General features: G+C 66.8%; 58 protein-coding genes and 1 tRNA gene (2 of these 59 running past the window's edge). 28 read left to right on the plus strand and 31 right to left on the minus strand.

Annotated features, from left to right (window positions below):
* Both KO490_RS02810 and KO490_RS02815 read left to right on the plus strand, forming a co-directional pair.
* A protein-coding gene (locus KO490_RS02810) for an ABC transporter permease (protein ID WP_216017887.1) crosses the window boundary here: on the plus strand, positions 1-737 show its 3' portion. It extends 562 nt beyond the left edge of the window; only the last 737 of its 1,299 coding nucleotides appear in the window; the start codon falls outside the window, past its left edge; it ends in the stop codon at positions 735-737.
* A gap of 4 nt (positions 738-741) precedes the next feature.
* Positions 742-1,695 (plus strand): ABC transporter permease, encoded by a 954-nt coding sequence (locus tag KO490_RS02815; protein ID WP_216017888.1) that lies wholly within the window; start codon positions 742-744, stop codon positions 1,693-1,695.
* Positions 1,696-1,710: 15 nt separating this feature from the next.
* Here KO490_RS02815 and KO490_RS02820 read toward each other — a convergent pair whose 3' ends face one another.
* The 12 genes from KO490_RS02820 to KO490_RS02875 all read right to left on the minus strand — a co-directional run bounded on the left by KO490_RS02820 (position 1,711) and on the right by KO490_RS02875 (position 11,016).
* Complete coding sequence (locus tag KO490_RS02820; RefSeq protein ID WP_216017889.1) at positions 1,711-2,655, minus strand: AEC family transporter; 945 nt, start codon at positions 2,653-2,655, stop codon at positions 1,711-1,713.
* Positions 2,652-3,470: an MBL fold metallo-hydrolase gene (locus tag KO490_RS02825; protein ID WP_216017890.1), complete on the minus strand. Its 819-nt coding sequence runs from the start codon at positions 3,468-3,470 to the stop codon at positions 2,652-2,654. The genes KO490_RS02820 and KO490_RS02825 overlap by 4 nt, the downstream gene beginning before the upstream one ends.
* Positions 3,467-4,264: a TatD family hydrolase gene (locus KO490_RS02830; protein WP_216017891.1), complete on the minus strand. Its 798-nt coding sequence runs from the start codon at positions 4,262-4,264 to the stop codon at positions 3,467-3,469. Before KO490_RS02830 ends, KO490_RS02825 begins: the two co-directional genes overlap by 4 nt.
* A gap of 20 nt (positions 4,265-4,284) precedes the next feature.
* Positions 4,285-5,394 (minus strand): DNA polymerase III subunit delta', encoded by a 1,110-nt coding sequence (locus KO490_RS02835; protein WP_303462993.1) that lies wholly within the window; start codon positions 5,392-5,394, stop codon positions 4,285-4,287.
* Complete coding sequence (tmk, locus tag KO490_RS02840; protein WP_216017892.1) at positions 5,391-5,987, minus strand: dTMP kinase; 597 nt, start codon at positions 5,985-5,987, stop codon at positions 5,391-5,393. The genes KO490_RS02835 and tmk overlap by 4 nt, the downstream gene beginning before the upstream one ends.
* Positions 5,987-7,132 carry a D-alanyl-D-alanine carboxypeptidase family protein gene (locus tag KO490_RS02845; protein ID WP_216017893.1) on the minus strand — a complete coding sequence of 382 codons (1,146 nt, stop codon included), beginning with the start codon at positions 7,130-7,132 and terminating at the stop codon, positions 5,987-5,989. Before KO490_RS02845 ends, tmk begins: the two co-directional genes overlap by 1 nt.
* A gap of 96 nt (positions 7,133-7,228) precedes the next feature.
* Complete coding sequence (locus tag KO490_RS02850; RefSeq protein WP_216017894.1) at positions 7,229-7,801, minus strand: thymidine kinase; 573 nt, start codon at positions 7,799-7,801, stop codon at positions 7,229-7,231.
* Positions 7,802-7,878: 77 nt separating this feature from the next.
* Positions 7,879-9,096: a DEAD/DEAH box helicase gene (locus KO490_RS02855; RefSeq protein ID WP_216018093.1), complete on the minus strand. Its 1,218-nt coding sequence runs from the start codon at positions 9,094-9,096 to the stop codon at positions 7,879-7,881.
* Positions 9,097-9,436: 340 nt separating this feature from the next.
* Complete coding sequence (gene dtd, locus KO490_RS02860; protein WP_216017895.1) at positions 9,437-9,886, minus strand: D-aminoacyl-tRNA deacylase; 450 nt, start codon at positions 9,884-9,886, stop codon at positions 9,437-9,439.
* Positions 9,883-10,299: a DUF6691 family protein gene (locus tag KO490_RS02865; RefSeq protein ID WP_216017896.1), complete on the minus strand. Its 417-nt coding sequence runs from the start codon at positions 10,297-10,299 to the stop codon at positions 9,883-9,885. Before KO490_RS02865 ends, dtd begins: the two co-directional genes overlap by 4 nt.
* A complete protein-coding gene (locus tag KO490_RS02870) occupies positions 10,299-10,721 on the minus strand; it encodes a YeeE/YedE family protein (protein ID WP_216017897.1) in 423 nt (140 codons plus the stop codon). The genes KO490_RS02865 and KO490_RS02870 overlap by 1 nt, the downstream gene beginning before the upstream one ends.
* A gap of 67 nt (positions 10,722-10,788) precedes the next feature.
* Complete coding sequence (locus KO490_RS02875; RefSeq protein WP_216017898.1) at positions 10,789-11,016, minus strand: hypothetical protein; 228 nt, start codon at positions 11,014-11,016, stop codon at positions 10,789-10,791.
* A gap of 108 nt (positions 11,017-11,124) precedes the next feature.
* Between KO490_RS02875 and KO490_RS02880 the strand changes: the two genes are divergently transcribed.
* Positions 11,125-11,376, plus strand: coding sequence for a DUF2312 domain-containing protein (locus KO490_RS02880; protein ID WP_216017899.1), 252 nt, complete (start codon positions 11,125-11,127; stop codon positions 11,374-11,376).
* Between the two features lie 45 nt (positions 11,377-11,421).
* Here the strand turns inward: KO490_RS02880 and KO490_RS02885 are convergent, their stop codons facing one another.
* Positions 11,422-12,291, minus strand: a complete 870-nt coding sequence (locus KO490_RS02885; RefSeq protein ID WP_252726984.1) for a hypothetical protein — start codon at positions 12,289-12,291, stop codon at positions 11,422-11,424.
* Between the two features lie 118 nt (positions 12,292-12,409).
* On the opposite strand from KO490_RS02885, the gene KO490_RS02890 reads away from it, so the two are divergent.
* From KO490_RS02890 to KO490_RS02915, 5 genes are all read left to right on the plus strand, one after another.
* Entirely contained in the window at positions 12,410-14,149 is a 1,740-nt protein-coding gene (locus KO490_RS02890) for an iron ABC transporter permease (protein ID WP_216017901.1), read from the plus strand.
* Positions 14,140-14,214, plus strand: a tRNA-Thr gene (locus tag KO490_RS02895). Before KO490_RS02890 ends, KO490_RS02895 begins: the two co-directional genes overlap by 10 nt.
* Positions 14,215-14,781: 567 nt before the next feature.
* Positions 14,782-15,606: a TIGR00282 family metallophosphoesterase gene (locus tag KO490_RS02905; protein ID WP_216017902.1), complete on the plus strand. Its 825-nt coding sequence runs from the start codon at positions 14,782-14,784 to the stop codon at positions 15,604-15,606.
* A 123-nt stretch (positions 15,607-15,729) separates the two neighbouring features.
* Positions 15,730-17,508, plus strand: a complete 1,779-nt coding sequence (locus KO490_RS02910; RefSeq protein WP_216017903.1) for an SLC13 family permease — start codon at positions 15,730-15,732, stop codon at positions 17,506-17,508.
* A gap of 119 nt (positions 17,509-17,627) precedes the next feature.
* Positions 17,628-17,855, plus strand: coding sequence for a DUF1127 domain-containing protein (locus tag KO490_RS02915; protein ID WP_216017904.1), 228 nt, complete (start codon positions 17,628-17,630; stop codon positions 17,853-17,855).
* 90 nt (positions 17,856-17,945) lie between these two features.
* On the opposite strand, the gene KO490_RS02920 is transcribed toward KO490_RS02915, so the two are convergent.
* Positions 17,946-19,721, minus strand: a complete 1,776-nt coding sequence (locus KO490_RS02920) for an SLC13 family permease (RefSeq protein ID WP_216017905.1) — start codon at positions 19,719-19,721, stop codon at positions 17,946-17,948.
* A gap of 149 nt (positions 19,722-19,870) precedes the next feature.
* On the opposite strand from KO490_RS02920, the gene KO490_RS02925 reads away from it, so the two are divergent.
* Positions 19,871-20,614 (plus strand): YebC/PmpR family DNA-binding transcriptional regulator, encoded by a 744-nt coding sequence (locus KO490_RS02925; protein ID WP_216017906.1) that lies wholly within the window; start codon positions 19,871-19,873, stop codon positions 20,612-20,614.
* 81 nt (positions 20,615-20,695) lie between these two features.
* Here KO490_RS02925 and KO490_RS02930 read toward each other — a convergent pair whose 3' ends face one another.
* Positions 20,696-21,550, minus strand: a complete 855-nt coding sequence (locus KO490_RS02930; protein ID WP_216017907.1) for a LysR family transcriptional regulator ArgP — start codon at positions 21,548-21,550, stop codon at positions 20,696-20,698.
* A gap of 80 nt (positions 21,551-21,630) precedes the next feature.
* Here KO490_RS02930 and KO490_RS02935 point away from each other — a divergent pair, with 80 nt between their 5' ends.
* Both KO490_RS02935 and KO490_RS02940 read left to right on the plus strand, forming a co-directional pair.
* Positions 21,631-22,230, plus strand: a complete 600-nt coding sequence (locus tag KO490_RS02935) for a LysE/ArgO family amino acid transporter (protein ID WP_216017908.1) — start codon at positions 21,631-21,633, stop codon at positions 22,228-22,230.
* A gap of 49 nt (positions 22,231-22,279) precedes the next feature.
* The gene (locus KO490_RS02940; protein WP_216017909.1) at positions 22,280-23,188 is read left to right on the plus strand and encodes a DMT family transporter; all 909 of its coding nucleotides are present in this window, start codon (positions 22,280-22,282) and stop codon (positions 23,186-23,188) included.
* On the opposite strand, the gene KO490_RS02945 is transcribed toward KO490_RS02940, so the two are convergent.
* Entirely contained in the window at positions 23,185-24,075 is an 891-nt protein-coding gene (locus tag KO490_RS02945) for a bifunctional allantoicase/(S)-ureidoglycine aminohydrolase (RefSeq protein WP_216017910.1), read from the minus strand. The genes KO490_RS02940 and KO490_RS02945 overlap by 4 nt on opposite strands.
* A complete protein-coding gene (puuE, locus tag KO490_RS02950; protein WP_371822266.1) occupies positions 24,072-25,478 on the minus strand; it encodes an allantoinase PuuE in 1,407 nt (468 codons plus the stop codon). The genes KO490_RS02945 and puuE overlap by 4 nt, the downstream gene beginning before the upstream one ends.
* A 221-nt stretch (positions 25,479-25,699) precedes the next feature.
* Here puuE and KO490_RS02955 point away from each other — a divergent pair, with 221 nt between their 5' ends.
* Positions 25,700-27,001 (plus strand): NCS2 family permease, encoded by a 1,302-nt coding sequence (locus tag KO490_RS02955; RefSeq protein WP_216017912.1) that lies wholly within the window; start codon positions 25,700-25,702, stop codon positions 26,999-27,001.
* 37 nt (positions 27,002-27,038) lie between these two features.
* Here KO490_RS02955 and bhcR read toward each other — a convergent pair whose 3' ends face one another.
* The gene (gene bhcR / locus KO490_RS02960) at positions 27,039-27,863 is read right to left on the minus strand and encodes an HTH-type transcriptional regulator BhcR (protein ID WP_216017913.1); all 825 of its coding nucleotides are present in this window, start codon (positions 27,861-27,863) and stop codon (positions 27,039-27,041) included.
* A gap of 285 nt (positions 27,864-28,148) precedes the next feature.
* Between bhcR and KO490_RS02965 the strand changes: the two genes are divergently transcribed.
* The 5 genes from KO490_RS02965 (at position 28,149) to KO490_RS02985 (ending at position 33,156) form a co-directional block, all read left to right on the plus strand.
* The gene (locus KO490_RS02965; protein ID WP_216017914.1) at positions 28,149-29,612 is read left to right on the plus strand and encodes a uracil-xanthine permease family protein; all 1,464 of its coding nucleotides are present in this window, start codon (positions 28,149-28,151) and stop codon (positions 29,610-29,612) included.
* Positions 29,613-29,713: 101 nt separating this feature from the next.
* Positions 29,714-30,067, plus strand: coding sequence for a hydroxyisourate hydrolase (gene uraH, locus KO490_RS02970; protein WP_216017915.1), 354 nt, complete (start codon positions 29,714-29,716; stop codon positions 30,065-30,067).
* Position 30,068: 1 nt separating this feature from the next.
* Positions 30,069-31,328, plus strand: a complete 1,260-nt coding sequence (locus KO490_RS02975) for a urate hydroxylase PuuD (protein WP_216017916.1) — start codon at positions 30,069-30,071, stop codon at positions 31,326-31,328.
* A gap of 33 nt (positions 31,329-31,361) precedes the next feature.
* Positions 31,362-31,718: a hypothetical protein gene (locus KO490_RS02980; protein ID WP_216017917.1), complete on the plus strand. Its 357-nt coding sequence runs from the start codon at positions 31,362-31,364 to the stop codon at positions 31,716-31,718.
* A 64-nt stretch (positions 31,719-31,782) separates the two neighbouring features.
* Positions 31,783-33,156, plus strand: a complete 1,374-nt coding sequence (locus KO490_RS02985; RefSeq protein WP_216017918.1) for a PepSY domain-containing protein — start codon at positions 31,783-31,785, stop codon at positions 33,154-33,156.
* A gap of 69 nt (positions 33,157-33,225) precedes the next feature.
* Here the strand turns inward: KO490_RS02985 and KO490_RS02990 are convergent, their stop codons facing one another.
* Positions 33,226-34,122: a LysR family transcriptional regulator gene (locus tag KO490_RS02990; RefSeq protein WP_216017919.1), complete on the minus strand. Its 897-nt coding sequence runs from the start codon at positions 34,120-34,122 to the stop codon at positions 33,226-33,228.
* A gap of 112 nt (positions 34,123-34,234) precedes the next feature.
* On the opposite strand from KO490_RS02990, the gene xdhA reads away from it, so the two are divergent.
* The 5 genes from xdhA (at position 34,235) to trpB (ending at position 41,341) form a co-directional block, all read left to right on the plus strand.
* The gene (gene xdhA, locus KO490_RS02995; protein WP_216017920.1) at positions 34,235-35,686 is read left to right on the plus strand and encodes a xanthine dehydrogenase small subunit; all 1,452 of its coding nucleotides are present in this window, start codon (positions 34,235-34,237) and stop codon (positions 35,684-35,686) included.
* The gene (gene xdhB, locus KO490_RS03000; protein ID WP_216017921.1) at positions 35,683-37,998 is read left to right on the plus strand and encodes a xanthine dehydrogenase molybdopterin binding subunit; all 2,316 of its coding nucleotides are present in this window, start codon (positions 35,683-35,685) and stop codon (positions 37,996-37,998) included. The genes xdhA and xdhB overlap by 4 nt, the downstream gene beginning before the upstream one ends.
* Positions 37,995-38,729, plus strand: a complete 735-nt coding sequence (gene xdhC, locus KO490_RS03005; RefSeq protein ID WP_216017922.1) for a xanthine dehydrogenase accessory protein XdhC — start codon at positions 37,995-37,997, stop codon at positions 38,727-38,729. Before xdhB ends, xdhC begins: the two co-directional genes overlap by 4 nt.
* On the plus strand, positions 38,717-39,994 hold the full coding sequence (gene guaD, locus KO490_RS03010) for a guanine deaminase (RefSeq protein WP_216017923.1): 1,278 nt from the start codon (positions 38,717-38,719) through the stop codon (positions 39,992-39,994). Before xdhC ends, guaD begins: the two co-directional genes overlap by 13 nt.
* A gap of 120 nt (positions 39,995-40,114) precedes the next feature.
* Positions 40,115-41,341 (plus strand): tryptophan synthase subunit beta, encoded by a 1,227-nt coding sequence (trpB, locus tag KO490_RS03015; protein ID WP_216017924.1) that lies wholly within the window; start codon positions 40,115-40,117, stop codon positions 41,339-41,341.
* Here trpB and KO490_RS03020 read toward each other — a convergent pair.
* Genes KO490_RS03020 through pth form a run of 3 tightly spaced genes read right to left on the minus strand, consistent with a single transcriptional unit; the run spans position 41,332 to position 43,466 of the window.
* Positions 41,332-41,712 carry a DUF2237 family protein gene (locus KO490_RS03020; RefSeq protein WP_216017925.1) on the minus strand — a complete coding sequence of 127 codons (381 nt, stop codon included), beginning with the start codon at positions 41,710-41,712 and terminating at the stop codon, positions 41,332-41,334. The genes trpB and KO490_RS03020 overlap by 10 nt on opposite strands.
* Positions 41,713-41,760: 48 nt before the next feature.
* Positions 41,761-42,759, minus strand: coding sequence for a DUF2332 domain-containing protein (locus tag KO490_RS03025; RefSeq protein ID WP_216017926.1), 999 nt, complete (start codon positions 42,757-42,759; stop codon positions 41,761-41,763).
* Positions 42,756-43,466, minus strand: coding sequence for an aminoacyl-tRNA hydrolase (gene pth, locus KO490_RS03030; protein WP_216017927.1), 711 nt, complete (start codon positions 43,464-43,466; stop codon positions 42,756-42,758). Before pth ends, KO490_RS03025 begins: the two co-directional genes overlap by 4 nt.
* A 162-nt stretch (positions 43,467-43,628) precedes the next feature.
* Between pth and KO490_RS03035 the strand changes: the two genes are divergently transcribed.
* The 5 genes from KO490_RS03035 to KO490_RS03055 all read left to right on the plus strand — a co-directional run bounded on the left by KO490_RS03035 (position 43,629) and on the right by KO490_RS03055 (position 46,978).
* Positions 43,629-44,261, plus strand: a complete 633-nt coding sequence (locus tag KO490_RS03035) for an ATP-dependent Clp protease proteolytic subunit (RefSeq protein ID WP_216017928.1) — start codon at positions 43,629-43,631, stop codon at positions 44,259-44,261.
* A gap of 164 nt (positions 44,262-44,425) precedes the next feature.
* Positions 44,426-45,691: an ATP-dependent Clp protease ATP-binding subunit ClpX gene (gene clpX / locus KO490_RS03040; RefSeq protein ID WP_216017929.1), complete on the plus strand. Its 1,266-nt coding sequence runs from the start codon at positions 44,426-44,428 to the stop codon at positions 45,689-45,691.
* Between the two features lie 93 nt (positions 45,692-45,784).
* Positions 45,785-46,159, plus strand: a complete 375-nt coding sequence (locus KO490_RS03045; RefSeq protein ID WP_216017930.1) for an NADH:ubiquinone oxidoreductase subunit NDUFA12 — start codon at positions 45,785-45,787, stop codon at positions 46,157-46,159.
* Between the two features lies 1 nt (position 46,160).
* Complete coding sequence (locus tag KO490_RS03050) at positions 46,161-46,631, plus strand: outer membrane lipid asymmetry maintenance protein MlaD (RefSeq protein WP_216017931.1); 471 nt, start codon at positions 46,161-46,163, stop codon at positions 46,629-46,631.
* Complete coding sequence (locus KO490_RS03055) at positions 46,628-46,978, plus strand: DUF2155 domain-containing protein (protein ID WP_216017932.1); 351 nt, start codon at positions 46,628-46,630, stop codon at positions 46,976-46,978. Before KO490_RS03050 ends, KO490_RS03055 begins: the two co-directional genes overlap by 4 nt.
* Here KO490_RS03055 and aat read toward each other — a convergent pair.
* The 6 genes from aat to hisA form a co-directional block, all read right to left on the minus strand.
* The gene (aat, locus tag KO490_RS03060; RefSeq protein WP_216017933.1) at positions 46,945-47,586 is read right to left on the minus strand and encodes a leucyl/phenylalanyl-tRNA--protein transferase; all 642 of its coding nucleotides are present in this window, start codon (positions 47,584-47,586) and stop codon (positions 46,945-46,947) included. The genes KO490_RS03055 and aat overlap by 34 nt on opposite strands.
* 9 nt (positions 47,587-47,595) lie before the next feature.
* Positions 47,596-48,942 (minus strand): acetyl-CoA carboxylase biotin carboxylase subunit, encoded by a 1,347-nt coding sequence (accC, locus tag KO490_RS03065; protein ID WP_216017934.1) that lies wholly within the window; start codon positions 48,940-48,942, stop codon positions 47,596-47,598.
* A gap of 9 nt (positions 48,943-48,951) precedes the next feature.
* Positions 48,952-49,464: an acetyl-CoA carboxylase biotin carboxyl carrier protein gene (gene accB / locus KO490_RS03070; protein WP_216017935.1), complete on the minus strand. Its 513-nt coding sequence runs from the start codon at positions 49,462-49,464 to the stop codon at positions 48,952-48,954.
* Positions 49,465-49,567: 103 nt separating this feature from the next.
* Positions 49,568-49,882, minus strand: coding sequence for a phosphoribosyl-ATP diphosphatase (locus tag KO490_RS03075; RefSeq protein WP_216017936.1), 315 nt, complete (start codon positions 49,880-49,882; stop codon positions 49,568-49,570).
* Positions 49,879-50,640 carry an imidazole glycerol phosphate synthase subunit HisF gene (gene hisF, locus KO490_RS03080; protein WP_216017937.1) on the minus strand — a complete coding sequence of 254 codons (762 nt, stop codon included), beginning with the start codon at positions 50,638-50,640 and terminating at the stop codon, positions 49,879-49,881. The genes KO490_RS03075 and hisF overlap by 4 nt, the downstream gene beginning before the upstream one ends.
* Before the next feature lie 22 nt (positions 50,641-50,662).
* Positions 50,663-51,379, minus strand: coding sequence for a 1-(5-phosphoribosyl)-5-[(5-phosphoribosylamino)methylideneamino]imidazole-4-carboxamide isomerase (gene hisA, locus KO490_RS03085; protein WP_216017938.1), 717 nt, complete (start codon positions 51,377-51,379; stop codon positions 50,663-50,665).
* Between the two features lie 139 nt (positions 51,380-51,518).
* On the opposite strand from hisA, the gene KO490_RS03090 reads away from it, so the two are divergent.
* Entirely contained in the window at positions 51,519-51,902 is a 384-nt protein-coding gene (locus KO490_RS03090) for a DUF2147 domain-containing protein (RefSeq protein WP_216017939.1), read from the plus strand.
* A gap of 37 nt (positions 51,903-51,939) precedes the next feature.
* On the opposite strand, the gene KO490_RS03095 is transcribed toward KO490_RS03090, so the two are convergent.
* The 3 genes from KO490_RS03095 to KO490_RS03105 all read right to left on the minus strand — a co-directional run.
* On the minus strand, positions 51,940-53,115 hold the full coding sequence (locus KO490_RS03095; protein WP_216017940.1) for an NAD-dependent epimerase/dehydratase family protein: 1,176 nt from the start codon (positions 53,113-53,115) through the stop codon (positions 51,940-51,942).
* A gap of 84 nt (positions 53,116-53,199) precedes the next feature.
* A complete protein-coding gene (locus KO490_RS03100; protein WP_216017941.1) occupies positions 53,200-53,871 on the minus strand; it encodes an ABC transporter ATP-binding protein in 672 nt (223 codons plus the stop codon).
* On the minus strand, positions 53,868-55,160 hold the 3' portion of the coding sequence (locus tag KO490_RS03105; protein ID WP_252726985.1) for a hypothetical protein. 177 nt of this gene lie beyond the right edge of the window; only the last 1,293 of its 1,470 coding nucleotides appear in the window; the start codon falls outside the window, past its right edge — the gene reads right to left on this strand; the stop codon is at positions 53,868-53,870. The genes KO490_RS03100 and KO490_RS03105 overlap by 4 nt, the downstream gene beginning before the upstream one ends.

Genomic DNA, 55,160 nt, shown 5'->3' on the forward strand with positions numbered 1-55,160 from the left:
TGGACCGCACCCGCGACGAGGCCGGCAAGATCGTCCAGGTCGAGGAGAACCGCCGCATCTACGTCACCCTGTTCTGGCGGACCTTCTGGCTGTCGGGGCTGATCACCGCGCTGACCTTCGTGCTGGGCTTTCCCATCGCGCATCTGCTGGCGACGCTGCCGATGCGGAAATCGAACCTGCTGATGATCCTGGTTCTGCTGCCCTTCTGGACTTCGCTTCTGGTCAGGACGACCAGCTGGATGGTGCTGCTGCAGCAGCAGGGGGTGATCAACGACATCCTCGTGTGGCTGGGCATCATCGGGGACGGCCAGCGCCTGCAGATGATCTACAACCAGACGGGCACGATCATCGCGATGACGCATATCCTGCTGCCCTTCATGATCCTGCCGCTCTATTCCGTGATGCGCACGATCAACCCCTCCTATGTCCGGGCCGCGCGCAGTCTGGGCGCGACCAGCTGGACCGCGTTCCGACGCATCTATTTCCCGCAGACGTTGCCGGGCCTGGGGGCGGGGGCGATGCTCGTGTTCATCCTTGCCGTCGGCTACTACATCACGCCCGCGCTGGTCGGCGGATCGTCGGGGCAGCTGATTTCCAACATGATCGCGATGCACATGACCGATACGTTGAACTGGTCGATGGCGGCCGCCCTTGCCGCGCTGCTGCTGGGCGCGGTCCTTGCCCTCTACTGGCTGTACGACCGGCTGGTGGGCGTCGATAACCTGAAGCTGGGATAAGGCCATGGCAGTTCCGACCTATGCGACCCCGCTCGAGCGGATCTGGCACTACGCCTATATCGCGATCTGCGCGGCGATCTTCTTCTTCCTGATCGCGCCGATCGTGGTGATCATCCCGCTGTCCTTCAACGCCGAGCCCTATTTCACCTTCACCGACAAGATGCTGGAATTTGACCCCGAGGGGTACAGCATGCGCTGGTACGACAGCCTGCTGACCTTCGGGATGACGGCGCCGGACGGTCCGCGCGACCTGTCCTGGTGGGGCGATGCATGGGCCAATGCGAAATGGGTGCAGGCGGCCAAGAACTCGATCATCATCGGGGTCTTCTCGACCATCCTTGCCACGGTGCTGGGAACGCTGGCCGCGCTTGGCCTGTCGCGCCCGGAAATGCCGTTCCGGCGGGCGATCATGGCGATCCTGATCTCTCCCATGATCGTGCCGCTGATCATCACGGCGACGGGGATGTTCTTCTTCTACTCGAACCCGTGCGAGCTGCTGACCCTGTTCGGGCTGGACCCGCAATGCGGGCGCCTGGCCGGCACCTATCTAGGGGTGATCTTCGCACATGCGACGCTTGGGATCCCCTTTGTCATCATCACGGTGACGGCGACGCTGGTGGGGTTCGACCAATCGCTGAACCGTGCGGCCGCATCGCTCGGGGCCAGCCCGCGGCGGACCTTCTTCAGGGTGACGATGCCGCTGATCCTGCCCGGCGTGATCTCGGGGGCGCTGTTCGCCTTCGTCACGTCCTTCGACGAGGTCGTGGCCGTGCTGTTCATCGCCGGGCCCGATCAGCAGACCATTCCGCGCCAGATGTGGAACGGCATCCGCGAACAGATCAGCCCGGCGATCCTGGCGGTCGCCACGCTGCTGGTGGTCTTCTCGATCGCGTTGCTGACCACGGTGGAACTGCTGCGGCGGCGGTCCGAACGCATCCGGGGCGTCACCCCGCACTGAAACGGCGACTGGCGGTCAGGGAAGGATCGCCAGCCACATCCAGATCGTCAGGATCGAGGCCGCCGTGGCGACAAGAACGGTCGAAGCCGCCACACGCTTGGCCACGCCATAGATGTTGGCAAAGAGATAGGCGTTCACCCCCGGCGACATCGCCGCCGTCATCACCGCCGACCGCATCCCCGCCACGTCCAGCCCGAACAGATGCCCCAGCCCGAAGGTGATGGCAGGGTGCAGGATCAGGCTGGCCACGCAGCACATCGCGATGGTCGCCATGTCGCCTTCTGGGCGATAGCGGTGCAGGATGCCGCCCAGCCCGAACAGCGCGGCGGGCAGGGCGGCCCGCGCGATCATGTCGACCGCGTCCCAGAACCCCTGCGGCATGACAAGCCCCGCGTGGATCAGCACGTTCATCGCCATCCCGGCCATGATGCCGATCACCATCGGCGTGCGCAGCACACCGCTGACCGCCCGCAGCGCCACGCGCCCGATCGACAGGTTCTGGCCGCGGGCGCGCGTGAACTCCATCACCGTGATCCCGAAAGTATAGAGCATCGGCGAATGGATCGAGATGATCGCCCAGTTCCCGGTCAGCGCTTCGGGCCCATAGGCCCGTTCGGTGATCGGCACCCCCAGCAGCAGCGAGTTCGAGAAGAGGCAGACGAAGCCGATCGCCACGCTGTCCATTGCGGGCCGCCCGAACATGTATCGCGCGGCGGCCCAGCCCAGGCCGAAGCTGGCGAAGGCGCCGACATAGAAGGGCAGCAGCAAAGGCAGGCGGAATTCCGAGCCGATATCAAGCCGCGCGATCGAGGCGAAAAGCAGCGTCGGCACGGCATAGTTCTGGGCGAAGGTCATCAGCCCGTCGACCGCCCCTTCCTTGAACCATCCCAACCGCGCCACGAGGTAGCCGAACCCGACGATGAGGAACACGGGAAGGATGATCGTGAAGAGGGCGCTCATAATGCGTGCACAAGCTCCGGTGGGTTGCTGTCGGTCTCGATCACCATGCCGTCGAAGGCGGGCAGGACGTGGTCGGGCGTCGCGCGACCCACGGCGGCATAGTCCATGTCGATATGCATGTTCGTCAGCACGGCGCGCGGATTGCGGGCGCGCGCGATCCATTCCAGCGCAAGGTCCAGATGGGCGTGGCTGGGATGGGGTTCATGTCGCAGCGCGTCGATGATGAAGACGGGCGCATCCTTGATCAGCGGCCAGGCGGCATCCGGGATCGCGGACACGTCGGGCAGATAGACCAGCCCCCCGATCCGGAACCCGAGCGCGGTGATGTCGCCATGCTGGACGCGGAAGGGGATCAGCGTGACCGGGCCACCGGGGCCGTCGATGGTGATCTGCCCCTCGATCAGGTTCAGGTCGCAGATGGGGGGATACTGGCTGCCCTCGGGCGTCTGGAAGACATAGGCGAAGCGTTCGACCAGCGCATCGGCGGTGGGGCGGTCGGCCCAGACCGGCAGGATGCGCCGCGCGTTGTAGACCAGCTGACGCAGATCGTCGATGCCGTGGCAGTGATCGGCATGGGCATGGGTGAAGACCACCCCGTCCAGCGTCGCCACATCCGCGTCCAGCAGCTGCGGAACCAGGTCGGGGCCGGTGTCGATCAGCACCTGGGTCGTGCCGCCTGGTCCGTCGCGTTCGACCAGCAGGGAACAACGGCGGCGACGGTTCTTCGGCTCGGACGGGTCGCAGGCGCCCCACCGGTTCCCCAGCCGCGGCACGCCGCCCGACGATCCGCAGCCGAGGATCGTCGCGCGGATCACGATGCGGCCTTCGCGAACAGCCGGTCGAAATTGGCGGTCGTCCGCGCCGCGAACTCGGCATAGTCCAGCCCGAAGACTTCGGCCCCGACGGCGGCGGTCCTGGCGACATAGGCGGGCTCGTTGCGTCTGCCGCGATGGGGCGGCGGCGCAAGGTAGGGGCTGTCGGTTTCCACCAGGATGCGGTCGATGGAGGTGGCGGCGAAGATCTCTCGCAGGTCCTTGGACCGCGGGAAGGCCGCGATCCCCGACATCGACAGGTAGAAGCCCAGATCCAGCGCCGCATGGGCCAGCCCGGCCGAGGAGCTGAAGCAGTGCATCACGCAATCATATGCGCCCGCGCGGTGTTCCTCGGTCAGGATGCGGGCCATGTCGTCATCGGCGTCGCGGGCATGGATGATCAGCGGCAGGCCCGTCCGGCGCGCGGCCTCGATATGGATGCGCAGGCTTTCCTGCTGCGCGCGCGCGCTTTCGGCGGTATAGTGATAATCCAGCCCGGTTTCCCCGATGCCCACGAATTTCGGATGCTGTGCCAGCGCGACCAGCTGATCGACCGTCGCCATCGGCTCGTCCGCAACGCTCATCGGATGGGTGCCCGCTGCATAAAAGACGCCTTCATGCGCCTCGGCCAGGGCACGCACCTGCGGTTCCAGCCGCAGCTTCGTGCAGATCGTCACCATCCGCGTCACGCCCGCCGCGCGGGCACGTTCCAGAAGCGCGTCATGTTCGCCGTCGAAATCCGGAAAATCGAGATGGCAGTGACTGTCGACGATGGGGGCCGGGGCCGTATCCTGCATGGGCTGTCCCTTGTCTGTTGCTACGGATGGGGCGGGGCGGATTGGGCGGGCGGCAGCTGCGCAAGCTCCAGCACCATATCCATGACCAGCGCGGAAGGGTCAAGGTTGACCGCCCGACCGGCGCGCGCCCGCGCGGACAGCCGCGCCTGCGCATCGGCCCATGCCCGCGCGGCCATGTCGTCGGCCGACAGCCGCGCCATCAGCGCGCCTTCGCCCCGCGCGGCCTGGGGCAGGGGCGCACCCATCAGTCCCGCGCGCGCAAGCCGCGTCAGGAAACGGTCGATCACCGTGATGGTCAGGTCGAACGGATCGCCCGTCGCGGTGGCGCGACCCGCCGCGCCATCCGCGAATTTCGATGCTGCCAGCCGGTCCATGCGCGGAAGCGTCGCGAACAGGTCCACCAGCTCCTGGTATCGGTCCAGCCCGTCCTGGCCCGCAAGGCGCAGCGCCTCGCCCACGGAACCGTCGGACAATGCCGACAGCGCCTCGGCATCCTCGTCGATGCCCATGTCGGTCAGGATATGCGCCATCTGGCCGGGGTTCAGCGATTGCAGCCGCAGCGTCCGGCAGCGCGACCGGATCGTGGGCAGCAGGCCCGCGGGCTGATGCGCGACGATCAGGATGACCGCATCGGCGGGCGGTTCCTCCAGTACCTTCAGAAGCGCGTTCGCGGCCTGGGGGTTCATGTCGTCGGCCGCGTCGATGATCGCGACCCGGCGTCCCCCTTCGGCGGATGACAGGTGGAAGAAGGACAGCAGCTTGCGGATCTCGTCCACGGTGATCTGCGCGGACAGCCGCCCGGCCTTGTCGTCCCAGGGCCTGCGGATCAACTGCAGGCGGGGTTCGGCAAGCGATGCGATGCGGCGGATCTCGGGGCTGTCGGGATCGGTGCGCAGATCGGGGCTGCTGCCGCCCGAGATCAGCCAGCGTGCCATGGCCCAGGCCAGCGTCGCCTTGCCCACCCCGCGCGGCCCGGTCAGCATCCAGGCGTGATGCAGGCGGTTGGACAGCGCGGCTTCGGTGAATGATGCGATCGCGGCATCATGGCCCAGCACGCGCGGCGCGTGGCGGGGATGAGGCGCACCCGGAACGCGGTCGGCCTCGGGGATATCCGCGATCTCGGTCTTCACAGGGCCTGCCTGACGCGGGCCGCGACCTGTTCGGGGGTGCCGCGTCCGTCGATCAGGCGCACGCGGTCGGGATATTCGGCGGCAAGCGCCCGAAAACCCTGCGCAAGCCGCTGCTGGAAGCCGAGGCCCAGGCTCTCGAACCGGTCCTCGGGGCCGCCACGCGCCTGGCCGCGGGCAAGCCCGGTCTCGGGGTCGATGTCGATCACGAAGGTGCGGGCGGGTTCGGTGCCGATCATCAGACCGTGCAGCTGATCGACCAGCACCCGCAGATCGCCGCGCGCCGCACCCTGATAGACGCGCGTGCTGTCGGCGAAGCGGTCGGTGATGACCGTCCGGCCCGCATCCAGCGCGGGGCGTATCAGCCGTTCCATGTGGTCGCGGCGGGCCGCGGTGAACAGCAGGCACTCGGTCTCGGGGGACCAGCGTTCGCCCGCCCCCTCGACCAGAAGGCGGCGGATCTCCTCGGCGCCGGGGCTGCCGCCGGGTTCGCGGGTCAGGACGACCTCGCGACCCTCGGCGGTCAGCGCATCGGCCAGAAGGCGCGATTGCGTGCTCTTGCCGCAGCCGTCGATGCCCTCGAAGCTGATCAGCATCAGCCGGTGACGGCGTCGATGGCGCGTTGGCCCAGCTGCATCACCGCGCCCTTCAGCCGCCCGAGGAAGCCCGCCTCGGGGACGTCGGCGGTGGCGACCAGCGGGGTCACGGTGTCGCGCGTGCCGGGGATGGTCACGACCAGTTCGCCCAGCTTGTCGCCCTTGGCGATGGGCGCGGGAAGGGGGCTGTCATAGACGACCTGCACATCCACCTGATCCTGCGCGCCCGCCGGCACGAGGACGTTCACGCCGTTTTCGGTCGTCAGGCCCACGCGGGTGGCGGTGCCCAGCCAGACGGGGGCCTCGACCACGGTTTCGCCCGCGGGAACCAGGTTCTGCATCGTGAACTGGCGGAAGGCCCATTGCGCGATGCGTTCGGCCTCTTCTGCGCGGGCGTCGTCGGTTTCAAGCCCGCTGATGACGAAGATGACGCGGCGGTCATCCTGCTTGGCCGACCCCACCAGGCCATAGCCTGCTTCCTGGGTATGGCCGGTCTTGAGGCCGTCTGCCCCGATGCCCAGCCGCAGCAGCGGGTTGCGGTTGAAACGGTTGGCCGGTGCGCGATCGTCGAAGCGGTATTCGGCCAGACCGAAATACTGGTAGTATTCGGGGAATTTCTGGATCAGCAGGCGCGCAAGGCGGCCCAGATCCTCGGCCGACATGCGGTGTTCGGGATTGGGCCAGCCGGTCGCGTTGCGGAACGAGGAATGTTCCAGCCCGATCTGCTTGCCGCGTTCGGTCATCTGGCGGGCAAAGGCCTCCTCGGTCCCGGCAAGGCCTTCGGCCACGACGACGCAGGCATCGTTGCCCGACAGCACGATGATGCCCTTGATCAGCTGTTCGACCGTGGGGCGGTCCAGCTCGTTGAGGAACATCGTCGATCCGCCCATCTGCCGCGCGCGGGTCGAGACGGGAAGCTGCGTGTCCAGCTGGACGCGGCCTTCCTCGATCGCCTCGAACAGCATGTAGAGCGTCATCAGCTTGGACATCGACGCGGGCGGGATCGGCGTCTCGGCATTCTTTTCCATCAGCACGGTGCCGGTCTGAACGTCGAAGACCCACGCGGCCTTCGCGTTGGTGTCGAAGGCCTGCGCGGGGGCCGCCAAGCCCAGCACGGCCGCGCCCAGAAGCAGGAATGCGCGCATCTTGAAGTCCCTTCGCATGTTTGCGCCGATGGTTACATCATGCCCCGCCGCGCCGCAACGCGGGGCAGGGGATTGATGCACAGATTTGATCGGGTTTCACTCGGCCATCGCCTCGCGCCAGTGCCTGCGGCAGAGCGAGACATAGGTCTCGTTCCCGCCGACCTGCACCTGCGCGCCTTCGGTGATGGCCCGGCCCTGGTCGTCCTTGCGCACGACCATGGTGGCCTTGCGCCCGCAATGGCAGATGGTGCGCACCTCGCGCATGTCGTCGGCCAGGGCCAAAAGTGCGGCCGATCCGGGGAACAGCTCGCCCCGGAAATCGACGCGCAGGCCATAGCACATGACGGGGATCTTCAGATCGTCGGCCACGCGGGCCAGCTGCCAGACCTGTTCGCGGGTCAGGAACTGCGCCTCGTCCAGGAAAATGCAGGCGCAGCCGGTGCCGTGTTCGGAAATCAGCGCGAAGAGGTCGGTGGACTGGCCGAAGACCGTCGCATCCGCGCCGATGCCGATGCGGCTGGCGATGCGCCCCGCGCCCGCGCGGTCGTCCAGCGCCGCCGTCAGCAGCAGCGTGTCCATCCCGCGTTCGCGATAGTTGTAGGATGCCTGCAGCAGCAAGGTGCTCTTGCCGGCATTCATCGTGGAGTAGTTGAAATAGAGCTTCGCCATGGCGCCAGCAGATAGCCGCGCGGGACGGGCTGCTCAAGCGAAAGCCGCGGGGGATGCCCGCGGCTTGTCTGAGTGTCTTAGCGCTTGGGGGCGTTGCCCGGACGGCGCGTGGGGCGCTTGTTGCCGCCCTGGGGCGGGCGACCGCCACCGCGACCGCCGCGCTTGGGCTCGGCCGGGGGTGCGGTCCAGGGGTGACCGCCGATCACGTTGATCTGGGTCTTCATCGCCTTCTCGATGGCGCGCAGCTCGCCCATCTCGGCGGGTGCGCAGAAGGCCACGGCGCGACCCTCGCGGCCCGCACGCGCGGTCCGGCCGATCCGGTGGACATAGTTCTCGGGGACGTTGGGCAGGTCGTAGTTGTAGACATGCGCGACCTCGGGAATGTCGAGACCCCGTGCGGCGACATCGGTGGCGACCAGGACATGCGTCTCACCGGCGCGGAAGGAGGCAAGCGCACGCTCGCGCTGGCCCTGCGATTTGTTGCCGTGGATCGCGGCGACCTTGAAGCCCCACTTGTCCAGCAGCTTGGCCAGCTTCTCGCAGCCGTGCTTGGTGCGGCCGAAGACCATCGCCAGTTCGCCCACATGCTTGGACATGTATTCCGACAGCAGCGTCGCCTTGTCGCCCTGGGGTGTGAAGTGGACGCCCTGCTCGATCTTCTTGGCGGCCTGACCTGGAGGGTTCACCGCAACCTTGGCGGGGTTCGTCAGATAGGTGTCCGACAGTTCCTGCATCAGCTTCGGCATGGTGGCCGAGAACATCAGCGTCTGACGTTCCTGCGGCAGCATCCGGGCGATCTTGCGCAGGGTGTGGATGAAGCCGATGTCCAGCATCTGGTCGGCCTCGTCCAGCACCAGATAGGTGGTGGCCGACAGGTCGATGGCGCGACGCTCGATCAGGTCCATCAGGCGACCCGGCGTGGCGATCAGCACGTCGACGCCCTTGGACATGCGTTCGGTCTGCACGTTGATCGACGCACCGCCGACGACGCGGAAGCTGCGGATCGGCGTGCCTTCGGCATAGGCGTCGATATTCGTGGCGATCTGGGTGGCCAGTTCGCGGGTGGGGGCCAGGATCAGCGCGCGGCAGGTGCGCGGATCGGGCTTCTTGCCGAACTTGATCAGGCGCGTCAGCATGGGCAGGCCGAAGGCCGCCGTCTTGCCGGTGCCGGTCTGGGCCAGGCCCAGCACGTCGCGGCCCTCGACCACATGGGGGATGCCCTGCGCCTGGATCGGCGTGGGGTTCGTCAGGCCCATGGCGGCGATGTTCGCGTTGATGCGCGCATCGATGCCCATGTCGAAGAACGGACCTTCGGGCAGCGGATCGCGCGAGGGGGCGCGGCGGCCGTCATTGGCGGCGACATGATCGGTGGGCTTGCCGCGACGGGGGCGGCGGCGGGTATCGGACTGGTTCATCAGTTTCTTTCTCAACCCGCGCACCCTCGAATAAGGCACGGGTTCGTGGTCGCCCATCGGACGACATGTGGCAAGGGTGCGGGCGGAAGACGAGGGTCCCGCAAGCCTCCCCGCGTGATGGGAAACCGGAAAATTCGCCTGGACCGGGCAACATACGTTGCGCTGCTCACGCGGCAGCGGGTTCAGACTGTGCATCAGATGGGGCAGTGCGGCCCGGAAGTCAAGCGCGCTCGAGGCTGTCCATCCAGATGGTGACGGGACCGTCGTTCAACAGACGCACCTTCATGTCGGCGCCGAAGATGCCCGTCCGGGTCGCCACGCCCTGATCGCCCATCGCCTGGACGAACGCCTCGTAGAGGGCGCGCCCCTCGTCCGGCGGCGCGGCGCGGGAAAAGCCCGGGCGGTTCCCGCTGCGCGTATCGGCGGCAAGGGTGAACTGGCTGACGACCAGCGCGTCGCCGCCCATATCCAGCAGCGACCGGTTCATGCGATCCTGATCGTCGCGAAAGATGCGCAGCTTGGCCACGCGCGCGGCCAGCTTGCGCGCCTCGGCCGCATCGTCGCCCTGCATCGCGCAGACCAGTATCAGAAGCCCCGCCTCGATGCTGCCGGTGATCTGCCCGTCGACCTCGACCGAGGCTTCGGACACGCGTTGGATCAGTGCCTTCATCTTCGCCCGTCCCATGCCTTGAACACTGCCATGCCTGTAACCATCGCGACGAAGAATGTCACGAAGGCCGGACCGCCGAAGCCCAACGAAGCCATGGCCGGTCCGGGGCAGAGACCCGCCAGACCCCAGCCCGCGCCGAACATGGCCGAGCCCGCGATCAGGCGCCCGTCGACAGGCCCCTGCGGGGGATTGGGCAGGTCGTGGCCGGTGACGGCCCTTTTCCGGCGCGCCGCGACGCGCCATGCAATGGCCATGGGCAGGATCGCGCCGCCCATGACGAAGGCCAGGGTCGGATCCCATGTGCCGAAGACGTCGAGGAACCCGCGGACCTTGGCCGGGTCGGTCATGCCCGATATCAGCAGCCCGGCGCCGAACAGCCCGCCGGCCAGCGCGGCAATCATAAGACGCAGCATCACGACCACCCCAGCATGCGCGCGACGATCACGGCGATGCCCCCCGTCAGAAGATAGGTCAGCGTGGCGACGATCCCGCGGCGCGACATGCGCGATATCCCGCAGACGCCGTGCCCGGACGTGCAGCCATTGCCCAACCTCGTGCCGAACCCGACCAGCAGCCCCGCAAGGATCATGACCCCCGTGCCCGCGATGGCGGGGCTGGCATCGCCCATGCCCGACCGCACAAGGATCGCGGGCGTCGCGATCAGTGCGGCCGCGAAGATCGCACGCTCGGCCCAGGCGGGCGTGGCGGCCACGTCCAGCAACCCGCTGATGATGCCGCTTGCGCCCATGATGCGCGCATTGCCCAGAAGATAGATCGCGGCAGCGCCGCCGATCATCAGCCCGCCGATCAGGCCGGCAATCCAATCGGATTCCATGAAAGCACCCCTATGAACCGTTATGGTTCATAGATATTCATATCTATGAATGAATCAAGAGGGGCGTTCAGGGCGCCAGCATCACGCCCACGACGACCATCATCAGCCCGATGGTGGAAAACGCCAGCGCACCCATGTTCACGGCCAGCACCTTGCGCATGCGAAGGCGCAGGCCCTCGTCGTCGAGGCCCGCCTTGCGGGCGCGGGCCACGGTCGCGATGCACCAGACGATTCCGGCAAGGCCGGTCACGGTCAGGGCGGCGCCGATCCAGATCAGCCAGTCGTACATGGTCATCGCATCCTCCTGCGGCATGGGGTTGCCCGAGCATCGGCCCTAGCGGCGATTGCACGTCGGGGCAAGACCGCCTAACACCCGTGGCGCAAGCAGTATGGGGACGAACCGATGCAGGACGATCAGGCTTACGGCGTCGCAGCAGAAGAGCTGCGCCAGTTCATCGAGCAATTCGAGCAGCTGGAAGCCGAGAAGAAGGACATCGCCGAACGCCAGAAGGAAATCATGGGCGAGGCGAAGGCCCGCGGCTATGATACCAAGGTGATGAAGAAGATCATCGCCCTGCGCAAACGCGACCGCGACGACATCGCCGAAGAGGAAGCCATCCTCGAGATGTACAAGCAGGCACTGGGAATGGGCTGACCTGCCCGCCCGGCCGCCAAAGGCCGGGCGACCCTTGCGGTCAGGTCAGGGCAGGATGAATTCCACCCCCGGCAGGACCGCGATCTCGGCCACGTCGGCGCGATAGGTCTCAGTCACCTGATCGACGACCTCCTGCGTCCAACCCGGCAGATCGACCGACTGGTCCAGCGCATCCTCTTGCGCATCGGCGGCGATGGCCTCGGCAAACAGTTCGCGCCTGCGCGATACCGACAACCGGTCCTGGCTGGACATGGCATCGCGAAGTTTCGCGACCCCGTCATCCGTCAGCAGCTCGTGGATATAGGACGACCCGCCCGTCAGTGTGACATCCGGCCCTGCGCCCGCGACCAAGCGGATGATCTCGGGCCAGATCAGCGGCACGTCCTCGTGGCACCAGATGACGATGCGGCGGCCCTGCACCGATGCCACCAACCGCTGGATCGCATCGCGCCAGCGCAGGGTCTGCGGCTGGTTCCCCTGCATCAGCTCGGTATAGTCGCCCCCCGCGAACAGCGGCAGTACATCGGACAACAGCGTCGCCGGGTTGCGGATCGCCACGAAGAACTCGGTCCGGGCCGAGGGGAACAGCCGCGTCAGCGCCGCCGCCCGCCGCCCGATCTGGGGATAGAGCCCCTCGCGGCCCACCACGCGGCCATAGGCGCCCATGAAGGTGGCGGTCGACATGATCACGCGCTGCGGATTGTCGCCGTCCAGCATCGCATCCAGCATGATCTGTTCCATCTCGGGGGTCGAGCTTCCCCCCGCAAGCGATTGAAGCGCCTCGTCGAAGATGTCCTTGTGGCGCTCGGGGGCGACGATCTCGGTGCCCGCCTTGTGCAACTGGTCGCGATTGTCCAGCAGCGTTCGCAGCAGCCTGTCGCCGTCGGTGGCGTGAACGCCCAAGTGATAGACCATCTGCATCCGTCGTCCCGCGCCCCATCTTTTTCCTGCGGCACCTTCGGGGATGCCCGTTGCGCCGCAGAATAGTCTTCGGGCGTGGACAGTCAAATTGCTTTGGCGCTAGATCGGCGCCATGACCCCGACGCATGACAAGCCCGCCGATGCCCCCCGACCGCCCAGGCCCACGCGCCGCATCCTGAGACAGGGGTGGTCGCTGGCCGCGATCCTGGTGGCGGCAGGCGTGCTGCTGCCGATCCTGGCCGTCGCCTGGCTTGCCGCGAACCCGACCGAGAACATCTGGCCGCACCTGATGGCCACGGTCATGCCGCGCTACTTCCTGAATACGGTGTGGCTTGCGGCCGGGACGGGGCTGCTTGCGGCGGTGATGGGGGCGGGGACCGCGTGGCTGATCGCGATGCACGATTTTCCCGGGCGGCGCGTGCTGCAATGGGCGCTGCTGATGCCGCTGGCGGTCCCGGCCTATGTGGGGGCCTATGCGCTGGCGGATTTCCTGGATTATTCCGGGCCGGTCCAGATGGCGCTGCGGGGCTGGTTCGGCTGGACCAATGCGCAGGATTACTGGTTCCCGCGCATCCGGTCGGCCCCGGCGGCGGTGATCGTGATGGGGGCCGCGCAATATCCCTATGTTTATCTTCTGACCCGCGTGGCGCTGACCGAGCAATCCGGCAGCGCCTTCGAGGTCGCGCGCGCCCTGGGCACCGGGCCCTGGGGGTTGTTCGCCCGCGTGGGTCTGCCGCTGGCCCGCCCTGCCATCGTCGCGGGCGCGGCCATCGCCATGATGGAGGCCGTGGCCGATTACGGCGTCGTCAGCTATTTCGGGGTGCAGACGCTGAACACCGGCATCTTCACCACCTGGTTGGAGCGTCGCAATGCCGGCGGGGCGGCCCAGATCGCCTGCGCGATCCTGCTGATCGTGATCCTGCTGGCCCTGGCCGAACGTTTTGCCCGCCGCCATGCCCGGTATCATCAGACCGCGCGGCAGTCGCGGCCCGTGGCGCGCACGCGGTTGCGGGGCGCGGGCGGCATCATCGCGATGCTGGTCTGCGCCTTTCCGGTGGCCCTGGGCTTTGCGCTGCCGGTGGGGGTGATCCTGCGCCATGCGCTGGCCTATCCGCAGGGCTGGATCACGCCGGGGCTGTTCGATGCGACGATCAACACGCTGTGGCTGGGGGCCGTGGCGGCTGTGGTGACGGTCGCCTTGGCCCTGGTCATGGTCTATGGCGCCCGGCTGTCGGCCAGCCGCCTGCCGCGCCTGCTGATGCCGGTGACGACGGTCGGTTATGCCGCGCCGGGGGCCGTGCTGGCCGTGGGCATCCTGATCCCGCTGGCCGCGCTGGATCACCGCGTGGCGGATGCCTGGCTTGCGCTGACTGGCAGCGATCCGGGGCTGATCCTGACCGGCACGGGCACGGCGATCGTGCTGGCCTATGTCGTGCGTTTCTTCGCCATCGGACAGGGGGCGATCGACGCGGCCTTCACGCGGGTCTCGCCTTCGCTGCCGATGGCGGCGCGGTCGCTTGGGCGCGGCGAGGGGGGCGTGCTGCGCGCGGTCTATCTGCCGCTGATGCGCGGATCGGTGGGGGCGGGGCTGCTGCTGGTCTTCGTCGATTGCGTCAAGGAACTGCCCGCCACGCTGCTGCTGCGGCCCTTCAACTTCGAGACGCTGGCCACGCGCACCCATGAACGCGCCAGCCTCGAGGATCTGGGCAATGCCGCGCCCGCGGCCCTGCTGGTCATGGCCGTGGGGCTGCTGGCGGTGGGTTTTCTGGCACGCACCAACTTCGGATCTGCGCGTGACGGCTTGCGAAAGCGCGCATCCCGCGTTATCGCGGAACCCGGTTCGCCGGCTTAGCTCAGTGGTAGAGCGTCTGCCTTGTAAGCAGGGGGTCGGGGGTTCAAATCCCTCAGCCGGCACCATCCCCATGTGATCTGGTGACATCGGCGTTCGGGGCGCCATGCCCTGTCTGCGGTCGCCCCGCACATCCGAACGATCGCGTTCGCCGGCAGATCGGCCTGCCATTTGACGGGGCCAAGCGGCGTGGGCGCTGAACGGCACCCGGTTTCCGGTATCGGGGTGCCGTTCAGGCAGCGGATGTCATCTCGATCGACTGGATCAGGATGCCGCGGGTGTCGTCGAAGACGGCCATCGATACGGGGCCCGGCTCGGAGACGGACCCCACGCTTGGCCCGGTCGGCTTCTTCCATCCCGCATCGAGGTTCTGAACCTGGAACGAATGCGTGGGGATGTCGTCGGCAAAGATCGCCTTTCGGTCCCTTCGGCGGAACGACGGTCAGCAGAGGATCGGCATCCAGGGGGATGTCTCTCGCCCTATCCTGATCGTCCACGAAAGCGCTGGTCAGATATATCCTTATCACCTTCTCTGAACGGCCGTCGGCATGATCCCGGCAGGCACGCGGTAGCCGTGCGGATCCGGGTGACCATGGCGTCTTGAGCAAACCGTGGCGATGGCGTAGCAGGGCGGCATGAAAATCCTCTTTCTTGGCGATGTGATGGGCCGCTCGGGGCGGCGTGCCATCACGGAAAACCTGGCCGGGCTGCGCGCGCAGCTGAAGGCCGACCTGGTCGTGGTGAACGCCGAAAACAGCAGCGGCGGTCGCGGGCTGACGGCGGGGCATGCGCAACTGCTGCTGGATGCGGGCGCGGATTGCCTGACGCTTGGCGATCACGCCTTCGATCAGAAGGACATGCTGACCTATATCGACCGCGAACCTCGGATCGTTCGGCCGCTGAACTATGCCAAGGACGCGCCGGGCCGGGGGTCGACCATCGTGTCGGACGCACGCGGCCGCAAGGCGCTGATCACCCAGGGGTTGGGACAGGTCTTCATGTCGCGCCCCTATGACGATCCGTTCTCGGCCCTGGACGCGGTGCTGCGGGCCCATCCGCCGGGCGGCATGGTCCAGGCCGTGCTGGTCGATTTCCACGCCGAGGCCACGAGCGAGAAGATGGGCATGGGGCATTTCTGCGACGGGCGCGCCAGCCTGGTCGTGGGCACCCATACCCATATCCCTACGGGCGATGCGCAGATCCTGCCGCGCGGCACCGGCTACATGACCGATGCGGGCATGTGCGGGGATTACGACAGCGTCATCGGGATGGAAAAGACCGAGCCGATGCGCCGCTTCGTCACCGGAATGCCGCGCGACCGCTTCACCCCCGCCGAGGGGCCGGGCACCCTGTCAGGCGTGCTGGTGGAGACGGACGATCGCAGCGGCATGGCCAAGCGGATCGAGGCCGTGCGCATGGGCGGACGCCTGGCGCAGACCCACGGCGACAGCTGCGCCTGATCAAGGCCGCGGCATGGCGGTGACACTGCGTTGCGGAACGTGCGTGACATCTTGCGGCGGCCCCGCCATCCGGCGCAAGATGCGGCGATGCGGGGCGCTGCCCCGCCCAGGAACGGGTACTAAATGTTCGGATTCGAGTTGGCAGGAAATACTGCCGCAGTCGTGACGATCCTCATCATCATCGGCATGCTGACCCTGTTCATCCGGGAAACATATCCCCCCGAGGTGACGGCGATCCTTGGCGCGGTCGCGCTGCTTCTGCTGGGCGTCCTGCGGGTGGACGACGTGGCCGGGGTGCTTTCGAACTCGGCCCCCTGGACCATCGCCTTCATGTTCATCATCGTGGGCGGTCTGGTGCGGACGGGGGCGCTGGACTGGATCGGCAACCGGGCCGCGCATCATGCAAGCGATCACCCGATGCTGACCCTGGCCAGCATCAGCGTCGTGGTCTGCACCATGTCGGCCTTCGTGAACAACACGCCCCTGGTCGTCGTGATGATGCCGATCTTCATGCGTCTGGCCAAGGAGATGGGCAAGAGTCCCTCGAAGCTGCTGATCCCGTTGTCCTACCTGTCGATCCTGGGCGGAACGATGACGCTGATCGGCACCTCGACCAACCTTCTGGTGGACGGCGTGGCCCGCGCATCGGGGATGGAGCATTTCACGATCTTCGAGATCACCTGGGTCGGCATGCCCATGGCCATCGTGGGCGTCACCTATCTGCTGATCGTCGCGCCGCGCGTCCTGCCGGACCGCGATTCGATGTCGCAGCTTCTGTCGGGGCGCAGCAAGGCCAAGTTTTTTACCGAGGTCGCGATCCCCGAGGGTTCCTCGCTGATCGGCAGGGCGCTGGAGGATGTGGACATCTTCGCCCGCGACAGCGCCCGCGTCATCGACGTGCTGCGGGGCGATGCCTCGCTGCGTCGCGATCTGGACGGCGTGCAGCTGGAGGAAGGCGACCGTGTCGTCCTGCGCACTCCCATGTCCGAGGTTCTGGGCCTGCAGTCCCACAAGGAACTGCGCATGGTGGACAAGCTCAGCTCGGTCCAGACCACCACGGTCGAGGTGCTGATCACGCCGGGCTGCCACATGGTGGGCCGCAGCCTGGGCTCGATGCGTCTTCGCCGCCGCTACGGCGTCTATGTGCTGGCCGCGCATCGCAAGAACCAGAATATCGGTCGTCAGCTGGACGATCTGGTCGTGCGCGTGGGCGACACGCTGCTGCTGGAAGGCGCGCAGGAGGATATCCAGCGCCTGTCCAGCGACATGGACATGGTCGAGGTCAGCGCACCGTCCGATCGCGCCTTCCGCCGCAAGCACGCCCCCATCGTGGTCGCCACGCTGGTCGGCGTCGTCCTTCTGTCCGCATTCGAGGTCGCCCCGATCCTGCTTCTGGCCTTCATCGGGGTGGCGGTCGTGCTTGGCACGCGCTGCATCGATGCCGACGAGGCGCTGTCCTTCGTGGACGGTCGCCTGATGGCGCTGATCTTCGCCATGCTGGCGGTGGGGGCGGGGCTTGAACGCAGCGGCGCCGTGCAGCTGGTCGTGGATCAGGTCGCGCCCTGGCTGATGACCCTGCCGCATTGGGGTCTGGTGCTGGCGGTCTACATCCTGGCGACCACCCTGACCGAGACGGTGACCAACAACGCCGTCGCCGTCATCGTGACCCCGGTGGCGATCAGCCTGGGCCATACGCTGGGGGTCGATCCGCGTCCGCTGGTGATCGCGGTGATGATGGGCGCCTCGGCCAGCTTCGCCACGCCGATCGGGTATCAGACCAACACGCTGGTCTATGGCCCGGGCGGATACCGCTTTGCCGATTTCATCAAGGTGGGGCTGCCGCTGAACCTGCTGATGGGCGTGGTGGCATCGCTGCTGATCCCGGTGATCTGGCCGCTGTGACCGCCGCATCGCGCGGGATGCAATGCTGCCATGCAGCATCGGCTGTTGTATCCCGCGCCCCCAGATACGATCTTGTCGGCAGGGGAGGAAACACTTTGGTATTCGCAAGGAGTTTCCACATGGCATCGATCGTTTCTGCCGAAAGCAAGACCAACGACTTCAGCGCCGCCATGCTGTTGGCGCCTTTCCGCGCCCTGGGCCGGGCCATGGTCGCATTGGCCGAGGCAAGCCCGCAGATGCGCGCACTGGACCGGCTGAGCCGTTTCAGCGACGAGGAACTGGCCGAGCGCGGCATGACCCGCGAAAGCGAAGTCCGTCGCATCCTGGGCGGTGCTGCCGGGCTGTAAGCCTTCGGCACGACCGGCATTTCGACACGACCGGCATGATGTATGCGCGGCCCCTGCGGGGCCGCGTTTGCATTTGCGGGGGCTGTCATCCTAGAGCGGCCAGACGATCAGCAGCAGCGGGACCGAGACGACCATCACGATGATCTCGAGCGGCAGACCCATGCGCCAGTAATCCCCGAAACGGTAGTTCCCGGGACCCAGGATCAGCGTGCTGTTCTGGTGGCCGATCGGGGTCAGGAAGGCGCAGGACGCGGCCACGGCCACCCCCATCAGGAAGGCGTCGGGCTGAACCTGCAGCGTTTCCGCCAGCCGGATGCTGACCGGGGCCGCGATGATCGCGGTCGCGTTGTTGTTCAGCACGTCCGACAGCATCATCGTCGCGGCCATCAGCAGGACCAACGCCGCCCATGCGGGGTAGCCTTCGGTCAACCTGGCGATGCCCGTGGCGATCAGGGCCGAGCCACCGGTCTCGTCCAGCGCAAGCCCCAGGGGGATCATCGAGCCCAGAAGCACGATCACCTGCCAATCGACGTGATTGTAGATCTCTCTGGGAGAGAGGACGCCGAAGGCCACATAGGCCAGGATCACGCAGCCGAGCGCGATGGGCATGGTCGTCAGCCCGAAGGTAGCGGCCAGCACCGCCAGCACGAAGATCGCCACGGCCGAGGTCATGTGCCCCTCGCGCTGGACGGGCAGGCTGGCGCCGTCGATCCGCAGCACCGAGGTCGCCTGCAGCAGGTCGTCGATGCGGCTTTCGGGCGTCAGCAGCAACATCAGGTCGCCCGATTGCAGGCGGCGGCGCAGGATGTCCTCGCGCAGGGTCAGGCCGCCGCGACGCAGGCCCATCAGGATGCTGTCATGGCGGTTGGCCAGCCCGAAGGACTGCGCGGAACGCCCGATCAGGTCCGAAGTGCGCGGAATCAGCACCTCGATCAGTTGCTGCCCCTCGCTGTCCTTGCGGGCGCGGGGTTCGGAATGCCCGTCGGGAAAGGCCAGCCGCGCGTTCACGCGAAATTCGTCCAGCGCTGCCGGATCGGCGCGCAGGATCAGCACGTCGCCCGCCTCGATCGTCAGATCGTCCAGGTTGTCGCGCTGTTCGGATCCGCGTCGGCGCAGGCCGATGATGCGGGCCTGCGCGCCCGATGCCTCTGCCCGGGCCTCGCTGACGGTGCCGCCGGCAAGGCCGCTGGCATCGGTCACGACCAGATGCGCGATATAGCGGCGCTGCGGGCCCGAACTGTCGGCGCCCTCATCCCCGCGGCGGGGCAGCAGGCGCCATCCGATCAGCGCGATGAAGGTGATGCCCGCCACGGCCACGGCCCCGCCGACGGGCAGGAAGTCGAACATGCGATAGGGCTCGCCCACGACATCGGCGCGGAAACCCGACACGATCAGGTTGGGCGGCGTGCCGATCAGCGTCAGCATGCCGCCGAGGATCGTCGCGAAGGCCAGCGGCATCAGCGTAAGGCCCGCGGCGCGCCGCGATTTGCGCGCCGTCTGCAGGTCCACGGGCATCAGCATGGCCAGCGCGGCGATGTTGTTCATGAACCCGGACAACAGCCCGCCCACGGCCCCGAACAGCGCCACATGCCCCGTGGTGCCACGATCGCGGGCCGACAGAAGCCGCGTCAGCCGGGCAACCGCGCCCGACCGCGTCAGCCCCGCCGTGGCCACCAGCACCAGCGCCACGATGACCGTGGTGGGATTGCCGAAGCCCGAAAACGCCTGGTCCGGTTCCACGAGGCCCAGCAGCACCGCCGCCATCAGCGCAGCGAAGGCCACGTAATCGTAGCGCAGCCGCCCCCACATCATCAGAACCACGGTCACGCCCAGCAGCGAAAACAACGTCATTTGCGGAATTGTCATCTGTCCCTTTCCGGGTCGCAGGGCGACCCACATGTCGCGAAACGCCCGATATGGCGCTTGGGTTCTCTCGGCTTGCGATGGGTGGGCGGGCTGGACTACAAGCGAGGCCAGATTCCAATTTTGACGAAGAAGCGTGAAGGACGCCCGATATGGCAGGTCATTCCAAATGGGCCAACATCCAGCATCGCAAGGGCCGGCAGGATGCCGCGCGCTCGAAGCTGTTTTCCAAGCTGGCGAAAGAGATCACCGTGGCCGCCAAGATGGGCGACCCCGATCCCGAGAAGAACCCGCGCCTGCGCCTTGCGGTCAAGGAAGCCAAGGCGAAATCCGTCCCGAAGGACGTGATCGACCGTGCGATCAAGAAATCGCTCGGGGGTGATGCCGAAACCTACGAGGAGATCCGCTACGAGGGCTATGGCCCGAACGGGATCGCGCTGGTGGTCGAGGCGATGACCGACAACCGCAACCGGACCGCGTCGAACGTGCGCAGCTATTTCGCGAAGGCGGGCGGCGATCTGGGTCAGACGGGTTCGGTCAGCTTCATGTTCGACCGCGTGGGCGAGATCGTCTATCCGCTGTCGGCGGGCGAGGCCGACGACGTGATGATGGCCGCGATCGAGGCGGGCGCTTCGGATGTCGAGACGGATGACGAAGGTCACTGGATCTACTGCGCGGATACGGATCTGAACGAGGTCTCGACCGCGCTGGAGGCCGCCCTGGGCGAATCCGAGACCGCGAAGCTGATCTGGAAGCCCCAGGCCCCGACCGAGATCACCGATGTCGAGACGGCACAGAAGCTGATGAAGCTGATCGATACGCTGGAAGACGACGACGACGTGCAGAACGTCACCGGCAATTTCGATCTGTCCGAGGAGATCGCCGCGCAGATGTGATCTGCGCGGCCCCCGGCCGGAGGCGGTGGCGGGGCGTGACCGCCCCGCGGGCGCCCGCGCCATCGACCGCGATACGGGCCGTCAGGGAAGCAGTGCCTCCCTGGCGGCCTTCTTCATCGCGTCCTCGAGCGGGCGCAGCGCATCCGACATCATCCGGTTTGCCTGCCAATAGAGCGGCACGTCCACCGGCAGGTCCGGGTCCAGATCGACCAGCACGCCGTTTTCCAGATCGTCCGCCACCAGCGCATCGGGGTTCATGCCCCAGCCCATCCCGCGCCGCGTGGCCTCGGCAAAGGCCTCGGACGAGGGGATGCGAACCAGGGGCAGCGTCACCGCGCAGCCCAGTTTGCGCCGCGCCCATTGTTCCTGCAGCATGTCCTTGGTGTTGAAGGACAGGCTGGGTGCCAGCGTCATGGCGGATGCATGGATGCCGGTATCGAAATGCCGGGCCACGAAATCCGGGCTGGCGGTCGCGCGATATCGCATCTGGCCCAGGAACACCGCGTTGCAGCCGGGCAGGGGGCGTCCGGTCGTGGTGATCGCGGCCACGACCAGCCCGCGCCGAAGCCAGTCGACGGCATGGTCCTGGTCGTCGATCACGATGTCCAGCAGCCCCGGCGCGGCCTGCAGCGCGGGCATCGCCCAGCTGGCCAGGCTGTCGGCATTCAGCGCAATGCGGATATGGGGGGCTGCGTCCCCCTCGATCATCGCCTCCATCAGGCGGACGTTTTCCAGATGCGCGGCCAGCCTTGCGCCGGCCTCGGTCGGGGCCACGGGCGGGCCGCGATCAATGAGGGCGGCCCCGGCCCGTTCCTCGAGGTTGCGGATGCGCTGCGAGACGGCCGAGGGCGTCACTCCGAGCGCGGCGGCGGCGGCATCGAAGCTGCCCCGGCGGATGATTTCGGCCAGGGCGGCAAGTGCGGGGTAATCCAACATGAGTATAACTTAATCTGCTTAAATATATTTCAGTTACTCTAATCACACGGACAGGATAGGGCAAGCGCGGAGGTGATGTCATGCTTGCATCCTATTTCGGCGGTCTGGGGACCGGGATCTCGCTTATCGCGGCGATCGGGGCACAGAACGCCTTCGTGCTGCGCCAAGGCATCCTGCGGCGGCACGTCATGCCGGTCGTGTTGTTCTGCGCGCTGTCCGATGCGCTGCTTATCGCGCTTGGCGTGGCGGGGATGGGCGGCATCCTGCAACACGCGCCGGCATTGGCCAGCGCGATGCGGTGGGGCGGGGTGATCTTTCTGCTGGCCTATGGCGCACGGGCGCTGCTGTCGGCCTGGCGCGGCGGCGGCACCTTGCGCCCCGAGGGGCAGGATCGCGGACTGTGGGGTGCCATGGCGCTGATCGCGGCGCTGACCTGGCTGAACCCGCATGTCTGGCTGGATACGGTGCTGCTGCTGGGGGGCATTTCCGCGCAATGGCCGCAGCCCTGGGGCTTCGGTCTGGGTGCGATGACGGGATCGCTGCTGTTCTTCATGGTGCTGGGCCACGGGGCGCGGTTCCTGGCACCGGTCTTTGCGCGTCCGGTCGCTTGGCGGGTGCTAGATACGCTGGTCGCGCTGCTGATGTGGTCCATCGCATGGAAGCTGATCCGGGGCGCGTGACCCGCAGTTAGAACTTGCCTTGCGGCGCGGGACGCGGCAGTTGCACATCATGCAGGATATTTCACAGAACCGCCGGGACATGATCGGCATCGGCTGGATGCTGCTGACGGGGCTGTGCTTCGTCACGGTGAACAGCATCGTGCGCGGCCTTGATGGGGCGCTGCCTGCCGCGCAGGCGGCCTTCATCCGCTTCGTGATCGGGCTGATCTTCCTTCTGCCCGTCATCCTGCCCGCACTGCGCCGCGGCTTTCCACGCCCCGTCTGGGGGCTGATCGCGACACGGGGGGCATTGCACACCGTGGCGGTCACGGCGTGGTTCTATGCGATGTCGCGCATCACCGTGGCCGAGGTGACGGCGATCGGCTTTCTCAACCCCATCATCGTGACCATCGGCGCGGCCCTGTTCATGGGCGAGAAGCTGGCCGCGCGGCGGATCGCGGCGGTGGGCGTCGCACTGCTGGGGGCGCTGGTCGTGCTGCGTCCGGGGCTGCGTCCGCTGGATCCGGGCCATCTGTCTCAGGTCGGCGCGGCGCTGGCCTTCGGCGCGTCCTATCTGGTCGCCAAGCGACTGAGCGAACGCGTCCCCGCATCGGTCGTCGTCGCGATGATGTCGCTGACCGTCGCGATCGGCCTGCTGCCCTTGGCCCTTGCGCAATGGGTGCAGCCGACGCTGGTGCAGGTCCTGTGGCTGGGGCTGGTCGCGGTTTTCGCCACGGGGGGGCATTACTGCATGACCCGCGCCTTCGCTGCGGCGCCGCTGACGGTGACGCAGCCCGTCACCTTCCTGCAGCTGGTCTGGGCCAGCCTTGTCGGCGTGATCCTGTTCCACGAACCGTTGGACGGCTGGGTCATGCTGGGGGGCGGGATGATGATCGGCGCGATCACCTATATCACCTGGCGCGAGGCCCGGCTTCGCGCCGCGCCCCGCACCCCGCCCGCGCCTGCCACCAAGGCCTAGCGGTTGGGCCAGAGCATGGCGTGCCTGTTCACGTCCTTGTAGAGCAGGTAGCGGAAGCGCCCCGGCCCGCCGGCATAGCAGGCCTGCGGGCAGAAGGCGCGCAGCCACATGAAATCGCCCGGACCGACCTCGACCCAGTCGCGGTTCAGGCGATAGACGGCCTTGCCCTCCAGCACGAAAAGGCCGTGTTCCATTACATGCGTCTCGGCAAAGGGGATCGACCCGCCGGGCTGGAAGGTGACCAGCGTGATATGCATGTCGTGGCGCAGATCGGCCGGATCCATGAAGCGCGTCGTGCCCCATGCGCCATCGGTGTCCGGCATCATCGAGGGCGCGACGTCCTGTTCACGCGTCACGATGGGATCGGGGCGGTCGATCCCCGCGGCGGGCTGCCAGCGCTTGCGCCACCAGTGGAAGCCCGTATTGCCCGGCGTCGTGTTGCGCAGGGTCCAAGGCGTGCCGGGGGGGACATAGGCGAAGCCGCCCGGTCCCAGCAGATGCTCGGTCCCCTCGATGGTCAGGCAGACCTCGCCGCCGGTGACGAAGAAGGCGTGCTGGATCTCGGGGTCGTCCTCGGGGGTGTCGCAGCCGCCGCCCTCGGCCAGTTCGACGATGTATTGGCTGAAAGTCTCGGCAAAGCCCGACAACGGTCGCGCCAGCATCCACATCCGCATCCCGCGCCAACCCGGAAGATAGGACGTCACGATGTCGCGCATGACGGTGCGCGGGATGACGGCATAGGCTTCGGTGAAGACGGCGGTGTCGGTCGTCAGCCCGGCCTGCGGCGGCAGGCCGGCGACGGGCCCGGCATAGGGGCTGGGGTGATGCGGCTGGCTGATCTGCGCGATATCGCCCGTGGGCGCACCTTTCGGGGGCTGGTCGTTCATGCAAGGGCCTCCTTCAGGCGCAGTTCTCCGATGCGCACGACCTGTTCCTCGGCCGTGCTGCGTTCGGTTTCGGTGTCGTTGTCCAGCCGGGTCCGCATCGCGGACATGATCCCGGCCTTGTCATGGTCGCGCACGGCGATGATGAAGGGAAAGCCGTGCCGCGCGACATAGGCCTCGTTCACGCGGTTGAATTCCGCGCGTTCGGCATCGGTCAGGGCATCCAGCCCGGCGCTTGCCTGTTCGGACGTGCTGTCGGCGGTCAGGCGCCTGGCCTGCGCCAGCTTGCCCGCAAGGTCGGGATGGGCGCGCAGGACGCCCAGCCGTTCGGCATCGCCAGCCGCCCGGAAAACCTGCGCCATCCGGCCCGCAAGGCCCACCGCACTGTCATGGACGGCGCCCATCTCGGCATCCCAGACGCGTTCCGCGATCCAGGGCGAATGTTCATAGATCCCGCCGAAGCGTTCGACGAATTCCGCGCGATCCATGCGCGAGGGGCGCAAGCGCGGCTGCCAGGGATGTTCGGCGGCCCAGTGCCGTGCGATGTCCAGCCGCGTGGCGAACCAGACGCCCTCGTGCGATTGCACATGGTCCAGGAACCGCCGCAGCGCCATCGCGCGGCCCGGACGGCCCGCAAGGCGGCAATGCAGCCCGATCGAGAACATCCTGGGCGCACCTGCCGCCCCTTCGGCATAGAGCAGGTCGAAGCTGTCGCGCAGATAGTCGAAGAAATCCGTGCCCGTCCCGAAGCCCTGACCCGACGAGAAGCGCATGTCATTGGCATCCATCGTGTAGGGCACGATCAGCTGCGCGCCGCCATCGTGTTCGTGCCAGTAGGGCAGCTCGTCGGCGATGCTGTCGGAAAGGTATTCGAACCCGCCTTCCTCGCAGCCCAGCCGGATCGTGTTCATCGAACAGCGCCCCTGGTAGAAGCCGCGCGGGCGTTCGCCGGTCACCTGCCGGTGCAGCTCGACCGCGCGGGCGATGTGGTCGGCCTCGATCTCGGGGGGAACGTCGCGGTAATCGATCCAGCGCAGGCCATGGGTCGCGATCTCCCACCCGGCCGATTTCATTGCGGCCACCTGTTCGGGGCTGCGTTCCAGCGCGGTCGCCACGCCATAGACGGTGACGGGCAGGTCCTTCAGCATCCGGTGCATCCGCCAGAAGCCCGACCGCGCCCCGTAATCATAGATCGATTCCATGTTCCAGTGCCGCTGTCCGGGCCAGGGCTGGGCGCCGATGATCTCGGACAGGAAGGCCTCCGAGGCCTGATCGCCATGTTCGACGCTGTTCTCGCCGCCCTCTTCGTAATTCAGCACGATCTGCACGGCGATGCGCGCATTGCCCGGCCAACGCGGATCGGGTGGGGTTTCGCCATATCCTCGCAGGTCGCGGCTGTAGCGCATCTTCATCTCCGGTTCTTCGGGGTGTCGCGGCATCACAAAATCGCGCATAAGGCGCGCGTGCAAGCGCCGCTTTGCCAAATTCACTATCAACGAATCGTCGAATATCGACCGGTTTTCAAGATTTCATGGAAAGACTTGAGCCATCTGGGTCGGTTGAGACAGCCCTTGCCTGCGCCCATGCTGCGCCGAAAGGGCGGCCCAGAACCCGCCAAGGGGGGACAATGCAGAACTTCTTCAAGCTGGCCGAGAAGGGCAGCAGCATCCGGACCGAGCTGATCGCCGGTCTGACCACTTTCCTGACGATGGCCTACATCATCTTCGTCAATCCCGAGATCCTGTCCAGCACCGGAATGGACCGCGACGCGGTCTTCGTGGCGACCTGCCTGGCGGCGGCGTCGGGGTCGCTGATCATGGGGCTGTGGGCCAACTGGCCCATCGGGATGGCACCGGGCATGGGCCTGAACGCCTTTTTCGCCTTCACGGTCGTGGCGGGCATGGGCTTCACCTGGCAGCAGGCACTGGGCGCGGTCTTCATCAGCGGCATCGTCTTCCTGATCCTGTCGGTGACGGGCATCCGGCGCTGGCTGATCGGGGGCATCCCGGGATCCATGCGCAGCGCAATCGCGGCGGGGATCGGGCTGTTCCTTGCGATCATCGCGCTGCAATCGTCCGGGATCGTAGTGGACAACCCGACCACGCTGGTGGGACTGGGCGAGCTGACCGCGCCCGGAACGGCGCTGACCATCGCGGGCTTCTTCCTGATCGTGACGCTGGACGCGCTGAAGGTGCGCGGCGCGATCCTGATCGGCATCCTGGTCATCACCATCGCCGCGATCCTGCTGGGCGTCAGCAGCTTCGGGGGCATCGTGTCGATGCCGCCCCCGATCGCGCCGACCTTCCTGCAACTGGATATCGCGGGCGCGCTGACGGCGGGGATCTTCCAGGTGATCCTGGTCATGGTCCTGGTCGAGGTCTTCGACGCCACGGGCACGCTGATCGGCGTTGCGAAACGCGCGGGCCTTCTCAGCGACAAGGGCACGGACCGCGACCCGAACCTGGGCCGCGCGCTGATGGCGGATTCCACCGCGATCACCCTGGGCTCGATGCTGGGCACCTCCTCGACCACCGCCTATGTCGAGAGCGCGTCGGGCGTGCAGGCAGGCGGGCGGACCGGGCTGACCGCCGTCGTCGTGGGCGTGCTGTTCCTGCTGGCGATGTTCTTCGCGCCGCTGGCGGGGGCGGTCCCGGCCTATGCGACGGCGCCCGCGCTGCTGTATGTGGCCACGCTGATGCTGCGCGAACTGGCCGAGCTGGACTGGGACGACGTGACCGAGGCCGCGCCCGCGGTGCTGACGGCGATCGCCATGCCGCTGACCTATTCCATCGCGAACGGTCTGGCCTTCGGCTTCGTATCCTATGCCGCGATCAAGCTGCTGACGGGGCGGGCAGGGCAGGTCCATGCGGCGACCTGGGTGATCGCGGGCCTGTTCGTCGCCAAGTTCGCCTTCTTCGGCGGGCACTGAGAATGGGGGCGGGGGTCGTGCGAATGACGCCCCCCGCTCAGCGTCGTGTTTCAGCGGGCGCAGCGCCCAGGGCCTCGCTCAGGTCCTGGGCCGCCGCCACCACCGTGGCCCCAAGCGTCTTGATATGTTCCATCCCGATCCGATGCGAAGGCCCGCTGACCGATATCCCGGCCATCGCCTCGCCCGACAGATCGAAGACCGGGGCCGCGATGCAGCGCATCCCGCGCGTGCGTTCCTCGTCATCCAGCGAAAAGCCGCGATGCCTGATCCGCGCCAGGTCGGCCATCAGGTCCGACCGGTCGATCAGCGTGGAATCGGTGAACCGCGACAGGCCCGGTCCCTCGATCAGCGCGTCCAGCAATTCGGGCCGCCCGAAGGCCAGCAGCGCCTTGCCGATGCCCGAGGCGTGCAGCGGCGACCGGGTGCCCGGCGGGAAGAACGCGCGGATCGTCTCCTGCGTCTCGACCTGGGACAGGAACAGCACGGTCTCGCCCTGCAGGATGCCCAGGTTCGCGGTTTCGCCCGTATGTTCCATCAGCGACCGCAGGATGGGCCGCGCACGTTCCACAAGACCCGACCGGCGCATGAAGGCGGACCCCAGGCGGAAGGTCGCGGGGCCGATGTTCCAGGCCTGGGTCGAGGGGTCGCTTTCGACCATGCCGCGGGTCGCCAAGGTGTGCAGCACGCGGTGCACGGTCGATGGCGGCTGGCCGGAATGTTCGGCCACCTCGGACAGGGTCAGGCCGGGACGTGCCGACAGCAGGTCCAGCAGGTCCAGTGCCCGGTCCAGCGCCTGCACGGTGGCCGGTGCCTCGAGGGCGGGCTTGCGCGGGCGCCCGCGACGGCGGGTCGGGTCTGCCATCTGCTGTCTCCGTCTGCTGCGTTACGGTGTTTTCGCCGGAAAAAGCTGTCAGACAAGCAAAAAATGCCACGTCCCTGCCGCATGGCACGGTTTGCGCGCCTTTATGCTGCCGAAAAAACGTGCAGTCGAATGCCGCTCATTGGTGCAGTCCAATGATGACGGCGCGTGCGCAATCCGCGAATCATGGCAGGATGGACGGCAGGGGCCCAAGCATCCGGAATGCGCCCCGGCAACGATCCGGCGACCGGCATCATCAAGAACCTACAAAGGACAGGGGGACCGAACATGGCCGAAAACACGCTTGGAACGCCCGAGCAGCTTCGAGATCCGAACTTCACGCCGCCATTGCTGAAGGCCATCCCGCTTGGGGTGCAGCATGTGCTGGCGATGTTCGTGGCGAACGTGACGCCCGCGATCATCGTGGCGGGGGCGGCCGGTTTCGGCTTCGGGTCGAACAGCCCCGATTTCCCGGAACTGCTGTACCTGATCCAGATGTCCATGCTGTTCGCGGGCATCGCGACGCTGCTGCAGACGATCACCGTCGGGCCGGTGGGGGCGGCGCTGCCCATCGTGCAAGGCACGTCCTTCGCCTTCATCCCGATCATGATCCCGCTGGTCGCGGGCAAGGGGGTCGACGGGCTTGCGGCGCTGTTCACGGGCGTGCTGATCGGCGGGCTGTTCCACGCGGCCCTGGGGCTGGTGATCGGGCGCATCCGCTTTGCCCTGCCGCCGCTGGTGACGGGCCTTGTGGTGACCATGATCGGCCTTGCGCTGGTCAAGGTGGGTATCGAATACGCGGCAGGCGGCGTGGCGGCCAAGGCGCAGGGCTCGGATGCCTATGGCAGCCTTGCCAGCTGGTCGGCGGCGCTGGTCGTCGTCGCGGTGACGCTCGGGCTCAAGTTCTATGCGCGCGGGATGCTGGCGATCTCGGCGGTTCTGGTGGGGATCCTTGCGGGCTACGGCTTCTGCCTGGTGACGGGCAAGCTGACGATCGAGGCCATCGGCGGGTCGTGGTCGAACGCCGCGGCCTTCGCCCTGCCCATGCCCTTCAGATACGGGTTCGAGCTGTCCTTCGCCGCGATCATCGGGTTCTGCCTGATGGCCTTCGTATCCGCGGTCGAGACGGTGGGCGACGTGTCGGGCATCACCAAGGGTGGCGCCGACCGCGAGGCCACCGACCGAGAGATCGAGGGCGCGACCTATGCCGACGGTCTGGGCACCGCCATCGCGGGCGTCTTCGGCGGCTTTCCCAACACCTCGTTCAGCCAGAATGTCGGCCTGATCGCCATGACCGGCGTCATGAGCCGCCATGTCGTGACCATCGGCGCGGTGTTCCTGATCATCTGCGGACTGATGCCCAAGATCGGCGGCGTGATCCGCACCATCCCGATCGAGGTGCTGGGCGGCGGCGTCATCGTCATGTTCGGCATGGTCGTGGCCTCGGGCATCTCGATGCTGTCGGACGTGAACTGGAACCGCCGCAACATGGTGATCTTTGCCGTGGCCCTGTCGGTCGGACTGGGCCTGCAGCTCGAGGCGATGGGCACCGCGCCCGGATCGCCCGACGCGCTGCAGCATCTGCCCGACACGCTGCGGGTGCTGGGCGCTTCGGGCATCCTGCCCGCGGCCCTGATCGCCATCGTGCTGAACCTGCTGCTGCCCGAGGAACTGGCGGCCGAGGCCACGGACGAGGTGTCGGGCGGGTTGTCGGGTCGGGGGTCGGGCCTGCGCGGCCAGGACCCGGTGTGACGATTTTCAACGAATCCTGAAGACTGCCTTGCGCCGGGTCGCCGTTTATCGGCCCGGCGCTTCGGCTATCAAGCGACAGGGACAATGCAGAAGGGGGCATCATGACCGGTTACCTGACCACCCATGTTCTGGACACGGCGCGCGGCGCACCCGCCGAGGGGCTGGAGATCGTGCTGTTCAGACTGGACGGCACGACCCGATCCGAAATCGCGCGGATGCGCACCAATGCCGACGGGCGCACCGACAGCCGCATCCTGCCCGAGGACGCCTTCGCGACCGGCACCTACGAGCTGGAATTCCACGCCGGCGCCTGGATGGATGCCACGGGCGTCGCGCCCGAAAGCCCCCGGTTCCTCGATGTCATCCCGATCCGCTTCGGCATGTCCGAGGCCGCGCATTACCACGTGCCGCTGCTGATCTCGCCCTTCGGCTACAGCACCTATCGGGGCAGCTGAGATGATCCCCGACAGCGTCATCATCTGGGAGTGGCTGGCCTTTGCCGTCCGCTGGACCCATGTCATCACGGCCATCGCCTGGATCGGGTCGTCCTTCTACTTCATCGCGCTGGACCTGAGCCTGCGCAAGGCGCCCGACCTGCCCCCCGGAGCGTATGGCGAGGAATGGCAGGTCCATGGCGGCGGTTTCTACCACATCCGCAAGTTCCTGGTGGCCCCCGAACGCATGCCCGAGCATCTGACCTGGTTCAAATGGGAAAGCTATTCCACCTGGCTGTCGGGGGCGGCGCTTCTGGCGGTGACCTACTGGGCCGGGGCGAACCTGTTCCTGATCGACCCGCAGAAGGCCGATCTGGCGATCTGGCAGGCGGTCGCGATCTCGGGCGGGTCGCTGGCGGTGGGCTGGCTGATCTACGACCGGCTGTGCAAGTCGCGGCTGGGCGAACACCCCACGGCGCTGATGCTGCTGCTGTTCGTGGCGCTGGTGGCGATGGGTTGGGCCTATGACCAGATCTTCACGGGCCGCGCCGCGCTGCTGCATCTGGGGGCGTTCACGGCCACGATCATGACCGCCAACGTGTTCTTCATCATCATGCCCAACCAGCGCATCGTGGTGGCGGATCTGAAGGCCGGACGTGCGGCCGATCCGAAATACGGCAAGATCGCCAAGCTGCGTTCGACGCATAACAACTATCTCACGCTGCCGGTCGTGTTCCTGATGCTGTCGAACCATTACCCGCTGGCCTTCGCCAGCGAATACAACTGGCTGATCGCGGCGCTGATCTTCCTGATGGGCGTGACGATCCGGCATTTCTTCAACAGCATGCATGCGGGCAAGGGGCAGCTGTGGTGGACATGGGCCGTGACCGCCATGCTGTTCGTGGGCATCATGTGGTTGTCCGCGCTTGGCCTGAACCATGACAGCTACGAGGAATCGCAGGCGCGCGCGCTGACCCAGGTGGAACAGCGCTTCGCCGATGCCGAAGGGTTCGATGCCGTGTCCCGCAGCGTCGCGGGGCGCTGCGCCATGTGCCATGCCCGCGAACCCAGCTGGGAGGGCATCCACCATGCGCCCAAGGGCGTGCTGCTGGAAACGCCTGCCGATATCGCGCGCTCGGCCAAGGAGATCTATGTCCAGGCGGGCCTGACCAACGCCATGCCGCCCGCCAATCTCAGCGGGATGACGCAGGACGAACGCGTGGCCATCATCCGCTGGTTCCGGCAGGTGGGCGGCGTCGGGGTCGCAGGCCTTCGTCCTTGACAGCAAGGCCCCGAGCGGGCCACTGAATCGCGCATGTCGCGGGCGCTTCACCTGATCCTTCTTCTTGGCGTGATGCTGGGGCTGACGCTGCCGAAGACATCGGCCGCGCTGGCCGATCTGGGCGTCATATCAGGCGAATTCGTGGTGATCTGCACCGGCCACGGGATCGAGCGTGTGTCCCTGTCGGATCTGGGGCAGGAACCGCCTGCCCAGGACGGCGTGCATGATCCGCAATGCCTGCTGGTCCACGCGCTGGATCACGCGACGACCCCCGATCGGCCCCTGTGGCTGCGCATCGCGCGCAGCTTTCCCCGCGCCGATACGGTGCCGCCCGCGCTGCCCGCCGAACCGCTGCTGCTGGCCCTTGCCCGCGCGCCGCCGCGCGTCTGACGAACCCTTTCCTCGTCAACACGCATAGGGCCGTGCGATGGCGCATGGCCGCAGGAGCATTCTCATGTCCGATACCAACGGGCGCGGCCGGGCCGCGTTCTATCGTGCCGCGTGGCGCTGGCATTTCTATGCCGGGCTGTTCGTCATCCCCTTCTTCCTGATCCTGGCCGTCACGGGCCTCATGATGCTGTGGATCGCCCAGATCGACGGGCGCGACGGCGAACGGATCGCCGCCACCACGCAGGGTGCCCCGGCCAGCCTTCGTGCGCAGATCGCAGCGGCCCTGGCCGATGTCCCCGGCGGAGAGCCCGTGAAATACATCGCCTCGCGCGATGATCAGGGCGCCGCCATCTTTCGCATCGACGGGCCCGAAGGGGCGCGCACGGTCGCGGTCGATCCCCATGGCGCGACCGTGATCGCGAACTTCCCCCATCGCGGTGGCTGGTACGACTGGGCCGACAGCATGCACGGCACGCTGATGATGGGCGTCTTCGGCGACCGCCTGATCGAGACCGCGGCATCGCTCGGGATCATGCTGCTGGCGACGGGTCTCTACCTGTGGTGGCCGCGCGGCGGGCAGGGCTGGCGGGCGTTCCTGCCCGTCCGCAGACAGGGGCGCGCCATGTGGCGGTCGCTGCATTCCGTGACGGGGATCTGGATCTCGGTCGCGTTGCTGTTCTTCCTGATCTCGGGGTTGTCCTGGGCCGGGATCTGGGGTGGACGGATGATGCAGGCCTGGTCGACATTCCCGGCGGCGAAATACGATGCCGTGCCGCTGTCCGACCTGACCCATGCCAGCCTGAACGACGGCCCCAAGGAAATCCCTTGGGCGATCGAGCAGACACCGCTGCCGGTGTCGGGATCGAATGCAGGGCAGGGCCCGCGCGTGCCGCAGCCCGTGGGCATCGACCAGGTGGACCGCTTCGCCCAGCAGATCGGGTTCACGGGACGCTACCAGCTGAACATCCCCCGGAACGAGACCGGGGTCTGGACCATCTCTCGGGATTCCATGTCCACCGACAGCCGCAACCCGACCCGCGACCGCACGGTCCATATCGACCGCTACAGCGGCGCGATGCTGGCCGACATGCGCTTCGCCGACTACTCGGTTCCGGGCAAGGCGATGGCCGCGGGGATCGCGCTGCACATGGGCACGCTCGGGTGGTGGAGCGTCATCGCGAACACCGCCTTCTGCCTGGGCGTGATCTTCCTCTGCGTCAGCGGGGCCGCCATGTGGTGGTTGCGCCGCCCCTCGGGCAGCCTGCGCCTTGTCGCGCCGCCGATGCCCCATGCGATGCCGCGCTGGCCTGCGGCGATGATCGTCGCTGCCGTGATCGGGCTGGCCTTTCCGCTGGCGGGCCTCACCTTCGTCGCGGTGCTGATCCTCGACCGCCTGGTGCTGGCCCGCGTGCCGGCCCTGCGCCACGCCTTCGGCTGACAGCGCGATCCGGGGGCGCAGGCCCCCGCGCCGCGGGGCCCCTTCGACGGGGGCCCTGCGGCGTGCCCCTCAATCGAACAGGGGACGCAGTTCGCGCACCGCGAAATCGGCGAACATCCGCACCTTGGGGTCCTGCAACCGCCGATGGGGCGTCAGGCACCCGAACTGCGCGATGGTCGGCGGGGTCTCGGGCAGCACCTCCTCCAGCAGGCCCGCCGCCAGATCGCCCGCCACCTCGTATCGCGGGCGGTTGGCGATGCCGTGGCCCGATCTGGCCCAATCGCCCAGAACCTCGCCGTCATCGGTGTCGAAACGTCCGTTCACCATCATCTTGCGTGGTCCGTCCGGCCCCGTCAGCGTCCAGAAATATTCCGGACTGCGAGGGTATCGCAGCAGAAGACAATCGTGATCCGCCAGATCCTCGGGGCGCTTGGGCCGTCCGCGTGCGGCCAGATAGGACGGCGCCGCGACCAGCACGCGCGGGCAATCCGCGATCTTGCGCCATTTCAGCGCGGAATCCGCCGGATCGCCCAGAAAGAACGCCAGATCGATGGCATCCTCGACGATGTTGACGTTGCGATCCGACAGCCGCAGCCGGATCTCGACGCCGGGATTGTCGTCGCAAAAGCGCGGGATCAGCGGTGCGACCAGCCTTCGCCCCAGCCCCAGGGGCGCGGTCAGGCGGATCACGCCCTGCGGCTTGCCGGAAAAGCTGCTGACCAGCGCCTCGGCCTCGTCCAGCGTCTCGATCACCCGCTTGGCATGGTCGTAGAAGGCGCGCCCCAGTTCCGTCGTGGTCAGCTTGCGGGTGGTGCGGTTCAGCAGGCGCAGGCCGAAGCGGTTCTCCAGATCCTTGATGCGGTTCGATGCAACTGCCGGGGAAAGTCGCAGATCGCGCCCCCCTGCCGTGATCGAACCCAGTTCGACGACCCGCACGAAGACGCGGAGGCTTTCCAGATAGGACATGGGATGTTCGGCTTTCAACGTTTCGTGTAAAGTCTTCCAAGCCGGAGATGATTTCGCAATCGCTTTTTCCGGCCTAGGATTCATGTTTCCACGCATGCCCGGAAGGATGAGGATGACCCAGCTGCGTTTCCTGCTGAACGACCAAGAGATCGCCCTGTCCGAGGTGTCGCCTTCGGACATGCTGCTGGATCATCTTCGGATCGCGCGCCGTCTGACCGGGACCAAGGAAGGCTGCGCCGAGGGCGATTGCGGGGCCTGCACGATCCTGTCGGGCCGCATGACGCCCGCCGGGCTGGTCTATGAACCCATCAACGCCTGCATCCGACCGCTTGCGGCCTGTCACGGCACGCATGTCGTCACGATCGAACATCTGACCGCGCCAGATGGGGGTCTGCACCCGGTCCAGGCCGCGATGGTCGAACATCACGGCAGTCAGTGCGGCTTCTGCACGCCCGGCATCGTCATGGCGCTCTATGGGTTGTGGATGACCGATCCCGACCCGTCCGAGGAGATGATCGAGACCGCGCTTCAGGGCAATATCTGCCGTTGCACCGGATACCGCCCGATCATCGACGCGGCGCTGGCCGCTGCCCGCGCGGGCGGACAGGCGATGGACGCGCTGGCCCGCGAACGGCAGGACGTCGCGCAGCGGCTGGCCGCGATGCGGCAGGGCCGCGTGGACGTGTCGCGCGATGGGCACCGCGCCATCGTGCCGGCCGATACCGACGATCTGGCCGCGCTGCTGGTTCAGCAGCCCGACGCCACCATCGTCGCGGGTGCCACGGATGTGGGGCTGTGGATCACCAAGTTCCTGCGCCCCATTCCGGCGGCGATTTTCATCGGGGCGTTGATGAAGGACATCCGCCATCAGGACGGCGCGCTGCGCATCGGCGCGGGCGTCACCTATTCCGAGGCCCTGCCGGCCATCCGCCGCCATCTGCCACAGGTCGCGGATTACTGGCTGCGCATCGGCGGCTGGCAGGTCCGCAACCTGGGCACCATCGGCGCGAATATCGCCAACGGCTCGCCCATCGGGGATACGCCGCCGCTGCTGATCGCGCTTGGGGCCGAAATAGTGCTGCGTCATGGCGATAGCCGACGGCAGATCCCGCTGCAGGATTTCTTCATCGATTACGGCAAGCAGGACCGCAAACCCGGAGAGTTCGTCGAGGAGATCGTGATCCCGACCCCGGATGCACGGATCGCCGCCTACAAGATCTCGAAGCGCCGCGACAGCGACATCTCCTCGGTGGCGATGGGCATCGTGATCCGCGAGGAAGGCGGCATCATCACCCATGCCCGCATCGCCTGCGGCGGGATGGCCGCGACCCCGCGCCGTGCCACGGGTGCCGAAAACGCGCTGATCGGCCATCCCTTCACCGCCGACAGCTTTGCCGCGGCGGGTCGCGCCATCGCCGATGATTTCACCCCGCTCAGCGACATGCGCGCCAGCGCCGAATACCGCGCCAGCGTGGCGCGCAACCTGATCCGGCGTTTCTGGCTGGAACAATCCGATCCGGACCTGCCCGTCACCCTGCGCGATGCCGCCAAGGAGGTCGCATGAAGGACGCAACCGATACCGCCCCGATCCGCGGGCTGGCGCATCAGGACGCCATCCATGACAGCGCGGCCAAGCATGTCACGGGCCGTGCGGAATATACCGACGACCTGAACGAGCCCACGGGCCTTGCCCATGCCTATCTGGGCCTGTCGGAATGCGCGCATGGGCGCATCCTGTCCACGGATTTCGCTGATGTGCTGGCGCATCCGGGCGTGCTGGGCGTGCTGACGGCGGCGGATCTGCCGGGCGTCAACGACGTGTCGCCCAATGGCAAGAACGACGATCCAATCCTGGCCGACGGGATCGTGCATTTTCTGGGTCAGCCGGTCTTTGCGGTCGTGGCCGAAACCCGCGATGCGGCGCGACGCGCGGCGCGGCTTGCGAAAATCAAATACGAGGCGCTGCCCCATGCGCTGGACCCGATCGCCGCGCGCGATGCGGGCCGGGGCTATGTCACCGAGCCTTTGACCCTGAAGCGCGGCAACGCGGCGGCTGCGATGGCGGATGCGCCGCACCGGATCGCGGGGCGTTTCGCGATCGGCGGGCAGGACCATTTCTACCTCGAGGGGCAGATCGCCATGGCCGTGCCGGGCGAGGATGACGACATGGTGCTGCATGTCTCGACCCAGCACCCGTCCGAGGTGCAGCACATGGTGGCCCATGCCCTTGGGACGCAGAACCATGCGGTGGTGGTGAACGTGCGTCGGATGGGGGGCGGCTTCGGCGGCAAGGAAACCCAGATGAACCTGTTCGCCTGCGTGGCCGCAGTGGCCGCGCGCCGCTGGAACCGCGCGGTCAAGATCCGCCCCGACCGCGACGACGACATGACCGCGACGGGCAAGCGCCACGATTTCGTCGTCGATTACCAGGTCGGATTCGACGACCAGGGCCGCATCCGCGCGGTCGATGGCGACTGGTATGCGCGTTGCGGTTTCAGCGCGGACCTGTCCGGCCCCGTGACCGACCGGGCGCTGTTCCATGCCGACAACGCCTACTATTATCCCGATGTGCGGATCAGCAGCCACCCGATGCGGACGAACACCGTCAGCAACACGGCGTTCCGCGGTTTTGGCGGCCCGCAGGGCGTGATCGTCGCCGAACGCATGATCGAGGAAATCGCCTATGCGCTGCGAATGGACCCGTTGGAGGTGCGCAAGCGCAACCTCTATGAAAACGGCCAGCTGACCCCCTATCACCAGGAGGTCACCGACCAGATCCTGCCGCGCATCTTCGACGAGCTGGAGGCCAGCAGCGACTACCACGCGCGCCGGCAGGCCGTTCTGGACTGGAACGCGAAGGGTGGCGTCATCCGCAAGGGGATCGCGCTGACGCCGGTCAAGTTCGGCATCAGCTTCACCGCGACCTGGTTCAACCAGGCGGGCGCGCTGATCCATGTCTACAACGACGGCTCGATCCATCTGAACCATGGCGGGACCGAGATGGGGCAGGGGCTGAACACCAAGGTCGCGCAGGTCGTGGCCGAGGCGTTCCAATGCGACATCTCGCTGATCAAGATCACGAAGACCACGACCGAGAAGGTGCCCAACACCTCGGCCACGGCGGCATCGTCGGGGGCGGATCTGAACGGCATGGCGGCGCTGGATGCGGCGGAACAGATCAAGGCGCGGCTGGTGGAATTCGCGGCCGCGCATTGGGGCGTTGCGACGGACCGGGTCAGCTTCCGTCCGCGGGCGGTGCAGGTGGGCGACGAACTGGTGTCCTGGCCCGACCTGATCCGCGCGGCCTACATGGCGCGCATCCAGCTGTCGGCGGCTGGCTTCTACAAGACGCCCAAGATCCATTGGGACCGCACGACCGGGCAGGGGCGGCCCTTCTTCTACTATGCCTATGGCGCGGCGGTGTCCGAGGTGTCGGTCGATACGCTGACCGGGGAATACCGGATCGACCGCACCGACATCCTGCATGACGTGGGCCGTTCGCTGAACCCTGCACTGGATCGCGGTCAGGTCGAAGGCGCCTTCGTGCAGGGGGCCGGATGGCTGACCACCGAAGAGCTGTGGTGGGACGACAAGGGCCGCCTGCGCACGCATGCGCCCTCGACCTACAAGGTGCCGCTGGCATCGGACCGGCCGCGCATCTTCGACGTGCGGCTGGCGGAATGGGCGGTGAACCCCGAACGCACGATCAAGCGGTCCAAGGCCGTGGGCGAGCCGCCCTTCATGCTGGGCATCAGCGTGTTCGAGGCGATCAACATGGCCGTCGCCTCGGTCTGCGATTACCGCGAACCTGCCCGGATCGACGCCCCCGCCACGCCCGAACGCGTGCTGATGGCGGTCGAGCGCCTGTCGCGATGATCCGCGTCCGCATCTCGGCGGCCCATGGCTCGACCCCGCGCGATGCCGGGGCCGAGATGTTCGTGACCCCGGATCGGGTCACGGGCACCATCGGCGGCGGGCAGCTGGAATACATGGCCATCGACCGCGCCCGCCAGATGCTGGCCCGGAACGAGGCGCAGGCCCGGATGGACATCCCCCTGGGCCCCGAGATCGGGCAGTGCTGCGGCGGGCGTGTCGTCCTGACGCTGGATCGCGGCGCACCGCGCACTGAACGGCGCAGGCAGGCGCTGGTCTTCGGTGCGGGCCATGTCGGGCGCGCGCTGGCACCTGCGCTGTCGGTGCTGCCGCTGGACGTGACCCTGATCGACAGCCGCCCCGAGGAGCTGGCCCTGGCCCAGGGCGTGACCACCCGCCTGACCCCCATCCCCGAGGCCGAACTGCGCGCCGCCCGCGCGGGCGACATTGCGATCATCCTGACCCATGATCATGCGCTGGACTTCCTGCTGGCGTTCGAGGCCCTGTCGCGCGGCGATCTGGCCTATGTCGGGATGATCGGCAGCGCGACCAAGCGCGCGCGCTTCGCCCGTTTCGCCCGCGGGCAGGGGATCGACCCCGCGCCGCTGATCTGCCCCATCGGCAGCGGCGGAACCCCTGACAAGCGCCCCGAATTCATCGCCGCCTTCACCATGGCCGAGATTGCGCGGCTCATATCCCAGCATTCCTTGAACGAGCAGACATGCGACAACTGATCCGGGGCCGCGTCCTCGACTTTCATGCCGATCCGAACGTGACGGCGGACAATCATCGCTTCTTCGAGGATGGCGCCATCGTCACCCGCGACGGCCTGATCGAGGCGGTGGGCAATCACGCCGATCTGGCCGAACCCGACCTGCCCGAAATCGACCACCGCCCGCATCTGATCATGCCGGGCTTCATCGACCCGCATATCCATTTCCCGCAGGCGCAGGTCATCGCCAGCTGGGGGGCGCAGCTGCTGGACTGGCTTCAGAACTATACCTTCCCCGAAGAGGCGCGCTTCGGCGATCCCGACCATGCCGCGCGGATCGCGGGGCTGTTCCTGGATCAGCTGGTGGCGAACGGGACGACGACCGCGGTGGCCTTCTGCTCGGTCCACAAGACCTCGGCCGAGGCGCTGTTCACCGCGGCCCATGCGCGCAACATGGCGATGGTCGCGGGCAAGGTGATGATGGACCGCAATGCCATCCCCGAGGTGCATGACACGGCCCAAGGCAGCTATGACGACAGCAAGGCGCTGATCGAGGCATGGCACGGCAAGGGCCGCCAGCGTTACGCGATCACCCCGCGCTTCGCGATCACCTCGACCCCGGAACAACTGGCGGCGGCGGGCACGCTGGCGGCTGAGCATCCCGATTGCCACGTCCAGACCCATCTGAGCGAGAACCTGGCCGAGATCGAGTTTACGTTAAGTCTGTATCCCAAGGCACGGGATTACCTGGATATTTATGAACAGAACGGGGTGCTGTCGGACCGCCTTCTGCTGGGTCACTGCATTCACCTGCGGGAACGGGAAATCGCGCGCATGGCCGAGACCGGAAGCCGGGCGATCTTCTGTCCGACCTCGAACCTGTTCCTGGGTTCGGGGCTGTTCGATGCGGATGGGCTGCACGAGGCGGGCATCGTCAGCGGCGTCGCGACCGATGTGGGTGGCGGGACCAGCTGGTCCATGCTGCAGACCCTGAACGAGGGGTACAAGGTCATGGCCATGCGCGGCCAGAAGCTGCATCCGCTGGCGGCCTTCCACTGGGCCACGCGCGGCAATGCGATGGCCCTGGGGATGGAGGACCGCATCGGCACGCTGGCGCCCGGATCGGATGCCGATCTGGTCGTGCTGGATGCCCATGCGACGCCCGCCATGGCGCTACGTTCCGAACGCATCCGCACCCTGTCCGAGGAACTGTTCATCCTGCAGATCATGGGCGACGACCGCGCCGTGGCGCAGACCTATGTCGCGGGGGTCGCGCAGAAGGGCTGACCGCGCGGCGAACTGACGGCGGGTCGCGGGGGCGATTTGCGGCCCGCGACCCTTCACCCCGCCCGTCAAGGCGGCTAGAAGGGGCACAACCGTTTCAATCCGACCGCAAAGGCGTTTTCCATGGCCGACGATCTGCTGAACAGCTTCAAGACCGGACCCGACGAACAGGGGCGCTTCGGCATCTATGGCGGCCGCTTCGTCAGCGAGACGCTGATGCCGCTGATCCTGGACCTGCAGGCGGAATACGAACGCGCCAAGACCGACCCGGAATTCTGGGCGCAGATGGACGATCTGTGGACGCATTACGTGGGCCGCCCGTCGCCCATGTATTACGCCGAACGCCTGACCCAGCATCTGGGCGGTGCCAAGATCTACATGAAGCGGGACGAGCTGAATCACACCGGCGCCCACAAGATCAACAACGTGCTGGGCCAGATCCTGCTGGCGATGCGCATGGGCAAGACCCGCATCATCGCAGAAACCGGCGCCGGTCAGCACGGGGTGGCGACGGCCACCGTCTGCGCGCGCTTCGGCCTGAAATGCGTCGTCTACATGGGCGCCCACGACGTGGAACGCCAGGCGCCGAACGTCTTCCGCATGCGCCTGCTGGGCGCCGAGGTGGTGCCCGTGACCAGCGGTCGCGGCACGCTGAAGGACGCGATGAACGACGCGCTGCGCGACTGGGTGACGAATGTCCGCGACACCTTCTACTGCATCGGGACGGTGGCGGGTCCGCACCCCTATCCGGCGATGGTCCGCGACTTCCAGTCGATCATCGGCAAGGAGGCCCGCGAGCAGATCCTGGCCCGCGAGGGGCGTCTGCCCGACACGATCATCGCGGCCATCGGTGGCGGCTCGAACGCGATGGGGCTGTTCTATCCGTTCCTCGACGACAAGAGCGTGAACGTCATCGGGGTCGAGGCCGGCGGCAAGGGCGTGGACGACCGGATGGAACATTGCGCCAGCCTGGTCGGCGGTCGCGCGGGCGTGTTGCACGGCAACCGCACCTATCTGCTGCAGGACGATGACGGGCAGATCCTGGAAGGGCACTCGATCAGCGCGGGCCTGGATTATCCGGGCATCGGGCCGGAACATGCCTGGCTGAAGGATGTGGGCCGCGCGCAATATGTCAGCATCACCGACAAGGAGGCGCTGGAGGCGTTCCAGCTGTGCTGTGCGCAGGAAGGCATCATCCCCGCGCTGGAACCCAGCCATGCGCTGGCCCATGTCATGAAGATCGCGCCCGACCTGCCTGCCGACCACCTGATCGTCATGAACATGTGCGGTCGCGGCGACAAGGACATCTTCACCGTCGCCAAGCATCTGGGCGTCGAGATTCAGGCCTGATCGTCCGCCCCTTGGGCGTGCCGCTGCAGCAGATCCAGCGGCACGATCTCCAGCGCCTTCAGATGCGTCGCCTCCAGCACCACGCGGGGGGCGGCGTATTCCTGCGCCGCCTGCAGGAAGCGGGCCGCACACAGGCACCAGCGATCGCCGGGCTTCAGACCTGCGAAGCCGAATTCCGGGCGCGGCGTGGACAGGTCGTTCCCCAGATATGCCGACATGGCCAGGAATTCCGCAGTCACGATCACACAGACGGTGTGGCTTCCCCGATCCTCGGGGCCGGTATCGCAGCAGCCATTGCGATAGAACCCCGTCATCGGGGCTTTCGAGCAGGGTTGCAGATCCCCGCCAAGGACGTTGATCGACGGCTCCATGCGCTTCTCCGTGATGGCTGACGGGCCCAGCCTAGGGGGAAGCGAGGCTCAGGCCAAGGGCCGGGGCGCCCATTCGATCCAGCGACCGTGGAAATCGGCACGGCCAAGCGACCAGCGCCGCGTATCGCCGTCGCGCAGGGTCAGGCTCAGCGCCGCGCCGTGGCCGCCATCGGCCTCCATCCCGAAATGCGCCAGCGGCGAGGCCGCATCTGCAGGGCTGCGGGCAAGCGTATCCGCGACCATGTCCAGGGTTTGGGGCGGGAAATACTGCGCGGCCACCGTGTGGAACACGAGCCTCAGCCGGCCCGGTTCGGGCAGGGCCAGCCGATCGCGCAGCCACGCGCCCGCATCGCCCGCCTCGACCATGGGGGGATGTGTCCGTGCCAGCGCCAGCGCCGCACGCAGGCGTTCCAGCCGCGCATCCTGATCGGCCCAGCAATAGGCCATCAGCCGCAGCCCGTCGTGTTCCGCGCTCAGGGGGTTCAGATCCACCCCGCGCCGATCCGCGACGGCAAAGCTGCCCTGGGGGACATCGCCCCGCCATTCGGGCGTCAGCACGACGCCATCGCCTTCGAAAAGGTGATAGCGGTCGAAATTGAGGTTCAGCCCGGCGGATGTGCCCAGCTCCAGCAGCGACAGCGGCATGTCGCAATGTCCCGACAGGAACCGCGCCGCGCCGATGAGCGCCGCCGAGCGTGCGACTTCGTTCGTCTGGGGCGGGCTGTCCAGCCAGTCCAGCACGAAATCGCGATGCCCGTCGATGGCCGCCAGCAGCAGATCGGCATCGACCCGCCGCGCGGCATAGGCATCGGCCAGCGCCGCATCGCGCCCTGTCAGCACCAGGGCATGCAGCGCGCCGCAAAGGCGCAGCGGCACGGAATGGCCACGGCTCGATGGATCGCCGGGCCAATCCAGCATGCGATCCGCGACGGGGCCGTCCTGCAGCGCATCGGCCAGCAGGTCGCAGATATCCGCCGTCATGGGCGAGCCCAGATCGCGGCATGCACGCGCCTGATCGCGGAACGCCTCGCGGACGGTCGTGGTCACTTGAAGCGGTCCGACAGGGCGCGCAAGCGGTCGGTGAAGCTGGCGGGCTGTTCGGGTTCGGCCTGCCGCCGGGGCTTCGGGTTGGGCTTTGCAGTGGCGGGGGTGGCCGTCGGGGGCGCGGCCGTTCCGCTGTTGCGCGCTGGCGCGGTGCGGTTCGCGACGGCGTTCTGGAAACGGCCCCAATCGCCCGCCATCAGCGAGGGCGCCCCGTCCGAGACGCCGCGCATCAGGTCGTCCAGCCAATCCTGTTCCGCCTTGGCAAAATCCGACAGGACATAGCCCGCCACCCGGTCCTTGTGGCCCGGATGCCCAATGCCCAGCCGCACACGGTGGTAATCCGCGCCGATATGCTGGTGGATCGAGCGCAGCCCGTTATGGCCCGCATGGCCGCCGCCCGTCTTCACACGGCACTTGCCAGGGGCAAGGTCCAGCTCGTCATGCATGACGATCACGTCGCCGGGCGTCAGCTTGAGGTATCGCATCGCCTCGCCCACGGCCTGGCCCGACAGGTTCATGAAGGTCGCGGGCTTCAGTAGCACCGCCTTGTCGTCGCCCAGCCGTCCTTCGGCCACATGGCCCTGGAAACGGGCACGCCACGGACCCATGCCGTGGTCGTCCGCGATCCGGTCCAGCGCCATGAACCCGATATTGTGGCGATTGGCCGCGTATTTGGTGCCCGGATTTCCAAGCCCGACGATCAGTTTCAAGGCATTTCTCCGTCGCGTTTCGTGGCAGGCAGGGCCATGAATGTCGTTCCATCCCTTGCGGCTGTCCTTGCCCGTTACTAAGACTCTGTCAACCTATCGCGTCTAACACGGGTTTCAGCACCCGGTCGAATCGCGGGGACAGGGACCAAAGAAGGACTGAAGATGAGCGATCCGGCAGAATTCTACATGAACACCCTCGTTCCCATGGTGGTCGAACAGACCTCGCGCGGGGAACGGGCCTACGACATCTTCTCGCGACTGCTGAAGGAGCGGATCATCTTCGTTTCGGGGCCGGTGCATGACGGCATGTCGACGCTGATCTGCGCCCAGCTGCTGTTCCTCGAGGCCGAGAACCCGAACAAGGACATCAGCATGTACATCAACAGCCCCGGTGGCGTCGTCACCTCGGGCCTGTCGATCTACGACACGATGCAGTACATCCGTCCGCGCGTCTCGACGCTGGTCGTGGGGCAGGCGGCGTCCATGGGGTCGCTGCTGCTGGCCGCGGGCGAGCCGGGCCTGCGCTATTCGCTGCCCAACAGCCGCGTGATGGTGCACCAGCCCTCGGGCGGGTATCAGGGTCAGGCGACCGACATCCTGATCCACGCGCGCGAGACCGAGAAGCTGAAGCGCCGCCTGAACGAGATCTATGTCCAGCATACCGGCAACCCGCTGGAGAAGGTCGAGGAGGCGCTGGAGCGCGACCGCTTCATGTCGCCCGAGGAAGCCAAGGACTGGGGCCTGATCGACGAAGTCGTGGCACCCCGCGGCAAGGCCGAGCCCGAGAAGAAATAACGGCTTGGGGATTGTGACCGACCCGGCCAATCCCTAACATGGGAAGCAACCGGTCGGGGGGTGTTCCGCAGCCCCCGACCACGCCCAAGGAATGCGGCGTGCGGGAATGAACCCGCGCTCTGCCCGCAGACGATACCTGCCTGCGGCAATGAAGGAAGTGGACGATGGCGAACCAGTCCGGCAGCGACAGCAAGAACACGCTCTATTGCAGCTTTTGCGGCAAGAGCCAGCACGAGGTCCGCAAGCTGATTGCGGGTCCGACGGTGTTCATCTGCGACGAATGCGTCGAACTGTGCATGGACATCATCCGCGAGGAAACGAAATCCTCGGGCCTGAAGTCCGGCGAGGGCGTTCCGACCCCGCGCGAGATCTGCGGCGTGCTGGATGATTACGTCATCGGGCAGGAACATGCCAAGCGCGTCCTGTCCGTGGCGGTGCACAACCACTACAAGCGTCTGAACCACGGTGCGAAGGGCGATATCGAGCTTGCGAAGTCGAACATCCTGCTGATCGGCCCGACGGGTTGCGGCAAGACGCTGCTGGCCCAGACGCTGGCGCGTATCCTGGACGTTCCCTTCACCATGGCCGACGCGACGACGCTGACCGAAGCGGGCTATGTGGGCGAGGATGTCGAGAACATCATCCTGAAGCTGCTGCAATCGAGCGAGTACAATGTCGAGCGCGCACAGCGCGGCATCGTCTATATCGACGAGGTCGACAAGATCACGCGCAAGTCCGACAACCCCTCGATCACCCGCGACGTGTCGGGCGAGGGCGTGCAGCAGGCCCTTCTGAAGATCATGGAGGGTACCGTCGCAAGCGTCCCGCCGCAGGGCGGTCGCAAGCATCCCCAGCAGGAATTCCTGCAGGTGGACACGACGAACATCCTGTTCATCTGCGGCGGCGCCTTCGCGGGTCTGGATCGCATCATCCAGCAGCGCAACAAGGGCACTGCGATGGGCTTCGGCGCTTCGGTCAAGGAAAACACCGACCAGGGCGTGGGCGAGACCTTCAAGGAACTGGAGCCCGAGGATCTGCTGAAATTCGGCCTGATCCCGGAATTCGTGGGCCGTCTGCCGGTCATCGCGACGCTGACCGATCTGGACGAGGAAGCGCTGATCATCATCCTGACCAAGCCGAAGAACGCGCTCGTCAAGCAGTATCAGCGCCTGTTCGACCTGGAGGGCGTGCAGCTGACCTTCACCGAGGATGCGCTTCAGGCGATCGCCAAGCGTGCGATCGAACGCAAGACCGGTGCTCGCGGCCTGCGCTCGATCATGGAAGAGATCCTGCTGGACACCATGTTCGAACTGCCCGGCATGGACAGCGTCGAGGAAGTCGTCGTGAACGAGGATGCTGTGGGCAACAGCTCGGTCAAGCCACTGCTGATCCATACGGATCAGAAGAAGGAAAGCGCGACGGCGGGCTGATCCGTCGCGGCCCGGATCCCCGCATCGCGCGGGGATCTGGACCCCGGCCCGAAACTGGGGCATATCAACCAAAACCGTTCGAGGGTTCCCGACATGTCCTTTCTGCTTCGCGCTTTGACCTGGTGGAACAGCCAGACCGTCAACACCCAGTTCTGGACCTGGCGCAACGGTACCAAGGTGGGCGAGGACGCGCAGGGCAACGTCTTCTATCAAAGCAAGGACGCCAAACGCCGTTGGGTCATCTATTCCGGCGAGGCCGAGGCCAGCCGCATCGACCCCGAATGGCATGGCTGGCTGCACCATACCTGGAACGAGGCCCCGACCGAGGTTCCCCTGCAGCACAAGCCGTGGGAAAAGCCGCATCAGCCGAACCTGACCGGGACGGATGGGGCCTATGTGCCGGCGGGCTCGCTCTATCGTGCCGAACCGGCCAAGCGCAGCGATTACGAAGCCTGGCAGCCGGAATAAGATGACCGCCGCAAGCGATGCAGGAACGGCCAGGGCCGAACTGATCGCCGGTGCGGTCGTTCTGGCGGTTGCGGCGGGTTTCCTCGGCTGGGCCGCACAGGGACGATTTTCGACCGGCGGCTACGAGGTCACGGCATCCTTTCCCGATGTCGATGGGGTTGCCGTCGGGACCGAGATCCGCATGGCGGGCGTTCCCATCGGCAAAGTGTCGGATGTAAGGCTGGACCCGCAGAGCTACATGGCCGATGCCGTGCTGCGCATTCCCGACGAGATCGTGCTGCCCGCAGACAGCGCCGCGATCATCCAGTCGGACGGGTTGCTTGGCGGCGCCTATATCCAGATCCAGCCGGGCGGCAGCCTTGACGACATCCCCCCGGGCGGAGAGATCGAGGATGTCCAGGGGGCCGTCAGCCTTCTGCAGCTGATGCTGAAATTCGTGGACAGCCAGGCTTCCGAGGGGGATGAGCCATGATCCGTGCCGCCATGCTTGCCGCCCTGACCGCTACGCCGCTTGCCGCGCAAGAGGTGACGGGCGCGGATGGCGCGCTGCTGCGTGGCCTCGACAAGGTCTCGGGCCAGACGACCGATCTGCGTCTGTCGGTGGGCGAGGCCGTCCGCTATGGCAGGCTGGAGGTTCGCCTGGGCGAATGCCGCTATCCGACCGCCGATCCCAGTTCGGATGCCTATGCGCAGCTGATCATCACCGATCTGCGGCAGAACGCGACCGTGTTCAGCGGCTGGATGATGGCCAGCTCGCCCGCATTGTCGGCGCTGGACGATGCGCGCTACGACGTTTGGGTGATTTCCTGCCAGAGCTGATCGGCATCCGGAAGCGGCGCCGCGCCGAAATCCGCATTGCGTGACAGGGCGACCGCCAGCTGACGGCGATAGGCGGTTCGCGGTATCTCGAACCCGCCCATCCGTTCCAGATGCGGCGTCAGGAACTGGGTGTCGAACAGCCTGAAGCCGCAGCGCGCCAAGTGGGACGAGGTCCAGAGCAGGGCCATCTTCGACCCGTTCGTCCGCGCCGACACCATGGATTCGCCAAAGAACGCCGCGCCGAGCGTCACCCCGAAGATGCCGCCTGCGAAGATGCCGTCCTGCCTGACCTCGATCGCATGGGCATGGCCCATCGCGTTCAATTGCAGATACAGGCTGAACAGCGGTTCGTTGATCCAGGTGCTTTCGCGATCCGCACAGGCCCGCACGACCGTCGCGAAATCGCCGAAATGTCCCGACCAACCGCCCCGGCGCAGGTCGCGCCGAAGCGAGCGCGAGGCGTGAATGCCGCCGATGGGCAGCACGCCCCGCATCGGTGGATCGAACCACCAGAGCCGGTCGTCATCGGCGCTTTCGGCCATCGGGAAGACGCCGCGCGCATAGCCGTTCAGCAGTTGCGCGGGCGTCAGCACCGGCGGCCTCAGCACCGGGGGGCCTCAGGCGAAGTTCTTCTCCAGCCACCGCTCGAGCCAGTGGATGGAGTAGTTGCCCGTCTGGATGTCGGGCTCTTGCAGCAGGGCGTTGAACAGCGGAACGGTGGTGTCCACCCCGTCCACGATCAGTTCGCCCAGGGCGCGCGACAGACGTGCCAGCGCCTCGTCGCGGTCCCGGCCATGCACGATCAGCTTGCCGATCAGGCTGTCGTAATAGGGCGGGATCGAATAGCCCTGATAGAGCGCGGAATCCATCCGCACGCCAAGGCCGCCCGGCGCGTGATACTGGGTGATCTTGCCGGGGCAGGGCGAGAATGTCGGCACCTTCTCGGCATTGATACGCACTTCGATCGAATGGCCGCCAATGGTCAGGTCCTCCTGGCGGAATTCCATCTCCTCGCCCGCGGCGACCAGGATCTGCTGCCGGACAAGATCGACGCCGAAGATCGCCTCGGTGACCGGATGTTCGACCTGCAGGCGGGTGTTCATCTCGATGAAGTAGAACTCGCCATCCTCGTAGAGGAACTCGATCGTGCCCGCACCGGAATAGCCGATCTCGGCCACGGCATCCGCGCAGATCTTGCCGATGCGCGCGCGTTCGCTTGCGCTGATGGACGGGCCGGGGGCCTCTTCCAGCACCTTCTGGTGACGGCGCTGCAACGAGCAGTCGCGTTCGCCCAGATGGACTGCGCGGCCCTTGCCGTCACCGAAGACCTGGATCTCGATATGGCGGGGCTTCTGCAGGTATTTCTCGATATAGACGTCGGGATTGCCGAAGGCGGCCTTTGCCTCGGCCCGCGCGGTGCGGAACGCGACCTCGAGGCCCGCCTCGTCCTTGGCGACCTTCATGCCGCGACCGCCGCCGCCGGCCGTCGCCTTGATGATGACCGGATAACCGATCTGACCCGCGATCCGCTTGGCGTCGTCCACGTCATCGACGCCGCCTTCGCTGCCCGGGACACAGGGAACGCCCAGCTTCTTCATCGTGTCCTTGGCGGTGATCTTGTCACCCATGATGCGGATATGTTCCGCACGCGGACCGATGAAGGTCAGGTCGTGATCCTCGACCATCTGCACGAAGCCCGCGTTCTCCGAAAGGAAACCGTAGCCCGGATGGATGGCCTGCGCGCCGGTGATCTCGCAGGCCGAGATCAGGGCGGGCATGGAGAGATAGCTCTGCCCCGAGGGGGCAGGGCCGATGCAGACGGATTCGTCTGCCATGCGGACATGCATCGCATCCGCGTCGGCGGTCGAATGGACCGCGACCGAGGCGATGCCCATCTCGCGGCAGGCGCGGATCACGCGCAGCGCGATCTCGCCCCGGTTGGCGATGAGGATCTTGTCGAACATGGGCAAGCCTTACTCGACGACCATCAGGGGGGCGCCGAATTCGACGGGCGCGCCGTCATCGACCAGGATCCGCTTGACCGTGCCCGCACGCGGCGACGGGATGTGGTTCATGGTCTTCATCGCCTCGACGATCATCAGCGTCTCGCCTTCGGCGACGGTCTGGCCGATCTGCACGAAGGCCGCGGCACCGGGTTCGGCTGCCAGATAGGCGGTGCCCACCATGGGCGAGGTCACGGCGCCGGGCAGGCTGGCCGGGTCTTCGCTGACCGCGGGTGCCGATGCCGCGGCGGGCGCGGCTGCAGGGGCCGCCGCGGGGGCGGGTGCACCGGCCGGGGCGCTGGCGGCATAGACGACCTGCTGCGGGCCCTGCTTGGCCAGGCTGACCGTCAGCCGGTCATGTTCGCCATATTCCCGTTCGACCTGAATTTCGCTCAGTTCGCTTGCGTTCAGCAATTCGGCCAGCGACTGGATGAAGGCCACGTCGCCTTCGTGGTGCTTGCCCTGCTTGGAATCGTTGGTCATGCCGTCCTCTGCCATGTTTTTTCGGTGCCGCCCGTGGCGGCGATTGCGGCGCTTATAGCCCCTTGCATATCCCAAGGGAAAGGGTCTCGCGGTTCGAACGGGCCTATTGCCCCCGCGAGGCCTTCTCGGCAATGCCCGAAACGCCTTCGCGACGGGCAAGTTCTTTCTCGACATCCGCCAGCGTGACATCGCGCGCGGCCAGCATCACCATCAGGTGATAGAGAACGTCCGCAGCCTCGGATGCAAGGCGCGCGCGGTCGCCCTTCACCGCTTCGATGATGGCCTCGACGGCCTCCTCGCCGAACTTCTCGGCGCATTTCTCGGGGCCCTTGGCCAGCAGCTTCGCGGTCCAGCTGCCGTCGGGATCGGCCCCCTTGCGGGCCTCGATGGTGGCGGCAAGACGGTCGAGGGCGGTCATGTCAACCTCATGGGGATGCCCGCGGCAGCCATGTATTCCTTGGCCTCGGCCACGGTATGGGTGCCGAAATGGAAGATGGATGCCGCAAGCACGGCGCTGGCATGGCCTTCGGTGACGCCTTCGACCAGGTGATCCAGCGTGCCGACGCCCCCCGATGCGATGACCGGGATGTTCACCGCGTCCGCGATGGCGCGCGTCAGGCCGATGTTGAAGCCCGACCGCGTGCCGTCCCGATCCATCGAGGTCAGCAGGATCTCTCCTGCGCCCTTCGATTCGACGAGGCGTGCGAATTCCACGGCGTCGATGCCGGTGGGCTTGCGGCCGCCATGGGTGAAGATTTCCCACCGTCCGTCCGCCACGGTCTTGGCGTCGATGGCGGTCACGATGCACTGGCTGCCGAAGCGGTCCGCCGCACGCGCCACGACATCGGGATCGGCCACGGCGGCGCTGTTGAAGCTGACCTTGTCGGCCCCCGCCAGCAGCAGGGCGCGCACGTCTTCGGACGTGCGCACGCCCCCGCCAACCGTCAGCGGCACGAAGCATTGTTCGGCGGTCCGCGTCACCAGGTCGAACATGGTGCCGCGGTTCTCGTGCGTCGCGTGGATGTCCAGAAAGCAGATCTCGTCCGCGCCGGCGGCGTCATAGGCGCGCGCGGCCTCGACCGGATCGCCCGCGTCGCGCAGGTCCACGAAGTTCACGCCCTTGACCACGCGGCCATCGGCCACGTCCAGGCAGGGGATGATGCGGGTCTTCAGCATCGCTTCAACCTTTCCTTCCGGCTCAGGCCAGCGCGGCCAGCGCCTGGCGCAGATCCAGCGCCCCGTCATAGAGCGCCCGCCCCGAGATCGCCCCCGAGATGGCGCCGGTCGCCTTGAGCGCATGCAGGTCGTCCAGCGACGACACGCCGCCCGATGCGATGACCGGAATATCGACGGCGCGGGCCAGCGCCTCGGTCGCGGCGATGTTCGGGCCGCCCATCGCGCCGTCGCGATCGATATCGGTATAGATGATCGCGGCCACGCCGGCATCCTCGAACTGGCGGGCAAGGTCGGTGGCCATGACGTCGGTCTCGGTCGCCCAGCCGCGCGTCGCCACGCGCCCGCCGCGCGCATCGATGCCCACCGCGATCTTGCCCGGGAAGGCGGCAGCGGCCTCGCGCACCAGGTCGGGGTTCTCGACCGCGACGGTGCCCAGGATGACGCGGGACAGGCCGCGGGCGATCCAGGCCTCGATCGTGGCCATGTCGCGGATGCCGCCGCCCAGCTGGGCGGGAATGTCGGTGCGTGCAAGGATCGCCTCGACCGCCTCGGCATTGACCGGACGGCCCGCGAAGGCGCCATTCAGATCGACCAGGTGCAACCATTGCGCACCGGCATCCTGAAAGGCGCGCGCCTGCGCCGCCGGGTCGGTCCCGAAGACGGTCGCGGCCTCCATGTCGCCGCGCAGCAGGCGCACGCAATTGCCGTCCTTGAGGTCGATGGCGGGATAGAGGATCATCTGCAAGCTCCGGGGCGTGGATCGGGGTCGCATCCCTTTGGCATGACAGGCCCCGTGGGGCAAGTGGCGGACCCTACGTTACGCTTGCCAGCGCGGACGGGGGCCGCGCAATCTGATCCCATCCTGAGGAGGAGGGATCATGCGTCAATTCATTCTTGCGGCCGGTTTCGCACTGGCCGCGGGGGCGGCATCCGCCGACCCGATCGAGGGCATCTGGCAGACCCAGCCCGACGAGGGGGCATTCGCCCATGTCACCATCGCACCATGCGGCGGGGCTTTCTGCGGCACCATCAACCGCACGTTCAAGGACGGGGCCGAATACCGCTCGCCCAATATCGGGCGACAGATCGTCATCGACATGGCCCCCCGGGGCGGCGGCGCCTACGAGGGGCGCGTGTGGCGGCCCGCGAACGACAAGGTCTATAACGGCAAGGCTTCCGTGTCAGGCGACAGGATGAGCCTGTCGGGCTGCGTCGCGGGCGGTCTCATCTGCAAGAGCCAGACCTGGGTCAAGGTCCAGTAGGGGGAATGCGGGCCGGGAAACGCCCGGCCCGCATTCGTCATTCCGCCGCCGCCTGCGGGCGCCATTCCGACACGCAGGGGATCTTGGTACGGTCGCAGCGATGGGCATAGCGTCTGGCGATGTCCTGCACCTCGGCCAGCAATCCGTCCTGCAGCTTGATCGGCTGCAGTCCCAGACCCAGGAAGCCGTCATTCGCGACATGGAGGTCGTTTTCGTCGGCCTCGTTCCGGGGGTTGCGCTGCAGCGCGATCCGCGCCCCCGTCCGGTCCGCGATCATCTGCGCCAGATCGCGCACGCGATGCGTCTCGGTCATCTGGTTCAGGATGCGCACCCGGTCGCCCGCCGCGGGCGGGGTCATCAGCGCCAGTTCGATGCAGCGGCAGGTATCCTGGATATGGATGAAGGCGCGGGTCTGCCCGCCGGTCCCGTGCACCGTCATCGGGTAATCGATCGCCGCCTGCATCAGGAAACGGTTCAGCACCGTGCCGTAATCCCCGTCGTAATCGAAGCGGTTGATCAGACGCTCGTCCCGCGCCGTCTCCTCGGTCTGGGTGCCCCAGACGATGCCCTGATGCAGGTCGGTGATCCGCAGCCCGTCATTCTTGTTGTAGTAGAAGAAGAACAGCTGATCCTGCGTCTTGGTCATGTGATAGATGCTGCCCGGATTGGCGGGATAGAGGATCTGCTGCTGGTGGGGGCCGTTGGCCGTATCGACCGTCACGTCCAAGTAGCCTTCGGGGATCTTCATCCCCGCCGTGCCATAGCCGTAGACGCCCATCGTCCCCAGATGGACCAGGTGGATGTCCTGGCCGGATTCCACGATCGCGGCCAGCACGTCGTTCGTCGCATTCAGGTTGTTGCTGACGGTATAGCGCTTGTGCCGGCTGGATTTCATGGAATAGGGCGCGGCGCGCTGTTCGGCGAAATGGATGATCGCGTCGGGGCGCTCGGTCTGCAGAAGGGCCAGCAGGCGGTCGTAATCCTGCCCCACGGTCAGATCGACGGTGCGGATCTGGCGGCCGGTCAGTTCCGACCAGGCGCGGACGCGTTCTCCAAGCGGCCTGATCGGGGTCAGCGACGTGACCTCCAGCTCCACGTCGATCTTGCGTCGAGACAGGTTGTCCACGATCACGATCTCGTGCCCTCGGGCCGAGAGATGCAGTGCGGTGGGCCAGCCGCAAAAACCGTCGCCGCCCAATACTATGATTTTCATGGATTCCCATCTCCTACCTTCGGCGAAGATTAGGAGCGATGGTGAAATTGATCCACCCCCTTGCTGCAGGGTGACATCGGATCGTCACATCTCGTGGCGGGCCTGTTCCATGTTTTCCATATGCATGGCGATGGCGTCGTCGATATCGTCGAAATAGAACAGCTTGCCGTTCTCAAGCACCGCGCCCGATGTGCAGACGGCCCGCAGCATTCCCATGGAATGCGACACGACCACGGCGCCGGCCTGGGCCAGGCGGTGGTTGAAGACGTGGTTCGACTTGGCCTTGAACGATGCGTCGCCCACGGCCGACACCTCGTCCACCAGATAGGTGTCGAAGGGCACGGCCATCGACAGTCCGAAGGCCAGACGCGACCTCATCCCCGAGGAATAGCTGCGCAGCGGCAGGTGGAAGTGATCCCCCAGCTCGGCGAAATCCTCGACGAAGGCCAGGACCTCCTCGGTGTCGATGCCATAGACGCGCGCGACGAAGCGGCAGTTCTGTTCGCCGGTCAGTTCCGCACTGAACGACCCTGCGAAACCCACCGGCCAGCTGATCGTGCCGGTGGACAGGATCTGCCCCGACGTTGGCAGCATCGCCCCCGAGATCATCCGCAGAAGCGAAGATTTGCCCGCGCCGTTCCGCCCCAGAAGCGCAACCGACACGCCGGTGGGAAAGGTGGCCGTGATGTTGTCGGCCACCACCTTGCTGCGTCCGTTCAGCGTATAGGTCTTGGTCAGGTTCTGCAGTCGGATCATCGCCGGTCGCGCAGGCTGTAGAAGGCGAGGCAGCCGATGATCCATGCCAGCGTCAGGAAGCCGAAGATCATGGCCAGAAGGCGCCCGCGCTGCGGGAACTCGGGTTCCTGGGCAAGGGTCGGGCGGATATAGGGCGCAAGGTAACGCGACTGGCGCACAGCCTCGGCCCGGGCGGATTCGAATGCGGCCAGCGCGGTGGTATAGCTGGTTTCGGCGAATTGCCGATCCACGGCCAGCGTCTCGTACTGGCCCACCACCTCGGACAGGGCGACGTCTTCGGTATTGGTGCCGACCTTCTGACGTTCGTCGTCGATCTGTTCGCGGATGACCTGCACGCGCAGCTCGGTCTGGGCGATGCGCGGATCCTCGGGCTGGGCATTCGCGCGCAGCAGCCCGAGCGAGACGAGCTGTTCGGCCAGCTGCGTCTGAAGCGAGGTGACGACGCCGACCTGGCCCTGCACATCGGCCTCGGGGTCCACGATCTGGTATTCGTTGCGGAATTCCGTCACCGCCTGACGCGCGGCGCGCAGGCGTTCCTGGGCGCGCTCCAGCTCGTCGCGGGCGTAGCGCAGCGCGTCCTCGCGGCTGATGTCGTTCAGCTCGTTGATGAGGACGGTGCCCTCGTCCAGGATCGCCTGCGATATGCCCTGCGCGTCCTGCGGATCGAAGGCCAGGATGCGAAGGTCGATCATGCCGTCATTGTACTGGATGCGGACCTTGCGTTCCCATTCCTTGACCAGCGCCTCGATGGAATCGTTGCCGCGGAAGCCGAAGATCGGATCGCCCGGCGCCTTCGACCACACCTCGCGCAGGTTCATGCGCTGGTCCACGCGTTCGACCAGATCGCGGCTCTGGATGAACTTGAAGAGGACGTCGGTATCCGAGGTGGAGCTGGACGTGACACCCACCAGCGAGCTGAGCCCGCCCAGCACGTCGGTCGACGTGCCCGCGCTTTCGGACCGGACCGAGAACCCGACATAGGAGGCATACTGGTCCACGGCCCGCGTATAGAGATAACCGCCGGCGATCGCGGTGGGCAGGATCACGCCCAGCACGAAGGCACCGACAAGACCGCGATGGCGTTTCTGCACCTTGGCCCGGGTGGCGGGCGGTGCCACGGGGGCCGCGGCCATCTTCTCGCGTGCCTGCTGGATACGCTGCTTCTGCGCGGCATTGGTTGCTGCATCGGATTTCGCGGCCTTCATGCGATGCATCTGCGCGCGTGCCCGGGGGCCCTGACCCTTGGGGCCGGGTCCACCCTTGCCCGGACCTTGGCCCTGCGGGCCGTG

The organism is Paracoccus sp. C2R09, assembly GCF_018860625.1.
Taxonomy (GTDB): domain Bacteria; phylum Pseudomonadota; class Alphaproteobacteria; order Rhodobacterales; family Rhodobacteraceae; genus Paracoccus.

Bases quoted from the DNA above. Each gene is read 5' to 3' on its own strand.
- KO490_RS02815 (WP_216017888.1), top strand. From the start codon at position 742: ATGGCAGTTCCGACCTATGCGACCCCGCTCGAGCGGATCTGGCACTAC.
- KO490_RS02820 (WP_216017889.1), bottom strand. From the start codon at position 2,655: ATGAGCGCCCTCTTCACGATCATCCTTCCCGTGTTCCTCATCGTCGGG.
- KO490_RS02830 (WP_216017891.1), bottom strand. From the start codon at position 4,264: ATGCAGGATACGGCCCCGGCCCCCATCGTCGACAGTCACTGCCATCTC.
- tmk (WP_216017892.1), bottom strand. From the start codon at position 5,987: ATGCTGATCAGCTTCGAGGGCATCGACGGCTGCGGCAAGAGCACGCAA.
- KO490_RS02845 (WP_216017893.1), bottom strand. From the start codon at position 7,132: ATGCGCGCATTCCTGCTTCTGGGCGCGGCCGTGCTGGGCTTGGCGGCC.
- KO490_RS02850 (WP_216017894.1), bottom strand. From the start codon at position 7,801: ATGGCGAAGCTCTATTTCAACTACTCCACGATGAATGCCGGCAAGAGC.
- KO490_RS02855 (WP_216018093.1), bottom strand. From the start codon at position 9,096: ATGGGCATCGATGCGCGCATCAACGCGAACATCGCCGCCATGGGCCTG.
- dtd (WP_216017895.1), bottom strand. From the start codon at position 9,886: ATGAAGGCACTGATCCAACGCGTGTCCGAAGCCTCGGTCGAGGTCGAC.
- KO490_RS02865 (WP_216017896.1), bottom strand. From the start codon at position 10,299: ATGCTGCGTCTTATGATTGCCGCGCTGGCCGGCGGGCTGTTCGGCGCC.
- KO490_RS02870 (WP_216017897.1), bottom strand. From the start codon at position 10,721: ATGGAATCCGATTGGATTGCCGGCCTGATCGGCGGGCTGATGATCGGC.
- KO490_RS02875 (WP_216017898.1), bottom strand. From the start codon at position 11,016: ATGACCATGTACGACTGGCTGATCTGGATCGGCGCCGCCCTGACCGTG.
- KO490_RS02880 (WP_216017899.1), top strand. From the start codon at position 11,125: ATGCAGGACGATCAGGCTTACGGCGTCGCAGCAGAAGAGCTGCGCCAG.
- KO490_RS02885 (WP_252726984.1), bottom strand. From the start codon at position 12,291: ATGGTCTATCACTTGGGCGTTCACGCCACCGACGGCGACAGGCTGCTG.
- KO490_RS02890 (WP_216017901.1), top strand. From the start codon at position 12,410: ATGACCCCGACGCATGACAAGCCCGCCGATGCCCCCCGACCGCCCAGG.
- KO490_RS02905 (WP_216017902.1), top strand. From the start codon at position 14,782: ATGAAAATCCTCTTTCTTGGCGATGTGATGGGCCGCTCGGGGCGGCGT.
- KO490_RS02910 (WP_216017903.1), top strand. From the start codon at position 15,730: ATGTTCGGATTCGAGTTGGCAGGAAATACTGCCGCAGTCGTGACGATC.
- KO490_RS02915 (WP_216017904.1), top strand. From the start codon at position 17,628: ATGGCATCGATCGTTTCTGCCGAAAGCAAGACCAACGACTTCAGCGCC.
- KO490_RS02920 (WP_216017905.1), bottom strand. From the start codon at position 19,721: ATGACAATTCCGCAAATGACGTTGTTTTCGCTGCTGGGCGTGACCGTG.
- KO490_RS02925 (WP_216017906.1), top strand. From the start codon at position 19,871: ATGGCAGGTCATTCCAAATGGGCCAACATCCAGCATCGCAAGGGCCGG.
- KO490_RS02930 (WP_216017907.1), bottom strand. From the start codon at position 21,550: ATGTTGGATTACCCCGCACTTGCCGCCCTGGCCGAAATCATCCGCCGG.
- KO490_RS02935 (WP_216017908.1), top strand. From the start codon at position 21,631: ATGCTTGCATCCTATTTCGGCGGTCTGGGGACCGGGATCTCGCTTATC.
- KO490_RS02940 (WP_216017909.1), top strand. From the start codon at position 22,280: ATGCAGGATATTTCACAGAACCGCCGGGACATGATCGGCATCGGCTGG.
- KO490_RS02945 (WP_216017910.1), bottom strand. From the start codon at position 24,075: ATGAACGACCAGCCCCCGAAAGGTGCGCCCACGGGCGATATCGCGCAG.
- puuE (WP_371822266.1), bottom strand. From the start codon at position 25,478: ATGCGCTACAGCCGCGACCTGCGAGGATATGGCGAAACCCCACCCGAT.
- KO490_RS02955 (WP_216017912.1), top strand. From the start codon at position 25,700: ATGCAGAACTTCTTCAAGCTGGCCGAGAAGGGCAGCAGCATCCGGACC.
- bhcR (WP_216017913.1), bottom strand. From the start codon at position 27,863: ATGGCAGACCCGACCCGCCGTCGCGGGCGCCCGCGCAAGCCCGCCCTC.
- KO490_RS02965 (WP_216017914.1), top strand. From the start codon at position 28,149: ATGGCCGAAAACACGCTTGGAACGCCCGAGCAGCTTCGAGATCCGAAC.
- uraH (WP_216017915.1), top strand. From the start codon at position 29,714: ATGACCGGTTACCTGACCACCCATGTTCTGGACACGGCGCGCGGCGCA.
- KO490_RS02975 (WP_216017916.1), top strand. From the start codon at position 30,069: ATGATCCCCGACAGCGTCATCATCTGGGAGTGGCTGGCCTTTGCCGTC.
- KO490_RS02980 (WP_216017917.1), top strand. From the start codon at position 31,362: ATGTCGCGGGCGCTTCACCTGATCCTTCTTCTTGGCGTGATGCTGGGG.
- KO490_RS02985 (WP_216017918.1), top strand. From the start codon at position 31,783: ATGTCCGATACCAACGGGCGCGGCCGGGCCGCGTTCTATCGTGCCGCG.
- KO490_RS02990 (WP_216017919.1), bottom strand. From the start codon at position 34,122: ATGTCCTATCTGGAAAGCCTCCGCGTCTTCGTGCGGGTCGTCGAACTG.
- xdhA (WP_216017920.1), top strand. From the start codon at position 34,235: ATGACCCAGCTGCGTTTCCTGCTGAACGACCAAGAGATCGCCCTGTCC.
- xdhB (WP_216017921.1), top strand. From the start codon at position 35,683: ATGAAGGACGCAACCGATACCGCCCCGATCCGCGGGCTGGCGCATCAG.
- xdhC (WP_216017922.1), top strand. From the start codon at position 37,995: ATGATCCGCGTCCGCATCTCGGCGGCCCATGGCTCGACCCCGCGCGAT.
- guaD (WP_216017923.1), top strand. From the start codon at position 38,717: ATGCGACAACTGATCCGGGGCCGCGTCCTCGACTTTCATGCCGATCCG.
- trpB (WP_216017924.1), top strand. From the start codon at position 40,115: ATGGCCGACGATCTGCTGAACAGCTTCAAGACCGGACCCGACGAACAG.
- KO490_RS03020 (WP_216017925.1), bottom strand. From the start codon at position 41,712: ATGGAGCCGTCGATCAACGTCCTTGGCGGGGATCTGCAACCCTGCTCG.
- KO490_RS03035 (WP_216017928.1), top strand. From the start codon at position 43,629: ATGAGCGATCCGGCAGAATTCTACATGAACACCCTCGTTCCCATGGTG.
- clpX (WP_216017929.1), top strand. From the start codon at position 44,426: ATGGCGAACCAGTCCGGCAGCGACAGCAAGAACACGCTCTATTGCAGC.
- KO490_RS03045 (WP_216017930.1), top strand. From the start codon at position 45,785: ATGTCCTTTCTGCTTCGCGCTTTGACCTGGTGGAACAGCCAGACCGTC.
- KO490_RS03050 (WP_216017931.1), top strand. From the start codon at position 46,161: ATGACCGCCGCAAGCGATGCAGGAACGGCCAGGGCCGAACTGATCGCC.
- KO490_RS03055 (WP_216017932.1), top strand. From the start codon at position 46,628: ATGATCCGTGCCGCCATGCTTGCCGCCCTGACCGCTACGCCGCTTGCC.
- accC (WP_216017934.1), bottom strand. From the start codon at position 48,942: ATGTTCGACAAGATCCTCATCGCCAACCGGGGCGAGATCGCGCTGCGC.
- accB (WP_216017935.1), bottom strand. From the start codon at position 49,464: ATGACCAACGATTCCAAGCAGGGCAAGCACCACGAAGGCGACGTGGCC.
- KO490_RS03075 (WP_216017936.1), bottom strand. From the start codon at position 49,882: ATGACCGCCCTCGACCGTCTTGCCGCCACCATCGAGGCCCGCAAGGGG.
- hisF (WP_216017937.1), bottom strand. From the start codon at position 50,640: ATGCTGAAGACCCGCATCATCCCCTGCCTGGACGTGGCCGATGGCCGC.
- hisA (WP_216017938.1), bottom strand. From the start codon at position 51,379: ATGATCCTCTATCCCGCCATCGACCTCAAGGACGGCAATTGCGTGCGC.
- KO490_RS03090 (WP_216017939.1), top strand. From the start codon at position 51,519: ATGCGTCAATTCATTCTTGCGGCCGGTTTCGCACTGGCCGCGGGGGCG.
- KO490_RS03095 (WP_216017940.1), bottom strand. From the start codon at position 53,115: ATGAAAATCATAGTATTGGGCGGCGACGGTTTTTGCGGCTGGCCCACC.
- KO490_RS03100 (WP_216017941.1), bottom strand. From the start codon at position 53,871: ATGATCCGACTGCAGAACCTGACCAAGACCTATACGCTGAACGGACGC.